Origin of the sequence: Psychrobacter sp. DAB_AL32B, assembly GCF_002224105.1 — a bacterium.
In the GTDB taxonomy this organism is placed as follows: domain Bacteria; phylum Pseudomonadota; class Gammaproteobacteria; order Pseudomonadales; family Moraxellaceae; genus Psychrobacter.
Genome location: NZ_NEXU01000063.1, coordinates 1 through 53,911, shown reverse-complemented (window position 1 = coordinate 53,911; position 53,911 = coordinate 1). Strand labels below are relative to the sequence as shown.

38 protein-coding genes are annotated in these 53,911 nt (G+C 42.3%); 22 read left to right on the top strand and 16 right to left on the bottom strand.

Annotated elements, in window-relative coordinates; translation table 11 throughout:
* Positions 1–102: 102 nt before the first annotated feature.
* The gene (rimI, locus tag CAN34_RS07340) at positions 103–579 is read left to right on the top strand and encodes a ribosomal protein S18-alanine N-acetyltransferase (protein ID WP_089555092.1); all 477 of its coding nucleotides are present in this window, start codon (positions 103–105) and stop codon (positions 577–579) included.
* Between the two features lie 66 nt (positions 580–645).
* Here the strand turns inward: rimI and CAN34_RS07335 are convergent, their stop codons facing one another.
* From CAN34_RS07335 to trxB, 3 genes are all read right to left on the bottom strand, one after another.
* Positions 646–1,080, bottom strand: a complete 435-nt coding sequence (locus tag CAN34_RS07335; protein WP_089555091.1) for a MerR family transcriptional regulator — start codon at positions 1,078–1,080, stop codon at positions 646–648.
* A 94-nt stretch (positions 1,081–1,174) separates the two neighbouring features.
* Positions 1,175–1,993: a leucyl/phenylalanyl-tRNA--protein transferase gene (gene aat / locus CAN34_RS07330; RefSeq protein WP_089555096.1), complete on the bottom strand. Its 819-nt coding sequence runs from the start codon at positions 1,991–1,993 to the stop codon at positions 1,175–1,177.
* A 30-nt stretch (positions 1,994–2,023) separates the two neighbouring features.
* Positions 2,024–3,046, bottom strand: a complete 1,023-nt coding sequence (gene trxB, locus CAN34_RS07325) for a thioredoxin-disulfide reductase (RefSeq protein WP_089555090.1) — start codon at positions 3,044–3,046, stop codon at positions 2,024–2,026.
* A gap of 712 nt (positions 3,047–3,758) precedes the next feature.
* On the opposite strand from trxB, the gene CAN34_RS07320 reads away from it, so the two are divergent.
* Together CAN34_RS07320 and CAN34_RS07315 are read left to right on the top strand one after the other, a co-directional pair.
* On the top strand, positions 3,759–7,142 hold the full coding sequence (locus CAN34_RS07320) for a DNA translocase FtsK (RefSeq protein ID WP_089555089.1): 3,384 nt from the start codon (positions 3,759–3,761) through the stop codon (positions 7,140–7,142).
* Positions 7,143–7,403: 261 nt separating this feature from the next.
* Positions 7,404–8,897, top strand: coding sequence for an amidase (locus CAN34_RS07315; RefSeq protein WP_089555088.1), 1,494 nt, complete (start codon positions 7,404–7,406; stop codon positions 8,895–8,897).
* Positions 8,898–8,963: 66 nt separating this feature from the next.
* Here the strand turns inward: CAN34_RS07315 and CAN34_RS07310 are convergent, their stop codons facing one another.
* Positions 8,964–9,878 carry a class III extradiol ring-cleavage dioxygenase gene (locus CAN34_RS07310; RefSeq protein ID WP_089555087.1) on the bottom strand — a complete coding sequence of 305 codons (915 nt, stop codon included), beginning with the start codon at positions 9,876–9,878 and terminating at the stop codon, positions 8,964–8,966.
* An 85-nt stretch (positions 9,879–9,963) separates the two neighbouring features.
* Positions 9,964–10,452 (bottom strand): 23S rRNA (pseudouridine(1915)-N(3))-methyltransferase RlmH, encoded by a 489-nt coding sequence (gene rlmH, locus CAN34_RS07305; RefSeq protein ID WP_089555086.1) that lies wholly within the window; start codon positions 10,450–10,452, stop codon positions 9,964–9,966.
* 303 nt (positions 10,453–10,755) lie between these two features.
* On the opposite strand from rlmH, the gene CAN34_RS07300 reads away from it, so the two are divergent.
* Entirely contained in the window at positions 10,756–11,202 is a 447-nt protein-coding gene (locus CAN34_RS07300; protein ID WP_079690926.1) for a DUF2147 domain-containing protein, read from the top strand.
* A 229-nt stretch (positions 11,203–11,431) separates the two neighbouring features.
* On the opposite strand, the gene CAN34_RS07295 is transcribed toward CAN34_RS07300, so the two are convergent.
* The 6 genes from CAN34_RS07295 to dapC all read right to left on the bottom strand — a co-directional run bounded on the left by CAN34_RS07295 (position 11,432) and on the right by dapC (position 19,033).
* Positions 11,432–11,980, bottom strand: a complete 549-nt coding sequence (locus CAN34_RS07295; protein WP_089555085.1) for a DUF421 domain-containing protein — start codon at positions 11,978–11,980, stop codon at positions 11,432–11,434.
* 137 nt (positions 11,981–12,117) lie between these two features.
* Positions 12,118–12,633 (bottom strand): ABZJ_00895 family protein, encoded by a 516-nt coding sequence (locus CAN34_RS07290; protein WP_089555084.1) that lies wholly within the window; start codon positions 12,631–12,633, stop codon positions 12,118–12,120.
* Positions 12,634–12,741: 108 nt separating this feature from the next.
* Positions 12,742–14,853, bottom strand: a complete 2,112-nt coding sequence (locus CAN34_RS07285) for a D-alanyl-D-alanine carboxypeptidase/D-alanyl-D-alanine-endopeptidase (protein WP_089555095.1) — start codon at positions 14,851–14,853, stop codon at positions 12,742–12,744.
* Between the two features lie 135 nt (positions 14,854–14,988).
* Entirely contained in the window at positions 14,989–15,594 is a 606-nt protein-coding gene (locus CAN34_RS07280; RefSeq protein WP_089555083.1) for a 3'-5' exonuclease, read from the bottom strand.
* A gap of 32 nt (positions 15,595–15,626) precedes the next feature.
* Positions 15,627–17,579, bottom strand: a complete 1,953-nt coding sequence (locus tag CAN34_RS07275) for a DUF294 nucleotidyltransferase-like domain-containing protein (protein WP_089555082.1) — start codon at positions 17,577–17,579, stop codon at positions 15,627–15,629.
* 221 nt (positions 17,580–17,800) lie between these two features.
* A complete protein-coding gene (dapC, locus tag CAN34_RS07270) occupies positions 17,801–19,033 on the bottom strand; it encodes a succinyldiaminopimelate transaminase (RefSeq protein ID WP_089555081.1) in 1,233 nt (410 codons plus the stop codon).
* A 263-nt stretch (positions 19,034–19,296) separates the two neighbouring features.
* Between dapC and CAN34_RS07265 the strand changes: the two genes are divergently transcribed.
* Positions 19,297–19,965 (top strand): hypothetical protein, encoded by a 669-nt coding sequence (locus CAN34_RS07265; protein WP_089555080.1) that lies wholly within the window; start codon positions 19,297–19,299, stop codon positions 19,963–19,965.
* Between the two features lie 134 nt (positions 19,966–20,099).
* Here the strand turns inward: CAN34_RS07265 and glnD are convergent, their stop codons facing one another.
* Both glnD and map read right to left on the bottom strand, forming a co-directional pair.
* A complete protein-coding gene (glnD, locus tag CAN34_RS07260) occupies positions 20,100–22,895 on the bottom strand; it encodes a [protein-PII] uridylyltransferase (protein ID WP_089555079.1) in 2,796 nt (931 codons plus the stop codon).
* Positions 22,896–23,065: 170 nt separating this feature from the next.
* Entirely contained in the window at positions 23,066–23,860 is a 795-nt protein-coding gene (gene map / locus CAN34_RS07255) for a type I methionyl aminopeptidase (protein WP_079690934.1), read from the bottom strand.
* Between the two features lie 411 nt (positions 23,861–24,271).
* Between map and CAN34_RS07250 the strand changes: the two genes are divergently transcribed.
* The 10 genes from CAN34_RS07250 (at position 24,272) to CAN34_RS07205 (ending at position 40,318) form a co-directional block, all read left to right on the top strand.
* Positions 24,272–25,360 (top strand): triacylglycerol lipase, encoded by a 1,089-nt coding sequence (locus CAN34_RS07250; RefSeq protein ID WP_089555078.1) that lies wholly within the window; start codon positions 24,272–24,274, stop codon positions 25,358–25,360.
* Positions 25,361–25,504: 144 nt separating this feature from the next.
* Positions 25,505–26,614: a lipase secretion chaperone gene (locus CAN34_RS07245; protein WP_089555077.1), complete on the top strand. Its 1,110-nt coding sequence runs from the start codon at positions 25,505–25,507 to the stop codon at positions 26,612–26,614.
* 316 nt (positions 26,615–26,930) lie between these two features.
* Positions 26,931–27,419 carry an META domain-containing protein gene (locus CAN34_RS07240; RefSeq protein ID WP_089555076.1) on the top strand — a complete coding sequence of 163 codons (489 nt, stop codon included), beginning with the start codon at positions 26,931–26,933 and terminating at the stop codon, positions 27,417–27,419.
* Positions 27,420–27,588: 169 nt separating this feature from the next.
* The gene (locus CAN34_RS07235) at positions 27,589–28,605 is read left to right on the top strand and encodes a Xaa-Pro aminopeptidase (RefSeq protein ID WP_254423127.1); all 1,017 of its coding nucleotides are present in this window, start codon (positions 27,589–27,591) and stop codon (positions 28,603–28,605) included.
* 297 nt (positions 28,606–28,902) lie between these two features.
* Positions 28,903–29,565, top strand: a complete 663-nt coding sequence (locus tag CAN34_RS07230) for an OB-fold-containig protein (protein WP_089555075.1) — start codon at positions 28,903–28,905, stop codon at positions 29,563–29,565.
* A gap of 246 nt (positions 29,566–29,811) precedes the next feature.
* Positions 29,812–31,824 carry a flotillin family protein gene (locus tag CAN34_RS07225; protein ID WP_254423126.1) on the top strand — a complete coding sequence of 671 codons (2,013 nt, stop codon included), beginning with the start codon at positions 29,812–29,814 and terminating at the stop codon, positions 31,822–31,824.
* Positions 31,825–32,199: 375 nt separating this feature from the next.
* Positions 32,200–38,292 (top strand): DNA repair ATPase, encoded by a 6,093-nt coding sequence (locus CAN34_RS07220; protein ID WP_089555074.1) that lies wholly within the window; start codon positions 32,200–32,202, stop codon positions 38,290–38,292.
* Positions 38,293–38,347: 55 nt separating this feature from the next.
* Positions 38,348–38,518: a DUF2256 domain-containing protein gene (locus CAN34_RS07215; RefSeq protein ID WP_079690940.1), complete on the top strand. Its 171-nt coding sequence runs from the start codon at positions 38,348–38,350 to the stop codon at positions 38,516–38,518.
* Between the two features lie 45 nt (positions 38,519–38,563).
* The gene (locus CAN34_RS07210; protein ID WP_089555073.1) at positions 38,564–38,716 is read left to right on the top strand and encodes a DUF2256 domain-containing protein; all 153 of its coding nucleotides are present in this window, start codon (positions 38,564–38,566) and stop codon (positions 38,714–38,716) included.
* A 30-nt stretch (positions 38,717–38,746) separates the two neighbouring features.
* On the top strand, positions 38,747–40,318 hold the full coding sequence (locus CAN34_RS07205) for an HNH endonuclease (RefSeq protein WP_089555072.1): 1,572 nt from the start codon (positions 38,747–38,749) through the stop codon (positions 40,316–40,318).
* 255 nt (positions 40,319–40,573) lie between these two features.
* On the opposite strand, the gene CAN34_RS07200 is transcribed toward CAN34_RS07205, so the two are convergent.
* On the bottom strand, positions 40,574–41,503 hold the full coding sequence (locus CAN34_RS07200; protein ID WP_089555071.1) for a bile acid:sodium symporter family protein: 930 nt from the start codon (positions 41,501–41,503) through the stop codon (positions 40,574–40,576).
* A gap of 199 nt (positions 41,504–41,702) precedes the next feature.
* Positions 41,703–45,518 (bottom strand): methionine synthase, encoded by a 3,816-nt coding sequence (gene metH, locus CAN34_RS07195; RefSeq protein WP_089555070.1) that lies wholly within the window; start codon positions 45,516–45,518, stop codon positions 41,703–41,705.
* 762 nt (positions 45,519–46,280) lie between these two features.
* On the opposite strand from metH, the gene CAN34_RS07190 reads away from it, so the two are divergent.
* The 3 genes from CAN34_RS07190 to CAN34_RS07180 all read left to right on the top strand — a co-directional run bounded on the left by CAN34_RS07190 (position 46,281) and on the right by CAN34_RS07180 (position 47,869).
* On the top strand, positions 46,281–46,835 hold the full coding sequence (locus CAN34_RS07190) for a fasciclin domain-containing protein (protein WP_089555069.1): 555 nt from the start codon (positions 46,281–46,283) through the stop codon (positions 46,833–46,835).
* A 6-nt stretch (positions 46,836–46,841) separates the two neighbouring features.
* Positions 46,842–47,084 carry a fasciclin domain-containing protein gene (locus CAN34_RS07185; protein WP_079690945.1) on the top strand — a complete coding sequence of 81 codons (243 nt, stop codon included), beginning with the start codon at positions 46,842–46,844 and terminating at the stop codon, positions 47,082–47,084.
* Between the two features lie 176 nt (positions 47,085–47,260).
* Positions 47,261–47,869 (top strand): fasciclin domain-containing protein, encoded by a 609-nt coding sequence (locus tag CAN34_RS07180; protein WP_089555068.1) that lies wholly within the window; start codon positions 47,261–47,263, stop codon positions 47,867–47,869.
* A gap of 378 nt (positions 47,870–48,247) precedes the next feature.
* Here the strand turns inward: CAN34_RS07180 and CAN34_RS07175 are convergent, their stop codons facing one another.
* Positions 48,248–49,795, bottom strand: coding sequence for a sodium:alanine symporter family protein (locus CAN34_RS07175; protein WP_079690947.1), 1,548 nt, complete (start codon positions 49,793–49,795; stop codon positions 48,248–48,250).
* Positions 49,796–50,729: 934 nt separating this feature from the next.
* On the opposite strand from CAN34_RS07175, the gene CAN34_RS07170 reads away from it, so the two are divergent.
* The 4 genes from CAN34_RS07170 to CAN34_RS07155 form a co-directional block, all read left to right on the top strand.
* On the top strand, positions 50,730–51,359 hold the full coding sequence (locus tag CAN34_RS07170) for a LemA family protein (RefSeq protein ID WP_089555067.1): 630 nt from the start codon (positions 50,730–50,732) through the stop codon (positions 51,357–51,359).
* 323 nt (positions 51,360–51,682) lie between these two features.
* Positions 51,683–52,858 (top strand): YgcG family protein, encoded by a 1,176-nt coding sequence (locus CAN34_RS07165; protein WP_089555066.1) that lies wholly within the window; start codon positions 51,683–51,685, stop codon positions 52,856–52,858.
* A 51-nt stretch (positions 52,859–52,909) separates the two neighbouring features.
* Complete coding sequence (locus CAN34_RS07160) at positions 52,910–53,434, top strand: TPM domain-containing protein (protein ID WP_089555065.1); 525 nt, start codon at positions 52,910–52,912, stop codon at positions 53,432–53,434.
* Between the two features lie 104 nt (positions 53,435–53,538).
* A partial coding sequence (locus CAN34_RS07155; protein ID WP_368039470.1) for an adenosine deaminase occupies positions 53,539–53,911 on the top strand: 373 nt, incomplete at its 3' end.

Here is a 53,911-nt window from a genome sequence, read left to right as displayed (position 1 = left end):
CTTTTTTTGTGGGTGTTTGTAGCTAAAGTAAAGGGTTGTGATTATAGTGTTTATAGCTGAAGGAAAAACAATCTTAATTTAAAAAAAGACAGAAGAGAGCTGATGTTCAATATAGAAATACTAACAACCGACTTAGATGAAAGCATAGCAACCATTAAAAATGTCGCTGCTATCGAAGCGGTTGTCCAGTTGCAAGAGCCATGGACGTATCAAACACTTAACGATCTGCTCGAACAAGATAGTATCAGTCTAATGGTCGTTATTCATACTTCTAAAAACGAAGCGATTGGCTATTGCTTATACCAAGTATTGTTTGAGCAAGCAGAAATTCTACGTATTGGCACTCATCCTGACTATCAACGTCAAGGTATTGCTTCACAACTTTTTGCTAGGCTAAATGAGGAGTTAAAGGCCAATCAGGTAGAGAGTTTTTTGTTAGAGGTGCGAGCAGATAATATTTCTGCGATAGGATTATATGAAAAGCAAGAATTTGTGGTGATTCATAGACGTAAAGGCTATTATCAATTACCTCATCAGCCAGCGATAGATGCTTTAATCATGCAGCGTATTTATCGTTAATGGCTTCAAATATCATTGAGCGAATTTATTAAAATAAAAATACTATATTAGTCGGATTTTTTATTATCAGAGTGAGGGTGTTTGCTTTTTACAGACTTCAATATCAAGCTTGTATTCACTGTCTGCTTTCATATGTTCGAGAATATCAATGCGTTCGGTCAACATCTCTATCATCAAACTGATGGTAGCTTGTTGTTTTCTGATTTGAGTCAATTTTTGCTGGGTAAGGGTCAACTGTAAGTCAATATCGAGCTGCCCATCGTAATAATCGTTGAGGCTATCCTTTATTTCAGTCAGCGTAAAGCCAATAGCTTGCGCGCTTTTGATTAATTCAATGCGCTCAACACATTCTGGATGGAATTCAGTATATAGCCGTGAACCTGCCTGACGTTTACGAGATTTCAGCAGCCCCAATTGGTCATAATGACGAATCGTATCTTTGGTAGTGTTGGCTTTTGACGCCAGCCTTCCTATTAATAAAAATGATGTATCAGGTGCCATAGTAAACTCATGGTTATAAGGTGTAAGTGGCTGATTATATAGATAATGATTGTAGGTGATACTGAGCGATAATAATGATGCTTATTCAATCAATTTAGTAACTTAATTGCCAAGGATTTAAGGTATCAAGTAGCGATACTGGTAAAGGTTTATGAGAATCTTTGAGCCATCTGCTTGAACCATTAGCTATTAAAGAGTTTAATTGGATTAAGAATTTCGCACGCGGTAAGGTGGTTGCGCCTAAACTCATCAGGTGCTCATTGGGTAATTGGCAATCGACGAGCGCTACATGACTCTGATCACACAAGCGCATTAAGCCCCAAAATGCCAGTTTTGATGCATTGGAGGCACGATGAAACATCGACTCGCCAAAGTAAATACTACCTATTTTTAAGCCGTATAAACCGCCAATTAGCTGTCCTTTATCATCCCAAACCTCAATGCTATGGGCAAAACCTTGAGCGTGTAGCTCAGTATAAGCCTCAATCATCTCGTTATGAATCCAAGTATGTTCGCCCTCAGGCTGACTTTCATTAAGATCGTCATTGACGCCATTACTACGCGGTAAACTACAAGCGTGTATGACCTCATCAAAAGCGTGATTAAGGGTTAATTGCCAACGTTCACGGTTCGCTTGTTTGTGTAGTGATTTGCTCGGTTGATAGTCAGCTGGCACCATCACACATCGTGGCTCAGGACACCACCAAGCAATGGGTTCGTCTTCATTGAACCACGGAAATAACCCTTGCGCGTAGGCAGAAATCAGCGTTTCAGGTGCTAAATCTCCCCCGACAGCCACAATACCTATGCCATCAGGATCCACCATAGCAGGATCTGGGAAGTCATAACGCCCAAGACTTCTGATATTTTTACCAAAGGTCTCAGGCGTTATATGAGCCGCATTGATATCAATGCGGTCGTTGTCTTTAGAAGAGTTGCTCACTTAAGCTTCTTTGTCTGCAGTCAATGTAGAGTCATAAGTATGATCACGAGCGACCGTTTCGCCTATTGCATCTAGATACTTTTCAGCATCGAGTGCTGCCATACAGCCTGTACCCGCAGAAGTAATCGCTTGACGATACACATGATCTGCCACGTCACCTGCGGCAAAGACGCCTTCAATGCTGGTTTGGGTCGCATTGCCATTAAGTCCACTATTGACAATAAGGTAGCCATCTTTCATCTCTAACTGACCTTTAAATAAGTCAGTATTGGGCTTATGACCAATAGCGACAAACATACCGAACACATCCAGTTGCTTAGTGCTGCCATCGATCATAGATTCGATGACAACGCCATTAACGCCCATGTCATTACCAACCACTTCTTTTACGCTGTGGTTCCACTCGATTTTGATATTGCCGTTTTTAGCTTTTTCAAACAGTTTGTCTTGAAGGATTTTCTCAGAGCGCAAGCTATCACGGCGATGCACTAAAGTGACTTCAGCTGCGATATTCGATAAATACAGCGCTTCTTCAACAGCCGTGTTACCACCGCCAATGACCGCAACTTTTTGGTCTTTATAAAAGAAGCCATCACAAGTCGCACAAGCGGAAACGCCAAGACCACGGAATTTGGTTTCTGACTCTAGACCTAAATACTGTGCTGATGCGCCTGTTGAAATAATTAATGCATCACAAGTGTAGTTGCCATTATTACCAGTCAGCTCAAAAGGGCGTACATTTAAATTAACTTCATTAATATGGTCATAAACCAGTTCTGTACCAAAGCGTTCGGCATGGGCTTTCATACGATCCATGAGCGCAGGACCCGTTAAATCATGTGCATCACCCGGCCAGTTATCGACTTCGGTGGTGGTCGTGAGCTGTCCGCCGACTTCCATGCCCGTAACCATAACAGGCTTTAAATTGGCACGCGCCGCATAGACCGCTGCCGAATATCCGGCAGGACCTGAACCTAAAATAATCAATTTTTCGTGGCGTGGAGCAGTATTATCAGTTGCCATAAGATTTCCTTGCTAGAGCAATAAAAGTGAAAAGGTTCAACGTTAAAATAATAAGTAGATATTATAAGTATTATAAAAGATAAGCGTAAAAATGACGACGTATCTGGTTTTTATCGTTGCTATGTGATAATAACATAAGGGCTAAGAGCAAAAAGTGCAAGTTTGCTAAAACAAATATGGGTATCATTAGAACTAAAGCATCTGACGCTTGAGATTTTAGTGGAAAAAGTGAGTTTATATTCAAATATAGTCATGGGAAAGTAATATTGATATATCACGTACTGCTAGTATGAATTTTTCTTGCTTGCTGTGCCTACGCAGACAGAGGCTACAAAAAATTTATACCAGCAGTACTGTAGCGTTGTTAAAGTATTCTGACTATGTTTTACTGCAAAAAATACACGCATCCTTTTTTAATAGATGCATTCTCAACTAAATTACTGCTAGATTGATTTTCTTATACTCTTTATTTATAAGACGGTCGCCACGGCAGCTATGTATTTGTTATTATAAGAAGTTGTATGCTGAGCACAAAATAAAAACAGTAACGCGTTTAATATTTTACGGTAATATTTTAGATACAGTTTTCGTATCATTACGCCGCATCAGTAGTAACCTATTGCAGCAGTCTTTATCAGGAATTTATGTCAGCATGATTAAGCTTAATCATGAGTTGGCGACCATTTAGTATTAACAACAAGGCAGATCTTACGTGATATCAGCACCACTTATTGATTATTTAAAAAAGGGCATATTTACCCTACTTGGGTCAATACTAGCGGTTTACTTGTTTGTCATTTTAATGACTTATACGGGTAATGATCCTAGCTGGTCGCACATCAGTAGTGATATGACTGCGATTAATAATATGGGCGGCGAGACGGGTGCTTGGCTATCAGATTTGCTCTACAGCTTTTTTGGTTTTGGCGCGTGGTGGTTGTTGGCGTTTTTGGTTTATGAATCTATCCTGATTTGGTGGGATAACAAACCAACATTTTGGCTACTACGCTTGGTTGCTTATGTGTTTTTAATATTAAGTGCCAGCGCCTTATTTGCGCAAGTGATTGCCTTGGTGCAGCAGGTAGCGGATCCCATGACGTCAGGTCTCAAGGGTGTTGCTGGCGGTATTATCGGTCTTGAACTACAAGCGCGGCTGGCTCAGCTGTTATCGCAGTGGGGGAGTGTGACGTTTTTGACAGTGTTTGTCATTATTACGGCCACGTTTGCTTTTAATATCCATTGGCTGACGATTTATGAAAAAATTAAGTCATGGTCGTGGCTTGGCTCTGGTATCAGAAACCAAGATAGTGAGTTTGATCATAGTCAAACATCACAAGAAGCCGATGCTGTCCAACAGGATGTTAATGTTAATGACACTGTGATAGCTGAAAAAAACCAGCAACAATATGAGCAGTTACCGCTTGAGTTACAAGCGGCTGACCACGCTGGTAATAGGGAAAATGGAAGTAGAAGTGGTCGTTTCAGTAATGTTTTGACAGATTTTTTATCGACTTCAGGACTGGGTGCTGGCGTAAAAGCCTCTATGATAGCAGCGGCACAAGCAGCAAGTGATAGTGCAAGACGGGATGAGCAATTACAAACGGCTGCCACCATGGCTAGTAATGCCACCATCTCTAATATCAATCAAGCATCGACGCCTGTTGCAAATGCTCCAATAACACCGGTAAGAAAAGTTGAACCGAGTTTTGCATGGAACGATGCCAATACTGTCGATGATTTGTTGGCGAATGAGATGAATATGGGGCAGGATACGATACCTTATGATTCTTCTGCTATAAACGCGCCACGTTCAGATGAATCTGCCGCTGACTTTTTTGATAGCTCAAATATAGACGTTTCTGATGCAGAGACGGATAGTAAAGAACTTTCAACGACAAATATATCGTCTACTCAACCTGCTTTTGATACCAATCAAGAGAGTGTTCAGTTGCCTAACGAATCACAAGTCAATCCATTATTAAATGCCGAACATCATACGGACACTGATATTTCTGATTCAGTTGACACTGTTGACACCTTAGTGGATGCATGGTTAGCAGAACATGCAGCAGTGCCTTCAGCTACTGAACTAGGTAAAGAGGAAGAAGCGCCAATATTAGAGACGGTATTTGCGCCTACTGTAGAGGTATCTGATAATTTAGTGAATGACTCAGTTAATAAACCTGCTGATGACTTTTCTAATGAATGGTCTGTTGAAAAACCTGAGTTCTCAAATGACTTGGAATCCTCTTCTATAGCAGGTATGGCCAGTGCGTCAAAAGTGGTAAATGTGATTGCGCCAGCTTTCGAAACCACTGATATGACGCCAACCAATACCCCGCCTGCTAACCCTAAGCTACCGCCTACGGTAGAAACTAGCGCTTCAATGCCAGATATCAAGCTCAATATCGAGCCAGATAATCAACTGACAACAGCTACGAAGCCAACGGTAAGCTTTGCGGTGCCAGAAGGCGATAGCAGCAATCATATTACCGATATGATGCCGGAAGACGATAGCGTTGAAGATAGTAATGCGCCCGTTATGCCGCATATTAGTGATGATATTGCGTTCAGCCAAAAATCACGATCGATGCAAACGGCTGCTTATCGTAGCAGTCTGTCGCCGATTCCAGAGATGTCTATTTTAGATAAGCCAGATCCCAATCGTCAGCCAAGCTATACGCTTGCTGAGCTTGAACAATTATCAGAGCTTTTGGAGATTAAGTTACAAGAGTTTAATGTAAAAGCAAACGTCGTCAATGCGATTCCAGGCCCTGTGGTGACCCGCTTTGAAGTAGACCTAGCTCCTGGGATAAAAGCCAGCAAGGTCACGGGAATTTCACGCGATTTGGCGCGTTCATTATCAATGGCATCCTTACGTGTGGTCGAAGTGATTCCCGGTAAACCCTATATTGGCATTGAAGTGCCCAATAAACAGCGCGAAATGGTGCGCTTGATTGAGCTATTAGATACCGAAAAATTTAAAGATCCTAAAGCGCAAATTAGTATGGCGATGGGTAAAGATATTGGTGGTAAAGCTATTATTACTGATCTTGCACGAGCGCCCCATATGTTGGTTGCTGGTACGACAGGCTCTGGTAAATCAGTCTTGGTCAACGCGATGTTACTATCGATGCTGCTTAAATATACGCCAAACGAGCTGCGGATGATTCTTATCGATCCTAAGCAGCTTGAGCTTGCCAACTATAATGATATTCCACATCTACTGACGCCAGTCGTGACCGATATGACCGAAGCTGCCAGTGCTTTGTCATGGTGCGTCGCAGAGATGGAACGCCGTTATCAGCTCATGAGTTTATTAAAAGTCCGTAAGCTGAATGAGTTTAACAAAAAAGTTATTGCTGCTGAAAAATCAGGTAATCCCATGCTTGACCCATTATGGCGACCCAATGACAGCGTGAGTATTAGTCAAGCACCTAAGCTTAAAACATTACCCATGATTGTCATCGTCGCCGATGAATTTGCCGATATGATTATGCAGGTTGGTAAGCAAGCTGAAGAATTAATTACACGCTTGGCGCAAAAATCGCGGGCAGCAGGGATTCATTTGATACTAGCGACTCAGCGCCCGTCAGTCGATGTCATTACCGGTTTGATTAAAGCCAATATTCCAGTACGAGCGGCGCTACGAGTGAACTCAAAAGTGGATTCGCGCACTATTTTGGATAGTGGTGGCGCAGAAGATATGCTTGGTAATGGTGATATGTTGTTCTTAGGGCCCGGACAGATTGAACCGGATCGTGTCCATGGTGCCTATGTCAGCGATGAAGAGGTCAATAGTGTCTGTGATGCATGGCGTGAGCGCGGTGCACCTGATTATATTGATAATATGGCTGGCAATTTTGAGTTGTCTAGTCCCGGTGGCGGCAGTAGTGCCAGCGCCTCTGGTGAAGATGATGATCTTTATAATGAAGCCGTTGGTTTTATTATGGAGACACGTAAAGTTTCTGCTTCTAGTATCCAGCGTAAATTCAGCATTGGTTACAACCGTGCCGCGCGAATTGTAGATTCAATGGAGGATGCTGGACTGGTCAGCTCGATGGGTAAAAGTGGTAAACGTGAGCTACTAATGTAAAAATATAAAGCTTAATTCAATGATAAAAAAGCGAGTTACTAAATAAAGTAGCTCGCTTTTTTATTATTGGAATATATGTGGTCATTTACGATTACATCCATTATTAATAATAGACACTTATGTTTTCAAATGACCAATGAGTTTGTTTATCCATCATAAGCAATGATTTTTTATACTAAACTGGTAATTGATTATGAGACAGATAAGCATAAGATTTAAAAAATAAACCTTAATTCAGTCACTCTCCAAGGAAGGTCGGTTATGTTTAAAGAATACACCCAATACGATGCGTTAGCGCTAGCAGCCTTAGTCAATGCAGGGGAAGTCAGCGCTAAAGAGTTGCTTGATGCGGCAGTCGATCAAGCCAATCAGCTCAATCCTAAATTGAACGCTATTATTCATCGTTTTGACGAGCGTGCTTATGATGCGGCGCAGGCAGGACTGCCAGCCGGTGTATTTAACGGCGTCCCTTATTTATTAAAAGACTTATCTTTTAGCTTCGCTGATGAACCTCTCACCATGGGCAGCCGTAGTGTCAGTATTATATCAAAAAGCGATAACGAAATCGTCAAGCGTATGAAAGCCACGGGTGTGAACACTTTTGGTAAAACCAATACCCCAGAATTTGGCTTGATTATCACCACTGAACCAAAAGCGCATGGCGTGACTCACAATCCTTTTAAGAAAGGTTATAGCTCTGGTGGTTCATCGGGTGGTAGTGCGGCGGCAGTGGCAAGCGGTATCGTACCGATGGCAGGCGCTGGTGATGGTGGTGGCTCTATTCGTTTTCCTGCCGCGTGGTGTGGTACATTTGGACTTAAACCCAGTCGTGGTCGCAACCCAATGGGTCCCTTATTTGGCGAAGGCTGGGAAGGGGCAGTGGCAGATCATGTGATTACGCGTAGCGTGCGCGATAGTGCCGCCATGCTTGACGCTACAAGCGGTGCAGAGATCGGTGCGCCTTATATTATTGCGCCACCAGATAGAACCTTTCTAGAGGCCGCAATGCGCGCGCCAAGGCAATTAACCATCGCCTTGCATCAACAGCCGTTGGTCGCTAACACTGTGGTCGATAAAGAAGTACTTGCCGTATTAGAGCAGACGGCTAAACAACTGGAAGCCATGGGGCATCGTGTGGTGCCTGCTGAACCTAATATTAATATTGAACAGTTTTGGCATGATTTTTTAGTGGTAGTCTGTGCGCATACTGCTTTTACCATCGATAATATCGAGCGTTGCCACGGTGCACAGCACATACAAAATCTTGAGCCGCAAACGTATAATATGACGCTGCTTGGACGTTCATTATCTGCCGTTGATTTGGCTCATGCTAAGCATGGCTGGCATGATAGCCAATATCAAACCGGTCTGTTGCTCGAAACCTACGATATGATTTTGTGCCCAACCGTCCCGACACCGGCAGTGAAACATGGCGTACTACCACCAAGTCGGATGGATGAGATGCTTATGCGTAGTGCGGGTTTGCTAAACAAAGGCATTGATATGGGTAAATATGCCTTTAGTTCGGGAATGATTGAAAAGTTAAGCTCGCCAGTACTAGGAAAAATGGGCTTTACTTTATTGGGTAATATTACTGGACTACCGGCTATGTCATTGCCCGTCGGAATGAGCAAAAAAGGCCTACCAATTGGTATGCAGCTGATTGGGCGCATGAATGATGAAACGACGTTGTTGAGTGTCGCTGGAGAGATGGAGCGCGCCGGTTTATTTACCAAACTTGCTTTTGAGATGTAGTTTTATATGCCTGTCCATATCTGTCTGACGCTTTATATCTATTGCTTTTGCTTTGATTCAATTCTTTTAATCAAAGCGATAGATATCCATGCCCAAACTATGGTGCGCCATACTTTGGTGGACGACAGATACGCGCTGACCAGCACCTAAAGCAAAAAATAGTGGCAGTAGATGCTCATCGCTTGGATGTATATCCTTGTAGTCAGGGTATTGCTGCCAGTCTAGAGCGCTAGGAATGTCTGTTTTTAGCTGTTGTAGTAACCAGACTTTAAAGTTTTTTGCGGTTTGATCAATACTTTCTGCTTGCCAGCGTAGCGCCTGTAAATTATGCGTAATATTCCCTGAGCCAATAATCAGAATTTGCTCATGGCGTAGCTGTGCTAATTGTGCGCCCAATTGATAGCAGGCGATACTGTCATAATAGTGTGGCAAGGATATTTGTACTATAGGAATATCGGCCTGCGGATACAGGTGTAAAAGTGGTGCCCATACGCCATGGTCGCTGACACGCAAGGGATTAACCCTACAAACAATACCGCGCGCGCTCAGTTGCTGCGCCAGCGTCTCGGCAAGTGCTGGGTGACCAGCAGCAGGATATTGAAGCTCATACAGCTCAGGGGTAAAGCCTGAAAAGTCATGCCAAGTCTTTGGCTGCGGATTACTACTGATTTCAAGTTTGGCCGATTGCCAATGCGCAGACATAATGACGATAGCGCGGGGCTTAGGTAGGTTTTGACCTATACGTGCCAGCGCGCTTGTCGTGGCTGATTGTTCGATAGCGAGCGTCGGAGCACCATGCGAGATAAATAGCGCAGGTAGTTTCGGTCGTTTCGCTGCACTCGATATAGTCGGCGCGTCTGCCCAAGCCGCCGCCGCTGTGATTGGCGTCGATATTAGTGGCGTAGACAAATCGTCACGACTGTCATCGCGTTGCTGATTGGCACTTTGAGCATTAGGTGTTGCAGGTTTAGGATATCTCATGTTGCATTTATTAGGGCACGCGCCCAGTTTTCAATCTGTTTATCATTGTGATTAATAATGATGGTTTTATATCAAGTAATTGGTTTTAATTACCACGGTGATAAGGATGATTATGATTGATACTCATCGCTCGATATAGCTGCTCCATGAGCACAACCCGTACTAAAGGATGCGGTAGCGTAAGCGCTGATAATGACCATTTCACATCTGCTTTTGCTAATACCTCTGGTGATACACCGTCGGCACCACCGATGATCAAGGCAATATCATCACCTTGCTGCATGCCATCAGCCAGTTTGTCTGCCAAATCTTCAGTGGAAAGCATTTTACCTTTCACATCCAATACCCATAATTGCTCACGTCCTCCAGCAGCATGAGCGGCTAATATTGCCAGACCTTCTTGCTCACGGTATTGAGCCAAATTGGCATCCGAAGGGTTTTTAGCGCGTTTTGCCGCAGCAATTTCAACAATTTCTGTACTGAGCATCGGCTGGATACGTTTGTAGTATTCATCAAAACCAGTTTGTACCCATTTTGGCATTTTATTACCAACGGTCAATATTCTTACTTTCATAGTGTGTACCATTTCAATAGATGATTAATTGTAACAAAAAAATTCTGCGCTTAAGGTAATGTAACAAACGAACCTTTTACAAAGCCAGATTTTGTGCTTTACTAGCATTCGACAAACAGTTGTTCTTTAATTTCTATTTTATTAAAGATTGCCTTTCTAGAAGTTGTTCTCTTAAAGACTACTTGCTTAAAAAGAGTTCAAGAAAGTGAGGTGTTTCTTAAGGAGATAAGGAACAACAGTATGATGTCTTTATAATAAACCAAAAGCTAGCTTGAAACATTTTTTAAGCGAAAGGAGTCGTTCATGAATCGTACTATATCAAGTTTACTTACCCTGAGTGCCGGTGCACTGCTATCTACCTCTGTTTTTGCTGCTTCTTTAAATGGCACACAGTGGCAAACTATCGACGATAAAACCGGTGAAAAAAAAGCCGTTATTCAGCTCACTGAAAACAGTGGTAAAGTGTCAGGAAAAATTATCAAAGTCCTCAATAAACAAAATGCTGACGCCGTTTGCACCAAGTGTCCCGGTAGCCTAAAGAACAAGCCTATTGAAGGATTACAAATATTGTCAGGCTTAAAAGCTGATGGTAATAATCAATGGAGTGATGGCAAACTGGTCGATCCTGAGTCAGGAAAAACCTATTCTGGAAAGCTTACATTGAGTGATAATGGTCAAAGCATGAAATTACGCGGCTATGTCGGTTCACCAGTCTTTGGTCGCTCGCAAACGTGGCAGCGTATTAAGTAAATTTGCCGTTAATCCTATCATTTATTGATAGCAGCTCTGGTTATTTTTACTTAAAATAAACCTATTGAAGCAAGAATAACGAGAGAAAAAGCATTTAGGAAAAAGTGTCAAAAGTAAAAGGATAGCTAATATATATTGGCTATCCTTTTTAATTTTTGCACATTTATTGGTATATTTAAGGTTTTTTATTGCTCAAGTTTTTTATTAGTAGCGCTTTTTAGTAGCGACATTACATAAGTGGCGCAATTGTCTCTGATACCGCGCCATCTTCCCACTGAGGATTATCGCTATTATCAGACAAAGTAGGTTTTGGAATGATGGTGAGTTTGGCGTCCGATTCAAAAACAACGGCCTCGACATCATCGAAACGGTGAATACCTTCAGAACGCATGGCGCATTCAATCTCTTGTCGAGTCAGACGCTCGGCACGCATCGCATCAGGCAAAAACTGCCCTTGATAAAAAACAATGCGCGGCTCAGATAAAATAAAACTGCTAAATTGCGGTGAAATAGAAGCGTATTTGGTAACCAAAAATTGTAATAAATAGAGCACTACAATAGAAGACATACCTTCGATAAAAGGGATGTCTTTGAGCAAAATAGTGCTGGCGCTCAATGAGCCAATCATCACGGTGACAATCCAATCAAAATTATTGAGCTGTGAGGTAGAGCGTTTGCCAGAGATTTTGGTGGCGACCACAATCAAAATATAAACCATGACCGTAGTCAGAACGATACGCCCAAGCTTATCGATATTGTCAAAAAAAAGTGTGTCCATGGTCTTAGCTCCTACTAATTAAAGTTAATCGTCCTACAGACAGCGTAACGGAATTTACGTATGAATAGGGCAGAAACTTTGTAGTCGCTTGTCGATGACGTTAAAGCGTTCAATCATCACTCAATAGCAATAAGCACTTAACTGGCTTTGCGATTAGGATCGAGTAGACGATTGAGGGCCCAAATACTGATACGTGCGCTCACTAAACTAAGTACCAATATCATGATTAATGCAGAAAGCAGCGGTAGCGGCTGTTGCATGCTCATATCGAGTAGCACCTCACGGCTCACTGCATCAAATAAAAAGAACCAGATACCTAAGAAATAAACGACAGTGAGCAGCCAAACCACAGCTACCCCACCGAACATTAAGCGATTGATTTCACTGCTATCCAGTGCGCGCTGTTGATGCTTGATAAATTTCTGCACCGCAATATAAGCGCCCATAATGATAGATAGTACGGTCACCATTTGCGCGTTTAAGGGAAACTTGGTTTGAATAATCATAAATAGCGCACTGGCAAGAATATAACCAACGGCAAAAAATCCAACATAGGGTGTCAGTTTAGGTTGAGTAATTTTTGCGCTTGGCGGCAATCCATGAGGTCCTGATTGAGTAGTGGACTTACTAATTTGCGGCGATTTGCGTGACATAGGATGACCTTTATAAAGGGGAGAGCGTCGTTTCGATAAAAGCTGCAAAAGATTTATCCCAGCAGCATTGTCTTGCTTATAAAGTATATTGACTATAATAAAAAACGATCAATGCTGCGCCGTCCAATCAAGCATCGCATCTAAAACCGGTCTTGCTGTATAAGCATTTAGCGCCTGTTCGCTATTGATCAGTCCAACCACCACATAATCTTGTCCGGACAGCCCTTTGACATAGCCTGCCATCGAAGTGACATTATTCAAGGTACCCGTTTTTATCCAAGATCGACCAATGGCTTGTGACTCAGGTAAGCGTTCGCTATGAGCGGTAATAGTACCGCTGACCCCAGCGATACCTAATGAGCTGACGTAGGCATCAAAGCTTGGATGGTTGTAAGCGTAGGTCAATAGCTCGCTTAAATTAGCGGCGCTGATCGTGCAGTCGCGGCAGAGTCCTGAACCATTGGTGAGATGTGGCGGCGGTGTGGTCAGATGGGTTTGCCACCATTGGTTTATGGTCTGTAAGGCAGCAGGATAGCTCGTTGTCGTAGGCTTACTAAACTGGTATAAACTGGTTTGGAGCTTATCAATGGTTTTATTACCAGTTTTATTTATGGTTTCATTGATGGCTGCATTGACGGTCTCGTCACTGCTGGATTTTTTATAAGCCGCTATAGATAGCGCCACTTGTTCAGTCATCACATTATTAGAGAAGTGATTGATATCATAAATTTGCTGCGTCAAGTTTAACGATGGGTAGCTGACAATTGGTAATGGTGACATAGGTATAGCTGCCAAACCGCGCAGTGATTTGGGTTTTTTATTCACATCATAAGGGGTTTCTTGGCTGATAACTTTTCCACTTAGCGTATTACCAAGTGCTTGCCATTTGGCTGCGATGACGCGCGCCGCAAAATCTTTGGCATCAGGGTAAGCGACATAAAAGGCATGCTCGCCACAGCTGTCCGGTAAACTGGCATTTAGTGTCAGCTGTGTCGGTTGCCACTGCGGTGCGAGACTGTAACGAGCTTGACCGCAGGCAGCTGCGCGTATATTTATCATGTTAGGCAATTGATAGTTTGCTAATTGCGGCGTATAGGTCAGCTGTGCTTGGGTATTACTTAGCGGATAGCTTTGGATAGCGATACTACTAAAATTCACCAAAAAACCATCAGGACTGGCATTATAAGGGCGCAGAGGTGCATTATCAAAGGCAGCAGGGTCTTTACTGACATTTTTAAAAATGGTGCTATCAATGATAATATCGCCGTTAATATGGCGAATACCTGACGTTTGCACTTTATATAACAATTGTTGCAAACGCTCATGAGTCATTTTTGGGTCACCGCTACCTTGAATAATCAAGTCGCCATATAGCTGGTCACCGATAATGATGCCTGTGTGATAGACACGTGTATGCCAGACAAAGTCAGCGCCCAAGGTATCTAACGCAATAAAGCTAGGGACGAGTTTCATTGTGCTGGCGGGTGTACGCGCGATATCGGGCTGATGATTTAGTAACGGTGAAAACGAGATTTTTATTGAAGTGTTGGTTATAACCTGCTTATTTTTATTGCTACTGTTGCTGTTGCTGTTGCTTTCATTTCTATTATCGTTTCTATTGTTATGGTTAGCACGATGGTTAGCAGGCGTTGATGCCCCATCTGGCAATAGCGATGGGCTGCTCTCTAGACTTTGATAGGTATAAGGATCATCGGTATAAGCATTTAGTTGTTTTTCGTATTGTGTAATTGTCCGTTTTTCAATCGTCACCAATGGGCTTTGGTGATTTACTACTTGTTTATTGGCATTATTATTTTGCGTCGCTTGTTTATTAATACTATGAGAGTCAGTATTTGCATTATCCGTGCTTGCGGGCTTTGATTGATTGTCAATCTTATTATTATTATCAGTTTTAGTGCTATCAATATCACCGCTATTAATAACCTTAATAGGAGAGGGTAATCGACTGGCGTTTTTATCACCCACTGGCGTGATAACGATACTGATATCCGCTGCGGTCAAATCAGCTCGCGCTAGCGCCGTCTCGATCGCTTCTGGTAATGCGGCTTGCACGTGTATTGGCGCTACAATAGGAGTGGCAAATAAGATGAGTATTGATAAGCGTTTGGTGATGTGATTCGACGGTTTTAAATGTTGGCTATTAGCTGTCAGTTTGGCGTGGTTTGTAGGGTGTTTAATAAGTTTAAATGTGGGAAGCATGAGCAGTCTATCATCAGGTGGCAAAAACAACCTATGGTAACATGAGTTGCTATTTTCGCGTAGATGCAGATTCGTAGATCTAGGGTCTGGTTGAAAGCATGATTTTATCGTACTATTTTATCAAAATAGTCAAAGTCAGCGCACATGCATAAACGCCATCGCTGTCATGATGGCATCATTATAAGCATCATGAGTGCCAAGCTCAGGAATATCGTAGTGCGCTAAGATATTGGTCAAATGCTGCGATTGATTGGGGATACCTTGCGTACGATCGCCCATCCGTCGACTATATAGCTGACGGACATCAATTACCTCATTTGGCAAATGAGTACCCATGTAGCGCTTTACCAAAGGATTTAAAAACCCCGTATCTATCAGCGGGCAAAACCCTACTATAGGACGATTATCAATAAAAGGTAGCAGTAACGCTAGCATTTCATCGTAGCTCATCCCATGCTCAACATCAGCGGTGCGCAAACCATGAATAATAATGGTATCGCGATCAGGCATCACAGGTGGCTTGCAAACCAAATGTAGACCATTACCGGTGTCGATCGTATCACCATTGATATGAATGGCTGCAACAGATAATAGGTGGTGCTTTTTTGGATTGAGTCCCGTCATTTCACAGTCAATTGCTACCCATTGTCCAGCCATAGGTCTAGTAAACATCGATGCCAGCTCAGGGCGCTGTAACTGATTTTTTTGCCAAGAAGACGATAACTGTTTTAGCCAACTCATATCATTTTATCTCCAACGCTAGCCAATCTGCCCTAACCAAATTCAAGCTGATAATGGCGACTCAATTGACCTTTAAAACTTTTGACCACCGCCAAACACTCTTTTAATAAATCACGCTCAAGTGCGGTTAATGTTGTTGGGTCAACTTCATGAGCATGTTTATCATCTGTCGACAGCGCGACCGATAAACGCTGCGCCATAAAGAACTCTAATGCCTCAAGCAAGGTATCAGCACGCTCTTGATTTAAGGCTCGTACTTGCACCAACGCTTTCAGACGCCCTTTGCTACTAGGGGCGTCAAAAATATCGTTTTCTAATGCTAAAGTACGAATACCATGCACCAGTGGAAAAATACCGGCTTTTTTAAGGTCAATATCATAAGAGCTAGACTTGCCGCCCAGTAGCGGCACAAACTTTTGCCACCACTGACTGACATCGCCAAATTGCAGCGCTGCACGGGCGAACTGACGCACAAACATCGCATCTGACTGACGATGGGCTATTTTTAAGTGTTGACGGACATGAGTGAGTAGTGACTCATCGCCGCAGACGTATTCACCATCAAATATAGCCGATAAATAAATACTGTGCTTCGGATCGGTGTTTCTAAACCATAAACTAATCTGGGCTTCAAACTGCTTTAGCGGCTGACGCCAAATTGGGTTGGTCATCATAATATTGCCATTACACAGCGGATAACCAAGGTTTGCTAACTGCTGGTTAAAGGTATCGGCAAACTGTGCCAACTCAGGATGAGTAAAGCCGTCACGAATGATCAGGGCATTATCTTGATCCGTACGCATGATTTGCTCACCGCGACCCTCTGATCCCATGACGATAACGCAGGTATTAGCCATCACTTCATCAGGGACGATAAGTTGCCAAAGCTTGGTAAAAACCTGCGCATTGAGTGTCTGTACCATACGGCTAATATTACCCATTTTTATACCGTTTTGATGCTGTGCACGAATATAGCGCCCGATGAGCTCGACAGCCGTATCTAAGCTGGGTAAATCTGTTGCCTGTTCAATCTGAATACTGATCAGCTGTGAATGATGACCAATATGAGCGAGCATATCACTTTGCCCGAGTACGCCTACGACTTGGCCATTGGCGTCAATCACCGGCAGCCTATGAATACGGTAGCGAGTCATGGTCAATAGCGCATCGCCAATCTCATCATCGAAATCGATGGTGCGCAGGTTGAAACTCGCATAACGTTGACAAAGGGTGGTAGCAGGATTTTGCTGGTCGCTAACGGCGCGGCAGATATCGGTATCGGTTAGAATGCCCAGCGTACGATCAGAGCTATTTTTATCTTCTAAATGCCCTGATGGTCGTACCAGAACATGCTTAAGTCCAGCCTCAGTCATGATGCGTGCTGCTTGAAATATGCTGTTATCTGCATCAACGATATGTACCGGCAATAAAGCGACATCGATCACCGGTTGCAGCATGATTTGCTGCACTTCTTGTTGGTCGTTATAACTCTCAGTGTCTAGATTCTGCCCGCTACGTCGCTGCTGCAAAGCCTTCAATCGTTCTGGTAAGTTTTCTGATAATAATTGGCGAACCAGATGGTTTTGCGCACTGATTTTATCAATGATTGATCCATTAATTTGCAGCAACAGAGTGTCTTCAGTCGCACGAAATTGATAGGGGGTTATCGCTGAATTTGTGGCTTGCTGAATACTACCTTTTTGTAGACTCTCTTCTATGAGCGATTCTGGCAGGCGACGACTATCAAACCAATCATTGCTATTGAGATGATCGGTATGATTGCTCCCTAGATAAGCGGCGAAAAACTCGCCATTAAGCAGTTGCTCGATCTGTCCTTTGAGTACCACATAAAAGTACTGCAAATCGTCCGCCGGCAACACTTCGTCTTTGGCAAGATAACGAACTTGGGTATTTTTTTTAATACTTTGCCGTTCACCAGCGCTTAACACATCAAATGGCGGTTGGGTAAAATCAAGATGGGGCATGGCATCATCCTTGATGGCACGTTCAGTGAAAGGTATATTACGAATGATAAGTTAGTATAAAGAATAGTGGCGATATATTTTTACTATAACATTGTTTAGGAGAAAGCCGTCAATAACCATAAAAATATTGTGGTTATTGACGGCTTTTTAAGATTAGATAAACTATTAGCGATTATTTTAATATTTACCGCTTAAATCACTTCATTTTTTAAAGTTAGAACTTACGCACCCAGTAGTTTTCGAATGCGACTAATCGCTTCACGGCTTTCATCAACGCTGGCTACTAAGGCAATGCGCACATAGCCTTGTCCTGGATTTTTCCCATTAATTTCGCGTGACAAATAACGCCCAGCAAGTGCATGAATATTGGCTTGTTCATATAATGCTTTGACAAACAGCTCATCATCACCATCGAACTGCTCAGGGACTTTTATCCAAAAGTAAAAGCCCGCTTCAGGCATGCGTAAATCTAATAATTCACCAAGCTCAGACATCCACAAAGCAAATTTTTCTTGGTACAGTGCCCGATTGTGTGCCACATGCTTTTCATCTTCCCACGCAGCGATAGACGCAAGCTGATGTGGAATCGGCATCGCACAGCCTTGATAGGTACGATACTGTAAATAAGCCTGCAAAATCTTGGCGTCACCCGCCACAAAGCCTGAACGTAGACCGGGCAAGTTTGAGCGTTTGGATAAAGAATGAAACACCACACAGTTTTTAAAATCATGGCGACCGAGGGCAGCGCAGGCTTGTAATAAACCTATTGGCGGTGTTTTAAAATATAGCTCGCTATAACATTCGTCACTGGCAATGATAAAGCCGTATTGGTCTGATAGACGAAATATTTGCTCCCAGTCGTCCATCGTCATCACCGAGCCAGTCGGGTTATTTGGGCTACAAATAAATAATAACTGCGTACGTGTCCATACCTCTTTTGGTACGGCGCGATAATCCCCTTTAAAGTCATTATCTGCTGTGCACGGTATAAAGTAAGGCGTCGCTTGTGCTAATAACGCCGCCCCTTCATATATTTGATAAAAAGGATTGGGCATGACGACCGTTGGTGGTTGGCTAACGGTAAGCGGTTCAATAGCGTCTGTATTTTCTACTTTGTGGTCAATCACAGCCTGCACAATACTAAAGATCGCCTCGCGAGTACCCATCACTGGCAATACTTGCGTATGAGGGTCGACATGATTTAAAAAGAAGCGCTTCTCAAGCCAGTGTGCAATGGTTTGGCGTAGCTCAAATATCCCATTTGTCGTTGGATAAAGGCTTATTTTGTCCAAGTTTTCGCGTAGCACGTCCAGCACAAATGCTGGTGGCTCATGCTTTGGCTCGCCAATACCCAGCTTAATTTCATTATAACCATGGGCTGGAGTGCTATCAGCTAGCAAGGTCGCCATCTTAGCGAAGGGGTAGGGGTGCAGATATGTCAAGTTGTGATTCATAATTAGGCTAACTATAATAGACAATTAATAATAAAGTTATAAAGAAAAATTACATTCAAGCAGTGTAGCACTTCTCTTATTTTTTGTCTTTTCTTCTCATGTTTATCAATCACAATCTATAGCGTCTCAAATGAGCGCACACTGAGCCATAGCCAGTGTTAACCATGCTACTAGCCTTAGTATAAAGCTGACATGATATAACCTATAACTAAGAAAAAACAATGGTTGGCTTTTATAGCAACGTATTTTAGGAATAACTTGATATGCCTGGTGTTTTTAAAACTGACGGTCTTAACGCTAACAATATCAATGAAAAATATTTTGATAATGATCAGCGTATTGAATTATATGAACAACTAAAACAGCGGGAGCAAGCTTGGTGGCAGGCACGTCAGCAGTTGACTCTTTTAAAAGAGCGCCAAATGTTTTGGTTTGGAGAAAACAGCTTTATGATGTGGTTGTTGTGGCAATTGGTTACCTACGTGGTTGTTGCCATGGTATTAATGTTGCTCAGCAAGCTGTTAGATATATCGCTACCTTTATGGCAATATATTACTATATTTGTCATACACACACTGATTTTTGTCATTATGCTTGGGTTTAAGGGTCGATTTACTACTCATTTAGAACGTAAAATTAACCAAGCCGATTTGTCGAGTGAAGAGACCCTAAATGAGATGACGATTTTGGCAGTCGATAGCCTTTATCGTGATGTTCATGCCAAAGCGCCTATCTCTTTAAAGGAGATTTATAGGTATTATGATGCACAATTCCGTTTAGCAAGCTTGCACCGCTTGCTACAAAAGGAAGTTGATGCTGGACGCTTAATCTATGGAGACCAGAAAGTAGACGCAGGGATACTGCCTCTGGAGCTTGCCGATGACGCGCTGAAAGAACATGCTCGTGGCGTCATATACAAAAGCCTGATATAAAACCTGTCGTTTATATAGTGATTTATTCAATCGCTGGATAAATGACAGGTCTTAAACTGCTATCTTGGAGCATCATACTTTATAGCTAAGTATCTAGGTACAAGCTAAGCTGAGCTGAGCGAAGTTAAGTTAACTTAAGTATTGTCATTACGTATACTAAGGCTTTCTATCAGGGTCGCTTTTAAAGTGTCGAGTTTATCAGCGGATAATGCTTGATCGTTCTGATCACTGATATAAAACATATCTTCTGCGCGCTCGCCCAACGTGGTGATACGTGCCGCATGTACCTCAATCTGCTGTTGTAAAAACACTTGTCCAACGCGGGCGAGCAAGCCTGGCTGATCAAGTGTCTCTAAGCTCATAATATGCTGATTTGAGGCCTCATTAAACTCAAAGTTAATCGTGGTAGCGACTTCAAAATGTCTAAGCTGGCGTGGAATCCGTCTGTTAGTTAGCTTGGGAACGGTAGGGTTTTTAAAGGCATCAATCAAGCGCTGCTTAAGTTCTTGTTGACTATCTGCATCGACCAGTAGCGTGCCACTACGATCCAGTAGCACGTAAGAATCCAAAGCAAAATCACGGGTGGCGGTAATGATGCGTGCATCCAAAACGTCTAGATTCATCTGATCAAATACTGCCATGGTCACCGCAAATAAATTGACCTGATCTTGGGTGTAAATAAAAACCTGCACTGCATCAAGCGCCAGCTCACGGTGTTCACGTAGGACGACTAATGGCGCACTGTCAGCGTCAGAAGCTCGACCTATAGGCGGATGATTCAAAATAGCTTCGGTATGCCATAATATGTCTTCTGCAATCTCCCGCAGAAAATACTCATCACCCAAGTCATCCCATAATCTCAGCACCTCATCGCGATTCATATGCTGATTGTCGACATTATCAAGCATCACCAGTGCTTGTTTACGCGTGGCACTAATCATATCTTGACGGTTGGTCGGCGCATCGATATCTGCACGTAAGATACGTCGCGTTTGCGAATATAACTGTTTCATGAGGGTCGCACGCCAGCTGTTCCAAAGCTGAGGATTGGTAGCATTCATATCAGCAACTGTCAGCACATATAGATGATTTAGATGAGTGACGTTACCGACTAAGTCTGCAAATAGCGTCACTACCTCTGGATCTGAGATGTCTTTTTTCTGTGCGGTCATCGACATCAATAAATGGTAGCGGGTCAGCCAGCCGACTAAGTGGGCATCGGCAACACTCATACCATGGGCTAGGCAAAACTCAATGGACTCTGTTTCGCCAAGTTGGCTATGATTGCCGCCACGACCTTTAGCGATATCATGAAACATCGCTGCCAATACCAAAATCTCTTTGCGCTCAATACGCTGAAAGATAGAGCTGATTAGGGGAAAGTCTTCATAAAAACGCGGGTCAGTGAAACGGTGCAAAATACGAATCAAAAATAAGGTATGCGCATCAACGGTATAACGGTGAAACAAATCATACTGCATCAGACCGGTGACTTGCGCAAAGGCAGGGATGTAGCTGCCCAAAACCCCGTAGCGATTCATGGTACGAAGGCGATGAAAGAGATAATTCTGCTCTTTTAAATTGGCTAAAAATAGCGCTTGGTGCGTGGGGTTATCTCTGTAAGCCTGATCAATACCACGCGCTGCAATTTTTAGTGCACGCAAGGTATGCGTACGTACATTTTTGATACCATATTGACCCATGAGTAAAAACATCTCTAAAATCGACTCAGGGTGCTGGGCAAACACTCGGTGATGCGCCATCGCAATTTGCTCACCGACTTGATTGAAGCGAGCATTAATAGGCTGCTTCTTTGGGCGCTCCTCATCCGGTAATTGTGGCTCTATGATGGTTTCATAGTAGTGATTGGTCAGCATTTCAGACAGCGTCGATATCTGCATGGCGCAGCGATAATAGTCACGCATAAAGCGCTCTACAGCTGCATTCGGTTGGTCGTCTGGTTGCGTCTCATAGCCCATCAATTGGGCAATATCACGCTGATAATCGAATAATAGCTTGTTTTCATTACGACCCGTTAACTCATGCAAATAATGACGTATTTGCCATAAATAGCCTTCTGCAAAGCTCAATTCATCGAACTCTTTTTCCGTCAAAAAGTTTTGTTGTACCAAATCATAGAGCTTACTAACTCGAAAGTAGCGCTTGGTCACCCAGCCGATAATATGGATGTCACGTAGACCACCAGGGGCGGTTTTGATATTGGGCTCAAGATTGTATTCTGTTGCATTGTGCTGTAGGTAACGTGCTTTTGCCTCATTGATTTTTACCTCAAAAAAATCACGTGGTGACCACTGGGTATTGACAATCTGATGCGGCACATCTTGCAGGGTTTCGTTACCTATCAACAATCGCGCTTCCAACAAAGCGCTGGCAATGGTATGGTCTAATGCTGCCTCTAAGCATTCACTAACGCTGCGTACTGACAGGGCTGGCTCAAGTCCAACATCCCACAGTAACGCCACTAAATTATCAATTTTGCTACTCGTATTGGTATCAAGCTCGCTAGGCATTAGCAGCAAAATATCCACATCTGAGTGTAGTGACAGCTCACCGCGACCATAGCCGCCAGTCGCAAATAACGCCAAATCCGTCTTATCAAGCTCAAACCATTTGAATAAAGCAATCAGTAAGTCATCGATGACACAAGCCCGCGCCGCAACCAGCTGCCGAATATTGACGCCGCGTTCGAGTGCACGGCTGATATCGTCATTGATTTGGATTAACCATTCAGAAATGCCTAATAGTGAGTTTTCTATCACACTTTTATCTGTTAACAAGCTATTTGCTAATAAATTATCAGCTGCTAGATGTTCTGCTGTTAGTGAGGCTGTTATCGCAGGAATGTTTGATGAGCACGTTAGAGTAGGCATCGGCGTCAAATCAATAGAGGCGACATCACAATTAAACATGAGATTTATCCAGTTAAAAGTTTGAAATATGGGTCATTAAAACTAAAAAGCTATCGATAGTATATCGACAGTACATTGAAAGTATAAAGGTAAAAAATCAACAAGAATAGTCAGTAACAAGCATTAATAACAGTCCAAAAAAAAGACCGCCTAAGCGATCTTATATTCTGTTATTGAGTTAAAAAACTCAAGTCTTCTTCGGGGCGCGCGGTGAACACTTCACAGCCATTGTCAGTCACCACCATGGTATGCTCCCACTGGGCTGACAGCTTACGGTCTTTGGTGATTGCCGTCCATTCATCTGGTAAAATCTTAGTCTGCCATTTACCTTCATTAATCATCGGCTCGATGGTAAAGGTCATGCCCGTTTTTAGCTCAAAGCCCGTGCCTTTTTTACCATAGTGCATCACTTGCGGCTCATGGTGGAATTCATTGCTGATACCGTGACCACAGAATTCGCGGACGATACTAAAACGCTCAGGCTCGACTATTTCTTGAATCGCAGCACCGACGTCACCCAAACGTGCGCCATTCTTGACCACACTCATACCAGCATATAGCGCCTCTTGTGCCACTTTGCAGATACGCTGCGCCATGATGGAACCATTGCCAACGACCCACATTTTTGAGGTATCACCGTAATAGCCATCTTTAATGACAGTCACATCGATATTGATAATATCACCGTCTTTAAGAATTTTGTTTTCGCTTGGAATACCATGGCACACCACATGGTTGACTGAGGTACAGATTGATTTAGGGAAACCATTATAATTAAGTGGAGCGGGGATAGCGTCTTGTACATTGACGATATAATCGTGAGCAATTTGATTCAACGCTTCAGTGCTAATACCCACTCTGACATGCTGATCAAGCATGACAAGCAAATCGCTGGCAAGCTTACCAGCGACACGCATTTTTTCTATGGCTTCAGGTGATTGGATAAGAGATTTTTTAGTCATCATAATCGGTCTTATAGTTATAGAATTTAGGTGATAAATTATACCATAAATGCAGATGGTGCTGTTTTAATGCAGAAAGCACTGTGTTTTGATTGCGTTAACCTTCACTGTGCGTATTCGTAGCCTACCCATACTTGTTGCCGCAACTTGCTGACGCAGTTTCATACATGCCCACTATTTCCATGAGGAAGCAGTAACTGCAAAGAGTGAAATTATATGTTTTAGATTGACTATAGAGTCACTAATTCTAGTGTTTTTAAAGCAAAAATAAGTTGAATATTACAAAGTATAGACGTATGGTAATTTTGATTGCTAAATGAATTAGCAGTGTTTTTTATCGCTTGGTGCTGGATGCAATAACTAAGCCATATCATATAAAGACGCCCCGACTATCACTATAACAAGGATGTTGTTATGACCCGAAAAACTTCCCTTCGTGCGGTATTTACGCCGAGCGCATTTTTACCGTCACTGGGTGCCATTGGTGCCGGTGTTATCCTGATGGCTCTACAAACGACTTCTGCCCAAGCAGCTGGTCAATATTATAACTGTGCCAATCCCACTGGTTGTAAACTGGTCAGTAGCAAGTATTTTACCTCAAAACATACAGATACCAAGTACCCAGTCGTCATGGCGCATGGTTTGGGTGGTTTTACCAAAGCATTTGGATTGGTTGACTATTTTTATGGCATTCCTGAATCGTTAATGAGTGGCGGCAGTCAGGTTTATACCACCAAAACCTCATCCGTCAATAATAGCGAATTTCGTGGCGAGCAATTACTGCAACAAGTCAAAACCATTAGTGCCATCTCAGGCAGTCCCAAAGTTAACTTACTCGGTCACAGCCAAGGTGGTATCGATAGCCGTTATGTCGCTGCGGTCGAACCGAAATATGTGGCATCAGTCACTGCCATCTCAAGCCCAGAGCAAGGCTCAAAAATGAGTGATTGGGTTATTAAACAAGTTGTTGAAGGCAGTGCCAATGATGGCTATGGTGAAGGAGAGTTTAATGTTGGCTCACAGATTGCGCTAGGTTTCTTTAAGCTCGTCGGTGGCTTTATGGATGTCAGCGCCGGTATTAGCTTGAAGGAGTTACAAGAGCAAGATGGTTGGAATGCACTTGAAGCGCTATCTACTGATTATGCCGCCAAATTTAACGTTAAATTCCCAGCGGCAATGCCAACCAGTTATTGTGGTCAGCCAGCGGATACTGAAGTTAACGGTATTAAATATTACTCATTTAGTGGTATTGGGCAAATAACGAATGGTCTTGATCCTAGTGATTATCTACTGGCTCTTACTGGCACGACTTTTAATGGCGATCCAAACGACGGTTTAGTATCTGCCTGCTCGAGTCGCCTCGGCTATGTGGTACGTGATGATTACCGAATGAATCATTTAGATTCAGCCAATCAAGTACTCGGCTTAACAGCATGGGGACAGCCTGACCCAAAAACCTTGTATCGTGATCAAGTTAACCGTCTAAAGAAAGCCAATCTATAAAGCTTATCTATAAAGCTTATCTATAACACTGTTCTTTAACACGGTCATAACCGGCTCGTACGTAAGCAGGGTCAACAGCGTTGACCCTGCTTCTTTATATTGGATTTATATATAAACTGATTTATTAAATAAGATGTTTTTGCTATGTCAAACAATCGCCATTCACCCTTTTTACCCGTTGTTATTATTGCTGTAATTATCGCTATAACAGTAGCGGTGATTCTGTGGTTTAAACCTAATAATAGCAGCGTTAACGCCTCTCAATCTCTATCTGAAACGGACAATAATGACGCTGAAAATAACTCAATAAATATGGCTAATCCCAATAATGGCGCTGGCATGTCATCCAATAAAAATAGTACTCAATTTGCCACGGGGCTGGAGAATTTACCGCGCTCCTTGCAAGGTACCGACGTCGATGGTGAAATTATCATTGATGAAAACAAACAGCTGGTCGTCACTGAAGGCTTACGGCGCTTGTTTGATTATTTCTTATCAGCGCTTGGTGAAGAAGAGGAAGCCGTTATTTATGCCCGTGTGGAAAGCTATATTCGTAGTCACACGCCAGAACCTGCCGCCAGTCAAGCTGTCACTATATTCGACCAGTATATTGCTTATCTTAAGTCGATTCCTGATATAGAAAACCGTTATGGGAATTTACAGTTGCAAGCAACAGAAAAGGGTGAATTAGATTTGAATGTCGTAGCACAGCAAAAGCAAGATGTGGCTAAGCTACGTCAGCGGCATTTTGCCAAAGAAACCATCATAGCGTTCTTTGGGGCAGAAGATGAATATGATGATTATAGTATCGAGATGGTAAGAATTAATCAAAACCAGCAGTTATCAGAGGCTCAAAAAGAAGCTGCCAAGCAAGACTATATCAGCCGTATGCCGGACAATTCGACCAAAGCTAATATTGCTAAGCAAGCCAATTTGAATGAATTAATGAGTCGCACCGAGCAAATGCAAGCCAAAGGTGCAACGGCTGAGGAGTTATATAATATGCGTCGCGATCTTGTCGGTGCACCAGCAGCAGCAAGGCTTGCACAAGTCGATCAAGAAGATGCCAACTTTGAGCAACGCTTTAATCAGTATCAAGCACAAAAACAGCGTCTGTTAAGCCAAAATACTGATAAAACGCAAGCTCAAACTCAAATCAACCAGATTGAGCAGCAATTGTTTAATGAGGCTGAACGCAAACGTCTGGCAGGTTATGCTGCTCTGCAACAACAGAAAGCTGCCGATACGAATTAACGAAAGAGACTAGCTACAGGTGTGAATTTAGAGGTAAATAAAAAGCAACTCTTAAAAATAAAACAAAAGTTTATGTGCTAACAGTTAGTAGGTAGCTTAGCAAGGCATGTTAGCAAAAATACCATAAAGTGGAACAAATATAGCGGTAATTGGTACTCAATCTATCATGACAGGCTTATAAGAAATGGGCATAATGGCCGCATTGTTTAGACTAAAGAAAACAAAAAATTAATCAGAGCAAACGCTACTGGTTAAAATGACAAACAATAATATTTTTACCTTTTTATATTAATATTTGAAACCTCTAGGAGTTTATATGAAAAACATGACTAAAATGATGCTGGCTGCTACTCTTGCTGTAGGTACATTGGCTGCTGGTTGCCAAACTACCCCTAGCGTTACTGCACCTGTTACTCAACCAATTACCTCTAATGCTTTACAAGCCTATGATTGGCAGCTTGTTGATGCCAAGCGTACCAATGGCGATAAAGTAAGTCAGTTATTCTTTGATCCAGCTAAGCCATTAACCCTAAAATTCTTTAAAGATAATGGCAATGACCGCGTTACATTTGTGAACACCTGCAATAACATGGGCGCTAACTACAGTGTTGAGAATGGTAATGTCGTATTAGGTAACGTCTTATCTACTATGATGGCATGCCCTGAGCCACAAGCAAGCTTTGATACGGCAACAATGGCGACTGTACAAGGTAAATATAGCATCAGTAATAACGCTAATAATACGCCTATCTTAACCATCACCAATAGCAATCAAGTTGCTCATTTTAAAGCTATCTCTAAATAATTTAGCGATTTAATATAAATGTTCTAAAAACTTGTATCGCAAAAATGCCTCACGAATAAGTGGGGTATTTTTTTGTCTAAAATTAGAAGGCAATGTACGTTACACTAGATGCAACGCTTGCATTTTGTGACCCTCTTATACGCATTCACAAGGCTTTATCGGACTTTATATGATGTTGAAAACTGCTGTATTAAAACCGACTATTAATATTCGCATGATAAGCGGCTGTGTTGTTATTCCAATATTTGCTATTCCAATACTCGCCATCCTGACGGGGTGTCAGACATTACCAAACAATATGTCTAAAGCGCCTATTGATATGAATAATCCGCTTACTGCGGCAATGCCAGCGATAGACCGGCAAGGCTACATTGCTTATGTAGAAGAGCAAGGTTTAGGAGCCGCGAAGGTATCGACACTGTATCGTATCCGTCCAGATGGCAGCGACCGCCAATTAATTGATCAGTTAAATGGCTATATCTATGCGCCTGCGTGGTCAGCCGATGGTCAAATGCTTGCTTATAGCAAACAAGCAGCGCGCCAGCACCCAAAGATTTATATTTATGAGCGCAAAAGTAAAACCCATAATTTGGTCGTGAATGCTGAGGGCAGCAATTTATCGCCGTCATTCTCACCTGATGGACAAAAATTGCTCTATAGTTCAACGGTTGGTGGTAATGCTGACATTTATGAGATGCGTTTAAGCGATGGCAGTACCAAACAGCTCACTACTTTGCCTAGCACTGAAGTGCAGCCAAGCTATGCAAGCGACGGGCAAAGCTTCGTTTATACCAGTGATAAAGTGCGTGCTGGACGCCCAAGCATTTATCGTTACCGCTTTGCTACTGGTAACGCCGCCCTTATATCGACAGGAGGCTATGCCGCCAGTCCTCAGCTTAGCGTAGATGGTCAGCGTTTGGCATATCTTAATGGACGCAAGGCAGCAGTTATGACCCTAGCAACAGGGCAAGTTATGAATCTTGCAGAAACTGGACTTGATGAGCCAGCGCGTCTATCACCTTCTGGACAATATGCTGTTTACCCGACACGTCATGCAAATTTAGGTGGGCAAGTGAGTAACCAAAGCAGTGGTAGCTTGGTGATCCACTCATTATCTGGTAATACAAGCTATGCTATTAGTAGCAAAGATGGGGGCGTTGTACGTTCACCGATTTGGGGGCGATAGTGGCGAAAGCTATGTATTATGTAATGAGATGCCTATATAATCACCAATAAAGAAACATAAGTTGATTATATGAATGTAAGTCTGGGATGTGCTTTTTTAGTTAATGGAGTCCAATAAGACCAGTTAAGACATAGCAATCCAGTCTAATGCTTCAAAATATAAAAATCAGATCATGTAGTATGAATTCTATTAAAGCCGAATTGAACAGAACTAATTCGAGTTAAGTCATATAGCATCAAATTGTGTAAACGAGTCATAAAAATACCTGATTAGGTGAGCAAAAGGACAGAGTGTGCAATGCAAGAATCTTTTTTAATATTTATCACTAAAATCAGTTTATACCCTACCGTTATCTTTACCGGTCTTGTAATGTTTGTCAGCTTATATTGGCTTGTCTCTTTGATAGGCATGGTAGATATGGACACCGTAGAATTTGGGGATTCAGGTAGTGATACTAACGTATCTGATTTATCATCCACTGGTTTTTTTACCGGTCTCATGCTTAAGTTAGGTCTTTATGGCGTGCCTTTAATCATCATCCTTAGCTTAGTCAGTTTGATTGGTTGGCTATTAAGCTATGTCTATACCAGTTTTCTACATCAGCGAATTGATTCTGGCATTTTGTATTATCTGTTTGGGACTGGGGCTTTAGTGTTTGTCTTAGTGGTGTCCATGTGGCTAACAGGTATTATCATTTCACCTATCCGCAAGAGCATCGCCAAAATTCCCAAACGTAATGCGGCAAACAACATCGGTAAAACGGCTATAGTACGGACGCTTAGTGTGACAGATAAGCATGGCGAAGCGGAGCTAAATGATGGCGGAGCAGGATTAATACTAAAAATTCGTCGAGATAGTGATAGCGTGGAGCAGCCACTAAAACAAGGCGATAAAGTGCTGTTGGTAGAGTATTTAAATGATAGCGGTGCGTACAGAGTCGCGCTTGCTAAAGACAAATAACAATAAAAACTAATCTACTTAACCAAAATTACTTAAATGATTTTTATCAGATAAAAACATTTTTTAGTTAAATAATTTCTAGTAGTCAATTATTAATAATAAATTATAGGCAAAACGAATATCTAATAACTATTTAATGAAACAATAATCACTATTGAGTAATGTATAAACGACAAATAATCTATTTAAAGGCATGGTATTAACTATTTTAAATTCGATTTGAATGTTCAAATTTAGGGAGTGAACGTGGATATACTTATTATCGTTGGCGTGGTTGTCATACTGGCATTTGTTTTTGTTATGGCAGCACTTTTGATGCTGAAAGCCTTTTATATTAAGGTGGAGCAGGGTACGGCGCTCATTATTAACGGGGTTAATAAAATTGCCGTACGTTTTGATGGTGGCTTTGTTTGGCCGGTTATCAACAAAAAAGAACTAATGAGAATCTCGCTTATCACCTTAGAGGTCGATAGACGAGGTAAAGAAGGACTGATTTGCGCGGATAACATGCGTGCTGACATCACAGTTGCGTTTTATTTGCGCGTTAATGAAACCGAAGAAGACGTCCTTAAGGTTGCTAAATCTCTTGGCGCTGAGAGAGCATCAGACAAAGTCGCTGTTAATGAGCTGTTTAATGCTAAGTTCTCGGAAGCATTAAAAACAGTTGGTAAGCAAATTGATTTCGTCAAATTGTTTGAAAATCGCAGTGAGTTTCGTGACAGTATCGTTAAAGAGATTGGCAATGATTTAAACGGCTATATCTTAGAAGACGTGGCAATTGATTACTTAGAGCAAACGCCAAAATTGTCGTTAGATTCAAGTAATATCTTAGATGCTGAAGGTATCAAAAAGATTACTCAACTGACGGCCTTTCAAAACATCATTACCAATGAGCTTGAGCGTGATGAAGAGCTAGCGGTTAAAAAGAAGAACGTTGAGACTAGAGAAGCTATGCTTGAGCTGGAACGTCAGCAAGCGGATGCCGAAGCCAGACAGCACCGTGAAATATCTTCTGTGATTGCACGTGAAACCGCTGAAACGCGCAAGATTGAAGAAGAAGAACGTAAAAAATCTGAGACAGCCGTGATCATGGTTGAGCAAGATTTGGCGATTCAGCGTGAAAATCAACAGCGTGAAATCGAAGTGGCTGGACAAAACCGCTTGCGTGCTGTCGTCATCGAAGAAGAGAAAGTCACGCGTGCTCGCGATTTAGAAATCGTCTCGCGTGAGCGTGAAGTTGATTTACAGCGTATCGAAGCTGAACGCGCGATTGAGCTTGAGAAAAAAGAAATCGCCAACGTCATTCGTGAGCGTATTGCAGTAGACAAAACCGTTGCTCAAGAAGAAGAGCGTATCAAGGAAGTCCGTGAAGTCAGTGAAGCTGAGCGTTCTAAGCAAACGCGCGTATTAGCAGCTGAAGCAGATGCGGAAGAAATCAAAGTACGTCAGGTGAAAAAGGCGGAAGCAGAAGAGCTATCTGCTAAGCATAAAGCCGTTGAGATTACCACGCTGGCTGCCGCCAATCTTGAAGCCGCTGCTAAGGATTCTGAAGCTAAAATAAAAATGGCTGAAGGTATTAAAGCGGAAGAGTCTGCGCATGGATTTGCTGAAGCAGCTATTCAAGAAGCCAAAGCATCATCGCTTGAAAAAGAAGGGATTGCCAAAGCCAATATTATCAAGGCCACAGGGCAAGCGGAAGCACAATCAGAACGGGAAAAAGGCATGGCTGATGCTGAGGTTATCGCAGCTCGCGGTGAGTCAAATGCTAAAGCCGAGCGTGATATCGGGTTAGCAAATGCTCAAGTTATCGCCGCTCGCGGTGAATCAAATGCTAAGGCTGAGCGTGAAGTTGGGCTTGCAAAAGCTGAAGTAACCCGCGCCCATTTCCAAGCGGAAGCCGATGGTCTGGTCGAGAAATTCAATGCCATGGGCAGCATGAGCAAAGAAGCTCGCGAGCACGAAGAGTTCCGTATGGGACTTGAAACGGCATTGCAAGAAGCGATGGCATCGATTGAAGCTGGTAAAGAGATTGCGAAAGAAAACGCTGAAGTATTGGCAGTGGCGCTACAAAAAGCCAAAATCGATATCGTTGGCGGTGAAGCGCACTTCTTTGATAACTTTGCTAAGTCATTATCGATTGGTAAAGCCATTGACGGTCTCGCTGGCAAGTCAGATACGTTGAGCGGCATTATCAATACGATGATGGCCAATCAGGTAATGAGCAAAGCCAATAAGCAAAGCGATGACAGACCTGCTTAATCTATAGCCAGTCTTAAATAAGAGAAGTATAGATGTTATCACGTACTGCTGGGATGAATTTTTCTTGCTTGCTGTGTTTGCGCAGACAGAGGCTGCGAAAAATTAATCCCAGCAGCACTGTATACTTTTAAAAATAGATTAACTATCAATATTGACCATGCACACAATAGTAAATGAAGAGTGTTATTAAAGTAAGTGGTGATCTAGGTTGCCATTTACTTTTTGCCAACTCAACGTCAACCCTGACAGTGAGTTGGTTAATCTAAAAAAACCGGCAGTGATTAATTGTTTTTTTAGATTAGCCAAGTGCTTATTTAATTCAAAAAATTCCTTAGATTTATCTTATTGCCTAAAAATAAAAATGGACGAGCAACGATGGCGGATACGCAGAATTCAATCGATTCAGGTAGCAAAGACCAACATAATAAAGCCGAGCAAACAGATCAGGCGGTTGCTTCAGGTAATGCTTATGAGCTTATTAAAAAACGCCTCACAGAGCAAGGCAGTCGTCTAGAGCAACAAACTGCCAAGCTGAATCATGCGCGCCTGCAAGAATTTGGCAGCACCCAGATGCAAGTCATTGCTCGCACACGTATTCGTACCGAATATAACTGTGTGGCGCAAGATATGGTACAAGTAGGCGAGTACCTGCTATTTGGCTACAATGTATTTATGGGTCTCAAACGTGCGAGTAATATCAAAGATGTGCTCTCGCTATATCGTTTGAGTGAGCCAGCAGAGGGCGAAGAAGAATACCAACTCGAGGAAGTAGAATTAAAAAACACGTTTTTAGATCAAGATGCCTTTGTCCAAGACTTCAATGAGTTATATCGATATTACAAACAAACGCGGCTAATCCAGCTGACGGCCAAAGACAGTAAATTACTGATGGCGTTTCAGATTGGTGAGCGTATCAGCGATATTCGCGTCTTTCGTTTTGCCTTGGATTTTAGTGAAAGCGTGCCAGAGGCTGCGCAAGTGGCTTATGTGGATAATCGTGGTGAGCGCGATATTGAGCTGCCGCCTGCCTATGATTTTGATTGGATAGAAACCACGCGTGATCAGATGATCAATGGCAAATATCCGCATATGAATATCTTAGATACGATATTTGTCGAAACCGTCGGTGGCGATCTAACCATTAAGATTGAGGATAATACGCAATCAGGACAAGGTATTTATAGCGAGCCTGTGAATGATCGTACCCAGTCATTGACCGATGCAGATATTGCTTATGCCAAAGTGGGCAGTTTAATTTTACTCAAAGTGTTGCCGTATCGAGAAGACAGTTACCGCTATTTTGTGTATAACACCTTGACCGAAGCCGTGCTGCGCTTAGATGTTATTGGACAATCATGTGTGCAGCTGCCTGAGGATCACGGCATTATTTTCCCTGGCGGTTATTACTTACAAACAGGCGAGCATAAGTTGTTTGATGCCAATCATGCCGGTGCTAAAAACTTACAATTTAAGCGTAAAATTGTCTCACCAAACGGTGAAGACGTTCTCTTCTTATTCTACGATGTCGCTAAAGGCGTCACAGGATTGTTTCCATATAACTTGATTAAAAAGCAATTGGCCAATCCCATTTACTGTAACGGTATGGCACTCGCTGAAGATGGTCGCTTGGTATTGTTTAGCGATCAAAGTGAAGCGTCGCGCATCCACCCGATGCAGATATGGCATACCCCTTATGCGTCACCTGAGTATGTGAGTGAGCTGCCTGAAAGTACCAGTTTTTACGGTAAAATCGGTAATAAAGAATTGGTACGCGGTATCTCCGATCTCTATAGCATCACCCGCCTCATCGACAACCAAAGCGTCTCACAAAAACTCTATGAAGAGCTTGCAGACAATACCAGCCGCCTTTTTGATAGTTATTATTGGCTATCAGAGCCTGAGCTTGATGAGGTTGCGGGCAGTATTAAAGAAGTCACCGCCACCGCTGAGCTGGTCATTGACGAGTTTGCCAAAGTACAAAGCATCCAAAAGCAAACCCAAAATGCGCTGAGCAATGCTGAAGAAAAACAAAACGACATCTTGCGGCAAATAAAAACCACCACCTTTGAGTCGGCAAGCGACTATGTCGATCAGTTGTCTGCGATTAGACGCCAAAAAGGCCATTTGGTTAGCTTAGAGGACTTGCGTTATTTAGACGGCGATAAGCTTAAAGCGTTGCAAAGTCAATTGGAGCTGTCCGAGGCTGAGCTTGCTGAACAAACGGTGCAATATTTAAGTGCTGATGATGCGTTATCAAGCTACGAAGGCGTTTTAGCTGATGTCAGTGAACGCTTAAATACCGCTGAAACCAATAGCGAGCTAAAACCCGTCCTAGAACAAATCGATGAAACGGCGCAAGGTTTAGACCTGCTGACTGAGCTACTAGGCACATTAGACGTTGCCGATGCGACCGTGCGTACGCAAATCATTGATGATATTTCTGCTATTTATGCTCGATTAAATCAAAGCAAAGCCAAACTCAATCACAAGCGCAAAAATCTCGGTTCTGCCGAAGCCGTTGCTCAATTTGGCGCGCAATTTAAACTGTTTGGTCAATCGATTGCCAATGCCTTATCGATTGCCAATACGCCCGAGAAGTCAGACGAGCAAATGGCAAAATTACTGGTGCAATTAGAAGAGCTAGAAAGCCAGTTTGCCGATCCAGAAACCAACAGCGGTGATCAGTTTTTAGCCGATATTATCAGTAAGCGTGAAGAGATTTACGAAACCTTTGAAAATCATAAGCAGCAACTGCTCGATGCGCGTAACCGCAAAGCCCAGAATTTAGGTGATGGCGCATTGCGTATGCTTGAGAGTATCAAAAAACGTACCCAAAGTACGGGGGTCACAGGATTTAAAGAAGAAGATGCGCTCAATACTTACTTTGCATCAGACGGACTGGTACAAAAAGTACGCGCTATCGCCAAAGACCTACAAGCGATGGGTTTTAGCGTCAAAGCAGATGACATAGACGCACGCCTTAAAGCCATACAAATTGAGAGCTATAAGAGTCTAAAAGATAAGTCTGATTTATTTGAAGATGGCGGTCAGATTATTAAATTGGGCAAGCACCGTTTTTCAGTCAATACCCAACCATTAGATTTGACTTTACTCAGTCGTCAGCAGTCAAATGGCGCGCGCGTACTGAATTTGCACCTAACCGGCACTGACTATTACGAAGTACTTAATAATGCCGAGCTGAACGCTTTACGTCCGTATTGGGATATGAATAGGGCCTCAGAGTCCGATACCGTGTACCGCGCAGAATACTTAGCTTATAGCGTTATTGAGAGTGCTAAAAACAGTCAAGACGGACTGACCGAAGCGCGCTTATATCAGGCTTACGATGAGACGCTGTTAACTTTCGATAGCAAGGGTGAGATAGACGAAGACAGTCCGCTACCTAAACTGGTCAGAGCTTATGCGACGCCGCGTTATCAGCTCGGTTATGACAAAGGTATTCATGACCACGATGCCACGCTGTTATTGCTGCAAATATTACCCACGCTACGTGAAGCGGGTTTGCTAATTTATACCCCGCAAGTACGGGCGTTGGCGCAATTATTCTATTGGCAATTGAGCCTCGTACAAGCACTTGGCTTAGAAGCACTACAGCAATTTGGTTATGATGCTTGGTTAAATGAGTCCGTACTAACGCGAGTGAGTAACTGGACAGATAGAGCCATCACCGCTGAACAACTGCGCCGTACGTTAGGTAGTGATACCGCCAAAGCGCTGTTGGTTGAAGACATGACGCACGTAATGCGTAACTTTGTTGCCGCTTATAGTGACGATAAATTTGGTTTAGAGGACAGCTCAGATTTAGAAACCAATCAAATTCATAAAGCCACTCTTTTTAATAATACTACTGTCTTTCAGCAAAGCCATGTCCAGCTTGCCAGTGAATATTTGGTCAGCGTCATGGGTCAAGTCAGTACGCCCAATGGCAATATCGAGTGGCAGACTAGCCAACAAGCCCAGCAGTTGTGCGAGCAGTTGAATAAAACTCTCAATAGTTCATCAGGAAACGCGCAAAATGGCGCAGGCTTTGAGCAATTACAATCCTCAGTTGGCAAGCTTGGATTGCAGCCCAAATCGGCCTATGAATTGCTGGCTACATGGTTCCATGCGCTACTTGACCAAATGTATGGCAATGCCGAAACGGCTGACAGTCAGAGCGAGTCAAGCGGCGATAATGCGCTTAGTGAAGAACAGCAGGCCAAAATCGAGGAAGAAAAAACCTTACGCCAGCAGCAGTTAGCAAGTGGTCGCCATTATGTGCCGGAAGCGATTACCGTCTTACTCACTCAACTCAATGATGGTCAAAAGGAAAATTTGGTACAGCGTCTTATCGAGTCAGGGATAAGCTTTGATAACATTGATAAAGGGGCAACGAGCACTTCGTTTTCATCGACCTCTTCATCGACTTCGCTGACCAGTCTCAATAATCCGCTGAATCAAGTCGCCAGCTTTGAGCGCAGCACAGGTAAAGTATCGCTTGAGAGTCAGGTCAAGCATCTACTAGGTGAGCATCAGCGTATCCAACATCAAACCTTAACCTTTGCCGTTGATGATTTCTTGAGTCGTTTGCATCATCATGATACGCAGGTTATTCCTGCCTATAGACGTTACCTAGCTCTGCGCTCAGAAATCTTGCGCGATGCCAAAGAAGCGTTGCGACTTGATGAGTTTATGCCGCGTCCCTTATCATCATTTGTGCGTAACCGTTTGATCAATGAGAGCTATTTGCCGTTAATCGGCGACAACCTTGCTAAGCAGATGGGCACCGTAGGCGAAGATAAGCGTACCGACTTGATGGGTATCCTGATGATGATATCGCCGCCAGGTTATGGTAAAACGACCTTGATGGAATACGTCGCCAATCGTTTGGGGCTAATCTTTATGAAGATTAATTGTCCTTCACTCGGTCATGATGTCACCTCGTTAGACCCTGAAAAAGCGCCTAATGCCACTGCACGAGAAGAGCTGAATAAAATAAACTTAGCCTTTGAGATGGGCAATAACGTCATGCTTTATCTCGATGATATTCAGCATACCCATGCCGAATTTTTGCAGAAATTCATCTCACTCGGCGATGGTACGCGCCGTATCGATGGCGTCTGGCAAGGAAAAACTAAAACCTATGACATGCGTGGTAAAAAGTTCTGCGTAGTCATGGCAGGTAATCCCTATACCGAAAGCGGTGAAGCCTTTAAAGTCCCTGATATGCTCGCTAACCGTTCTGATATTTATAATTTAGGCGATATCATGAGTGGTATGGAAGAGATATTCGCACTGAGTTATATCGAAAACTCGTTAACTTCTAACGCTGTACTTGCGCCACTTGCCAATCGTGATCTAGCAGATGTGCATCGCCTCATTAAAATGGCGAAAGCGGATAATGTAAATCTCGCCCAAGTACAAAGTAGCGAGTTGACTTATCCCTATAGCAGCTCAGAGATTAACGAGATTATCGCTATCTTGCGCCATATGTTTACCGTGCAAAAAGTCATTTTGAATGTTAATCAAGCCTACATTGCTTCTGCTTCGCAAGATGATAAATATCGCGTTGAGCCGATATTTAAGCTGCAAGGCAGTTACCGCAACATGAATAAAATGACCGAAAAACTCTCGGCGGTCATGAATGATAATGAGCTCAATCAACTGATAGATGATCACTATCTGGGCGAGTCGCAGCTATTGACCACAGGAGCAGAAAGCAACCTGCTCAAACTTAGCGAGATGCGCGGTGAGCTAACCGAGCAAGAAGCACAGCGTTGGGCGAAAATCAAAACGGATTTCTTACGTAACAAAGCCATGGGCGGTGAAGACGGCGATACTGGTGCACGTATCGTCGCCCAGTTGGTCGACTTGGCCAGCGGCTTTAACGCTATCAGTAGTCAGTTTGAAAAATACCTCACCCAAAATAACCCTGAGGAAATTGCTCGCTTACGAGAAGCGGGACAACAAGTGAAAATCGACGCTCAACTAGAATCACAAAAAATCCTCGCCGATAGCTTTATCACGGGTTTTGTAGATAACGCCAAAGTGGTCAGCGACAGCATCGATAATGGCTTTGAGAAAAGCATCAATCAGCTGATGCAAATCTATAAGCATGATCATAAAGCCGAAGGTGAGCAGCTCAAGCAAAGCCAAGAGATGCAGAAACAGCTGATGGTACAGCTGGTCGATGCGGTTGAACAACTGGCGCATAAAATGGCTGATGGCTTGTCTAATAGCTTAACGGAAAGCCTGCTTAAGAATGATGAGAATCAAACAGCAGATAGCGATATTCCTGATATTCATCAGCAAACTGTACTCATGGCAAACGCACTTAAGCAAGCGTTAGAACCACTCAATATGCGCATGGATGAAAAACTGGCCATTGATAGTAGTACCGATCAATCAGGCAAATTAATCGTCAATAGCCTCAATCGACTGAATAAAATATTTGATGATTATGACTAGGGTGTTGGTAATGGATGTAAACTACTGATATATGAAATAAACCACTGAGAAAAATATGGCGCATAAGAAAAAGAACGTCCGTAAAAAAGAATGTCCCGTCTGCGAGCGTGAGTTTAGCTGGACTAAAAAGTTGGATAAAAACTGGGAAAGCATGGTCTATTGCTCCGACCAATGTCGCCGCGTAAAAAAGTATGAAGGGTTGGATCATCAAAAAGAAGATAGATAGGCGTTAATAGTCAGTTAGAAGTATACGGGAATAAGGAGGCAGACGATGGCACACAAAAAAGCAAACTTACCGCAAAAAATCTGCCCCGTTTGCCAGCGTCCGTTTAGTTGGCGTAAAAAGTGGGAAAAGGATTGGGAACAAGTGATTTATTGTTCTGAGAAGTGTCGGCGTGGGAAAAATTCTGAAGATAAAACTTAAGAGTTTTCAATATAAATTTGAGGGTATAAAATGGCTAGAGCTAAAGATAATGACTTTACAGAATCAACTAGACGAAAATTAAGAGATAGAGTAGCTAATCTATGCTCAAACCCTGAATGCCGAAAAAATACAGTTGCTGCAAATTTAGAGACTATTGATAATAGAACTGTAATAGGAGAAGCTGCTCATATATGCGCAGCAAGTTCTGGAGGGCCTAGATTCAATGACGAAATGACAGCAAAAGATATAAAATCTTTTAAGAACGGTATTTGGTTATGTTCGATTTGTCATAAAATAATCGATAGAGAGCCTAAAACTTACCCAGTAGAGATGCTCATAAATTGGAAAGTAAGTGCTGAGGAACATACTAGTAAAAGTCTTGGTACAAAATACAAAACAGACAAGGACATCAAAGAATCTCAACAATCACTATTGAGTATAATGCCCTTAAGCTCGATAAATAATGCTCTAAGCAATGTTCATGGAAGTGTTGTTCAAACCTTAGGGATTTTAGATAACAGGTTAAAATTATCGACTAAGTTCGATAATGAAGCAATAGTATATAACGTAGAACCGAAGGATGATTCGTATGTACCAACGATCAGCATCAAGGACTTTTCAAATAACAGTAATATAAGAAAATATAAAGACTTGATTTTGCATGGATTAAATTGTGAGATTGATGGAGATATAGATTTTTCAAGTGATTCTAGTCTTATAAATAAGTTGCTAAACGATACTGGTATTGATTTCAAAAAAGTATCAATTAAAAGAATAAACAAAGTTAATGCATATATAAAAGTTCCGTATCAGGACTCAGATAGAAATAAAACTGTTGTAAAAGTTGATGGTTATCTTACTCATGGGTTAAAAGCGATAAGTTTCATAGGAGGCTTAGAACGTTATTTTAAATTTGAAGTAATTGGTATGCCTATGTTTGATGATTCCATTATTGATGTTGTTCAAAATTTTAATATGAGTTTTTGTTTTGATGACTGGAATGGTAAAGATATAAGGTCACTAGGCAAATTAGAAGATCTATACATCCTAATTAATGAGATTTGCGACAACGAGAATGCTAGTATTGGTTTGTTTACCTCTGAAACTCATACCTTTCTTGCTAAAGCTAAAATAAATAATGCTTCAGACAATGATGATATTAAACATATCAAGTGGTTATTAAATTATATTTATAAGGCTTATAAAATTTGTGATTATTTGAATTATGAAGCTTTTATCTGTTTAGATAGCATAATCTCAGAGAAAGATTATGAGCAAATACTTGAAGTTTACGATACTCTTTTCGAACATAAAGTTCATCTAAAAAAAGATATTAAGACAAATCCAACATTGCAATTAAGTGGTATAAGTGGAGAGGAAGTTAATATATTAGTAGATAATCCAAGTCTTGAGCTTGAATATACAAGTCATGATGAAGAATACCTGAGAGTTTTCAAGAACACGTTCAAACTGCCAAATCGTAAGATGAAGTTTAGCAATTTTAGTGCAGAAGCCAATAGAATTGGTAAAACTGATTCTTTCACGATTGAGCTTATACCGAATGAGGATAGTGAAACTAGGATTGAATTTTTGCTCGAGTAATGTTTGTTGTGTGACGTAGTTTTTGGAAAACATCTAAACAAATCTTTCAGTAGCTATGATAATTTTAAAAAGGGATTCTCAATATTGAGAATCCCTTTTTAAAATTCTTAATACCTCTACAAATTCGGATTTAACCACTTCTCAGCCGTCTTCATATCTTAGGCTTTATACTCAGCATGACTCTTTGACTTATCATAACTGAATTCATCAAAGTTAAAGCATTCACAATCAAGACACAAGCAATAAAACCGTTACTTACTTACCATCCCTCTTAGCAAAAATATTTGCAACCAATGCGCCGCTAAAGTTATGCCACACACTAAATATCGCACTAGGGAGGGCAGCGACAGGGTTAAAATAAGTCGCAGCCAGTGCAGCACCAAGCCCAGAGTTTTGCATACCCACTTCAATCATAATGGCACGGCGTTGCTTCTCAGTGAAGCCGGATAAGCGAGCGATTAGATACCCTAAGGTATAACCCAGCATATTGTGTAGGGCAACGACGATAAAGACGATAGCACCGCTGTCTAAAATAGTTGCTTTAGAAACCGCGACAACGGCAGCGATGATAATTGAGATACCCAATACCGAAATCATCGGTAATATCTCGACAGCAAATTCGATTTTCTTACCCAAAAATTTGTGGAAAATAACCCCTAATAATATCGGTAAAATAACAATTTTAGTAATGGTTAGCATCATACTGGCTAAATCAATATCAATCAGCTGACCGGCAAACACATTTAATAAAATAGGGGTTAAAAATGGCGCAAGCAGGGTAGATATAGAAGTAATGGCAACACTTAACGCCACATCACCTTTTGCTAGGAAAGTAATCACGTTACTAGACGTACCGCCAGGGCAACAACCAACCAAGATAACGCCAACGGCGATTAAAGGATCAAGATTAAAGATGACGGTTAGCAAGTAGGCAATCAATGGCATCAAGGTAAACTGCGCTAGCAGCCCTACCAATACAGGTTTAGGACGCTTGACGATTTCTACAAAGTCTTCCGTCTTCAGAGTCATGCCCATGCCAAACATGATGATACCCAGTATGGGGACGATTAAGAAAGCCAACGATGCAAAGAATGCAGGAAAAATAAATCCTAAGACGGCACTGACTAATGCCCAAATTGCAAAAGTTTTACCAATCCAACTAGAAAGTAGAGCAATTTGTTTCATAACCTTTCTCAAAATAGTGAAGTAGATAATAATCTAGCATGTATATAGGCAGGAAATGATAAAAGTATTTTGTTATCAAGGTAGCGATAAGTTTGCTGACGTGAAGCAGGCTATTACTCTATAAAAAATGGCTTACTTATATTAAATAAGTAAGCCAAACATAATTATCAGATGTTTATGAGTTAACTGAACTTCATTCCTATAAATTCGGATTTAACCACTTCTCAGCAGTTTTCATATCCCAGCCTTTACGCTCAGCATAACTCTCTAATTGATCGGTGCTGATTTTACCGACGTTGAAGTATTCACTGTCAGGATGTGAGTAATAGAAGCCGCTGACCGAGGACGCCGGCCACATCGCATAGCTTTCAGTCAAGATAGTACCGATAGCATCGCCCGTACCAATCCATTCGAATAGCTTACCTTTTTCCGTATGCTCAGGGCAGGCAGGGTAGCCAGGCGCTGGACGGATACCGACGTATTTCTCTTTAATCATCTCATCATTGGTTAAGGATTCGTTAGCCTGATAGCCCCAATATTCTTTACGAATCAGCTCATGCAAATGCTCGGCAAAGGCTTCTGCTAAGCGGTCAGATAATGCTTGGGTCATGATGGCATTATAGTCATCGCCAGCGGCTTTATACTTTTCAGCGAGCGCTTCTGTACCAACGATGGAGACGGTAAAGCCACCCAAATAGTCAGTATGAGTTTCCGATGGCGAGATAAAGTCCGCCAAGCTAAAGTTCGGCTTACCACTGGCTTTGTCACTTTGTTGACGTAAGTGCTCAAACTGATAGGTTGGGCTGCCACCTTGCTGTGGGTCATTGTCATAAACGGTGACAGTATCCGCACCAGTACGACGTGCTGGCATGAGTTTGAATACACCTTTTGCCACGATTAACTTTTCATCAATCATCTTTTGCATCAATTCATTAGCATTATCAAACAAATCACGCGCTGCTTCGCCAACGACGTCATCTTGCAATATTTTAGGGTATTTACCCGCAAGACCCCATGAGATAAAGAACGGTGTCCAGTCGATATAAGGCAGTAGATTGGTGATGAGGTAATCATCTAGTATTACCTGACCTAATTTATTAGGCACAGGCGGCACATAGTTGTCCCAGTCATCTTTAAAGCCAATGTCGATTGATTCCGCATAGGATATTTTGGCGGCTTTTGGTTGACGCTTAGCGAGACGCTCACGTACTTTGATGTATTCTGCGCGGGTTTCATCGATCAAACCTTGACGGTGTTCTTTTGATAGCAGCTTAGTCACTACACCGACAGAGCGCGACGCATCTGCCACATAGATGACGCCATTGTTCTGGTATTGCGGCTCAACTTTGACAGCCGTGTGTGCTTTAGAGGTTGTTGCACCGCCAATCATCAACGGTAATGTTATACCGCGTTCTTGCATTTGTTTGGCGACATAGACCATCTCATCGAGACTTGGGGTAATCAAACCTGATAGACCGATGATATCGACTTCTTCAGCGAGTGCGGTATCGAGGATCTTTTCACAAGGTACCATCACGCCCAAATCGACGATGTCATAACCGTTACAGCCAAGTACCACGCCGACGATGTTTTTGCCGATATCATGAACGTCACCTTTGACGGTTGCCATGAGGATTTTGCCTTTCTTTTCACCCTCTACTTTTTCCGCTTCGATGTACGGGTTGAGCCACGCGACTGATTGCTTCATGACGCGAGCGGATTTGACTACTTGCGGTAAAAACATTTTACCGGCACCAAATAAATCACCGACGATATTCATACCGTCCATCAGTGGCCCTTCGATGACCTCTAGTGGTCTAGGATATTTCTCCCACGCTTCTTTGGTATCGGCTTCAATAAAGGTAGTGATACCTTTTACTAACGCATGGGCAATGCGCTCTTCTACTGTGCCTTCGCGCCAAGTCATGTCGACGGTGCTGTCTTTTTTCTTACCACCATCTTGATAGCTCTCAGCGATAGTCATTAGCCGTTCGGTGGCATCTTGACCAGTCTCGCCTTGATTGCGGTTGAGCATCACATCTTCGATGGCATCGCGTGCTTCTTTAGGAATATCGTCATATAACTCAAGCATGGCAGGGTTAACGATGCCCATGGTTAAGCCATTTTGAATCGCATGATAAAGGAATACCGAGTTGATGGCTTCACGGATTGGATTGCCACGGAAACTAAACGACACGTTCGATACGCCGCCCGATACCATGGCATTCGGCAAGTTTTCCGTAATCCATTTGGTCGCGTTGATAAAGTCCGCACCGTAGTTGTTGTGCTCAGTGATACCGGTGGCCACGGCAAAGATATTGGGGTCAAAGATAATATCTTCAGACGGGAAACCTACTTCATTAACCAATACGTCATAGCTGCGCTTACAAATCTGAGTTTTGCGCTCAAAGGTATCGGCTTGTCCATCTTCATCAAATGCCATGACAATAATAGCAGCACCATAGCGCATGCATAACTTTGCGCGCTCGACGAACTCAGCGTGACCTTCTTTTAAAGAGATAGAGTTGACGATAGACTTACCTTGGATGCGCTTCAAACCTTCTTCGATAATGTCCCATTTTGAGGAGTCAATCATCAAGGGTACGCGGCTAATGTCCGGCTCGCCCGATACTAAGTTGACGAAATGAATCATCGCTTGTTTGGAGTCAAGCATGCCTTCGTCCATGTTGATATCGACGATTTGTGCGCCGCCTTCGACTTGGTCACGGGCGACATCGAGCGCCTCAAGATAGGCTTCGGTTTTAATCAAACGCAAGAATTTCTTTGAACCGGTAACGTTGGTACGCTCACCGACGTTGACGAATAAGCTATCAGGCTTAATGATAAATGGCTCAAGTCCAGATAAACGGCAAGCTGGCGCAATCTCAGGAATGACGCGCGGCGGATAATTTGCCACCATGTTAGCGATTTGGCGAATATGCTCAGGCGTTGTACCACAACAGCCGCCGACGATATTTAGGATGCCTGCTTTGGCAAAGCCTTCAAGCAGTGCCGTAGTTTCCTTGGCGGATTCATCGTATTCGCCAAACTCATTGGGCAAGCCCGCATTTGGATGTGCTGATACATAAGTGTTGGCGATATTCGACAGTGTTTGAATATGTGGACGTAGCGCATCAGCGCCAAGTGCACAGTTAAAGCCAACCGTTAATGGCTTTGCATGGCGAATTGAGTTATAAAAAGCTTCGGCGGTTTGACCTGATAAAGTACGACCCGACGCATCGGTAATCGTCCCTGAAATCATAATCGGCAATTCAAATCCGATATCATCAAAGACGCCTGTGACAGCAAAAATCGCTGCTTTGGCATTTAGCGTATCAAAAATGGTCTCAATCAAAATGAGATCGACGCCACCTTCCATCAATGCCAATGTCGCTTCACGGTAGTTGAGCACCAACTCATCAAAGGTGATATTACGAAAGGCAGGATCATTAACATCAGGCGATAGCGAGCAAGTACGCGACGTTGGACCAATAACTCCAGCGACGAAACGTGGCTTATTAGGTGTCTTAGCAGTGAACTCATCAGCGGCTTCACGGGCAATCTTGGCAGCGGTTTTATTTAGCTCAGGAACTAGATATTGCATATCATAGTCCGCCATCGACAGACGCGTACCGTTAAAGCTGTTGGTTTCGATAATATCAGCGCCCGCCTCAAGGTGAGCAAGGTGAATCTCTTTAACCATATGCGGCTGCGAAAGCACCAATAGATCATTATTGCCGCGCACGTCTTGCTTAATATCAGCAAAACGCTCGCCGCGATAGTCTGCTTCCTCAAGCTTATAATTCTGAATATGGGTGCCCATCGCACCATCAAGCATCAAAATTCGTAACGCCATCTGTTCCGTGATACGTGCGCGTGCTGTCAACTGCTGTGCTTTATAAGGGAACACCTCAGGCGGTGTCAATATGAAATCGTTAGGATTGGCATTTGGGTTGCCATTGTCGACAGCTGGCGTGTCAGAAGATACGGTGATACTGGTTTGAGGAGAGGTCATCGAGGTCATAGGAACACTGCTTATATTATCAATATTATAAAAGAGGAGATAAAGAAACGGGGTAAAAACATTAAAAGAAAAAAGTTGCAAATCCATATTATTCTAGCATGAAAAATGGCGCATTCGCAGGTATGTCCTTATTCATCCTTAACAAAAGGAGCGTTCAGCAGCTATCTACTATTTATATAGGCTTAGTCATTATAAATAACTCGTCATACTATAGTTGATTCACTTTAAAACCGATACGAGTGCTACTGGAGTAAATTTTTCGCAGCCTCTGTCACGCTTGCGAACAGCAAGCAAGAAAAATTTATAACAGTAGCACGTGGCTATTTACTTTATTAAAATCGTATCGATTTTATGTAGAACTGCCTATATCTATTTAAGACGTACTTGAAAATACTATTAGCGCAAATGCCTATCATTATCTTTAATAGCCACAAAAGGTCTTTACTTTCAAAATGAAATTAAACATTTGCTTAAAAAATAGACAAAAATTACACGTATATTACAAAAAACAGCGTAAATGCAAATTGATAAAGTTATTTTATATGTTAATTTAAGTTTAGAAGGATTAGTTGTTTATAAGATTTACTTAATAAGCCTATGGTAATAGCCATTAACTAATAAGCAGATGATAATGACTATCAGCTACTAAGTATTAGCTGATGTTTAAACAGCTAGCCTGATAAAAGAACAAGCTAATTGGTAAATAAGACAGTAATAAAAAGTAGGACACACTCAATCATTAAGGACAATATTATGAAAATTACTAAAATTGCTACCATCGGTGCATTAGCAGTATCATTAGCGGGACTTAGCGCCTGTAATAACATGATGCCGCAAAAAAGCGCAGCAATGAAAGCGCCTATGCACAGTCAGTCTATGGCAAAAATGAACGTGGTACAAATTGCACAAAGTAATCCTGATTTCTCGCTACTCGTTGAAGCGGTAGTGGCGGCAGACTTAGCTGGTGCGTTGTCTAATCCCAATGCTAACTTTACAGTACTTGCTCCAACCAATGCGGCTTTTATGCAAGTATTGAATGAGACGGGCATGAGCAAAGCTCAACTGTTTGCTAATAAGCCGCTGTTAACTAAAATCTTAAGTTACCATGTGATTAATGGTGCCGCGCCAGTATATGCGAAAGATGTTATGCCGGGTAATGTCATTATGCTTAGCAAAGATACGCTCATGGTAACGAATCAGGGCAAACTAATGGATGAAAGTGGTCGCACTGCCACTATCCTAAAAACGGATATCGCTGCTACTAACGGTGTGGTACATGTGATTGATAGAGTGCTATTACCTAAATAAGTTTTAATTGAAAATTTTAAATTAAAAAATATAGAAGTACTCACTTATTATCTTATCAAGGATGACCGAGTCTTTGCTTATGAAACCATGGCAGGCAACCAAGAGACGCTCGACGGCAGTAGTATCACCTTTCATGATAAAAAACAGATTACTGATACTAGCGGTCGTACCTCTAATATTATGATGGCTAATATACAAGCCAATAACGGTGTCGTACACGTGATCGATACAGTGTTGCTACCTAAATAAGCATCAATTAAAAATTAATCCGTTAAAATCGTAGTTATTGATATAGCGGATTTAATGTTCAGACTGGCTGGTTAATGATTTTAATAAATAAGCTGCCAGCTGCTATTTTCATTGGTTAAAAAAACGATTCGTTAAGGAAATCACTTAACTCATTCTTCATCTATAAGGAAATATCTATGTTAAAGAAAAACTTACTATCTATCGCAGTCGTGACAGCAGCAATTTCATTAGCAGCTTGTAACGATAAAGAAGCTGTTGTCGAGCCAGTAGAGCCAGAAGCGACCACTGATGTAGTCGTTGAGCCAGAAGTTGCTCCTGAAGCAGTCGCAGAAGCTGATGCAGCACCTATGCCTGAAGCAGCAGCTACCCAAAGTATTGCTGAAATGGCTGCTGCAAACCCAGATTTATCAATACTAACTGCTGCATTGAAAGCTGCTGGTCTTGACGGTATGATGATGGACGCAGGCACATACACAGTATTTGCTCCAACTGATGACGCATTTGCTGCCGTATTGACTAAATTGGACGTTACTAAAGAAGAGTTATTGGCTAATACCGATTTGCTAAAAAGCGTACTACCGTACCACGTTGTTCCTATGGTAGTGAAAGCAGCTGACATTCCTTATGACACTGCTATCGAAACGGTTAATGGTCAAACCATTACTATCGGTTCTGATAATGTTATTACCGATGCAAGTGGCAATAAAGCTACTATTACTGCAACAGATATGATGGCGACTAATGGTGTTGTCCATGTAATCGATACCGTACTATTACCTAAATAATTGTTATCTAAATAAGGTTTTATTAAAAACAACACCTTATTATAAATAATATCTAAGAAGCCTAGCTATCGAGCTGGGCTTCTTTTTGTCTATTAATAAGTTATAAACAGCCATGGTTCAAACCATTTAAAAAAGTAGAATATTGCTGTGGTAGATTTTTTGTAGCATTGAGCCAAGCTTATCCATTTCAAGCTAGCAAGTTTATACCTATAAAAAGTGACTCTCATTATAAAAATGTCAGACTTAACATATCGATTTTACTGTTCCTTGATTAGAATATAAGTAGTGGTAAGCAATTAAAAAAGCCCGTGAGCATAGTCACGGGCTTTTTTTTAATGGTTTTACTAACTTAGTAAGTATTATTTATTTTAGAGATTTTTACTTGGGATCTTTATGTAAAGGGTCATTGTTCATTGCTGCCATCTGTTTGCGATGACGCTCTTCCCAGTACGGCGCGTTTTTGATACCGAATTTAGCGGGATCAAAACTATAGCGTGTCACGCCAGCTTTACGCTGTGCTTCATAGTCTTTAAGCATAGTGAGCGTTGGGCGAGCCACAAAGAAGATGACCAAGATACCAACAATGTTAAGCCAAGCCATAAGGCCAACACCAATATCACCGATGTCCCAGATGTAACCTGCTGAGTTAAGACCGCCGTATGAAACCATAACCATAATCAAGATTTTAACTAAGAAAACACCTTTCTTATGAGCACCGCGGCTGATAAAGCGGGTTAGATACGCAATGTTCACTTCAGCGATATAGTAGTAGGCCAAGATAGTCGTAAAGGCAAAGAAGAATACAGCGATTGCGATAAAGACATTACCAAAGGTACCGTATACCGATTCCATCGCCATTTGCGTAAAGGCGGGTGAGTTAATTTCAGTAGTAGCAGCTACATTTTGGAGGATGAACTGACCATCTGGTAACGTACCTTGAATGTTATACATACCAGTAGATAAAATCATAAATGCCGTAGCAGAACAAACTAGTAATGTATCTACATAGACTGAGAATGCTTGTACCAAACCCTGCTGTGATGGATGCTCAACTTCAGCAGCAGCAGCAGCGTGAGGGCCAGTACCTTGACCCGCTTCGTTAGAGTAAATACCACGTTTTACACCCCAACCAATTGCCGCACCAAAACCAGCTTGTGCAGTAAATGCATCACCAATGATCAAACCAAATACATCTGGGATCAAACTGAAGTTGCTGAACATGATGATGAGTGCTAAAGCAATATAACCAAGCGCCATAAAAGGAACGGCGTACTCAGTAAAGGTTGCAATACGCTTAATACCACCGAAGATGATAATACCTAGAATAACGAGAATGATACCTAGCGCCACTAAACGCATAGAGCCGACTTCTAAGCCGCCGACATTCATGATCGTACCTTCACCCATCACTTGAGCAAAGGCACTGATAACACCGTTTGCCTGAACGCCTGGCAAGAATATACCACAGGCTAAGATAGAGGCAACAGCGAATAGGATGCCATACCATTTTTGACCGAGTGCTCGCTCGAAGTAATAAGCAGGACCACCACGGTATTCGCCAGTAACAACGTCTTTTTCTTTATAAATCTGTGCAAGTGTTGATTCAACATAGGCGGTAGATGCGCCTAAAAACGCCACAACCCACATCCAAAATACGGCTCCTGGGCCACCGAAGCCGATAGCAGCAGCTACCCCGGCGATGTTACCCATACCCACACGACCAGCAAGCGAGACGGCAAGTGCCTGAAATGATGAAATACCATCAGCACTGGACTTACCAGTGAATAGTAATTTAATCATTTCACCAAATAGACGAACTTGTACGAAGCGCGTCATGATGGAGTAAAATAAACCTGCGCCCAAGCATAAGTAAATTAATGCTGGGCTCCAAATAATTCCGTTTACTAAATCGACTAAACCTTCCATATATCTATTCCTTCAACTGTCTCAAAATGACTATATATGAGGATGCAAAGAGTGAGCTAACGATTTAATATCCTTATTAACGCTAGCCACTCAAACTTTTTGCATATACTTAAAATTATCTTTTAAGCTTCATATGTGCATAGTCACCAAGAATGGACTGTAGTTGTCTGTATTTATCCGCTTGGCTTATTACTAAGCTTGGCTATGCTCGCTTGTTTACTGTCAATATAACGTGGTGTTTTGTCGTTCTGTTATAAGCCTAAACACTGTTATTAATAGACCAATGGATAAAACAGGCGGTTATAATATTAAATATCCGTCATCATGACGGTATTCGATTTACTATGAGCGGTATCGGCTGAGCACAATTGCGTAATAGAATCATAAAGCGATGATTTGTCTGTCTATTCATTCTTTTAAATGATAAATAAATCATTCGCTAGTACTAACGAATAAATAAGTCCACTACCAAATGTGTGCAAACCGTACAGCTACGTAACTGCAATTTGCCATATTTTTTCGCCAATTACTACAATTTTTTTCTTACAAGTATTTATATAGTCATTTCGATAAGCGTTATTGAGAGATAGAATGCCGTGGACTATGGTGTAGGCATTGTTTGTATCCATATTAAATGTTTTATTAATAGTAGGTGATGAGTAAGCTTATCAAGTTACTTAGTCAAAACAGAGCGCAAGCTTATGCTACAAGTCGTTGCTTGCGGTTGTGTTTTGGTAACGATGAATTGTAAAAAAAGCGTTATAGCGCCATTATTAGCACAATATATCGTAGGCTATGAAATAGTAGCTCATTATGAAATAGTAGCTTATATAGTTTCGTACTATTTAAGATAGCATCCAAAAAAGTAGTAAAAAACCACACTAAAAATTTGTTATTCATTATTTGATTTTCATCATTATTAGGAGACGCCACAATGACGCGTAAATCTATTGTAAAACCTATGTTGCTATCGGCTGTATTAGCGACTTCTACCGTTGGTTTGACCGGTTGTGGTTATAACAATCTTCAAGCTCAAGATGAGCAAGTGACCGCTTCGTGGTCAGAAGTGGTCAACCAATACCAACGCCGTGCAGACTTGGTGCCAAACTTAGTAAAAGTCGTGCAGCAGTATGCTGAGCAAGAACAAGAAGTCTTTACCCAAGTGGCCGAAGCGCGCTCACGTGCTGGTAGTATTACCGTGACGCCAGAGGTACTAAACGACCCTGAAGCGATGGAGCGTTATGCCGCCGCGCAAGAACAGATGACTGGCGCGCTATCACGCCTAATGGCAGTCTCTGAGCGCTATCCTGAGCTAAAATCGGATGCGTTGTTCCAAGACTTACAAGCGCAGCTCGAAGGGACTGAAAATCGTATTGCCGTCGCTCGTAACCGCTATATTCAAGAAGTACAAGGCTACAATACGACGGTGCGTCAATTCCCAACCAATATTACTGCCAAAGTATTTGGCATGAGTGCCAAGCCAAACTTTAGCGTGGCTAATGAAGCGGAAATATCGACCGCACCAAGTGTTGACTTCGGTGATGATGCAGAGAAAGCTCAGTAAAATCAGATGAATGGATAACGAATGGGTAATGGCTAAAGGTGAGCGCTTATTCTCTCTTTATCTATTAAATACTTGGTTTATTAAACTGAATTTTTATGCCCGTCTTAGCCACGTTTTTGTTGATATGACTATGCGCTGATATGAATACATATAGGTATCTATATCTCATAGCATGTTCATATTCTTAGATGATGCTAAGAGGGCGAGTTAGTAAAACGTCATTTGAAAGCTGTTATTGCTATATCAATGAATATTGTTGTATCGGCTAATATTGTTGCACCAATTAATTTAGTACAGATGTTACTTGAGGCGGTATAGATTAGATGAATAATTCAAAAACACTCTTATCAGTATTATTATTCACACTAAGCATCAGTAGTGCGTCTGTGCTGCATGCGGCGCCCAACGATAGTACCATTGCTACTGACAATCCCTCGAACATGCAAAACCGTAGTGTCGAGGACTTAGTGGCTATTGCCAAAGCAGGTGAGTCCAACGAAGCCATCAATGATGCCGTATTAGGTAACGAAGCGATTAATGAAGCCATCCTCGGCAATGAGGCAATAAATCCCAATGCTGCTAATACTGAGGGCGTAGCAGCGACGCGAGCTCCAACAAAGCCGCCTGTGCAGTCAACTGCCGCTAGTGTTGATGCCGATAAGCTTATATTAAACAATCCTGTTATTGATCAAGCTAATATCTTAAACCCGCAAGAAAAACAACGCTTAGAGGCGCAGCTGCGTACGATTTACCAGCAAGGATTAGCGCAAGCGGCGGTTGTCATTGTGCCTACTACCAACGGTGTGCCCATCTTTGACTATGCTTTGCAGGTTGCTGAGAAGTGGCAGCTCGGCAATAAAGACATCGATGATGGTTTGTTGATGGTTGTCGCTGTCAATGACCGTGATATGTATATTTTAACGGGTTACGGACTAGAAGGCGTATTACCAGATGCGGCGGTGAATCGTATTATTCGTGAGGATATTACCCCTTTATTTAAGCAAGATGACTATGGTGCTGGCATATTGGCAGGCGTCAGCGCCCTTGGTGCTCGTCTGACCGCTGACCCTGAAGTATTGGCTCGTGCGGATGCACAGGCGGCTGAACGTAATGCCCAGCAAGGCTCAGATGAGCTGCCATCACCTATTTTCTTGTTCATTATGGCGATGATATTTGGTAGCTTTATTACCAGTATATTTGGTCGCGTATTTGGTTCTATTCTTACCGCAGGTGGTTTTGTTGCAGGCTCACTGGCATTGGGCGGCGGTCTATTTATGACCATCATCATGGCAATATTTTTATGGCTGTTCTTGATTTCACGCGGCGGCGGTGGTGGCGGTAAAGGTGGACGCGGCGGCGGACGTAGAGGCGGCGGTATGATCTTCCTACCCGGTATGGGCGGCGGTGGCGGCGGCTTTGGTGGTGGTGGTTTCGGCGGCGGCGGTTTTGGCGGTGGCGGCGGTGGTTTCGGCGGCGGCGGCGCTGGCGGTTCTTGGTAAACCTATACACTAGATGACAGCCAGTAATGGCGTACTTGAGGAAATAATATAATGGTAAAAAGCAATTCGTCACAGACAAGTTTTGCTCGTTGGTGGCGTCAAGTACTTTTTGTCCCTATGCTGCATAGCAAATGGCTGACGCCAGCAGCCAGAGCGCGGTTGTCAGAACAAGTGACGCGCGTGGAGAATGGCCATCGTGGTGAGGTGTTTTTAATTATAGAAAACCATCTCCCTATCCAAGAAGCTTATCGTATCAACTGTCGTGATCGCGCTATTGATTTATTTAGTGAGTATCGGGTATGGGATACCGAAGAAAATACTGGCGTTTTGGTCTATGTTAATATTTGCGAGCATACGTTAGAAATCGTCGCTGATCGCGGTATTAGCACTCATGTTAGTCCGACAGTATGGCAGGCGATGTGCGAAAAAGCGGTGTCCAGTATTGCCAATAAAAAAACAGAAGAGAGTTTGGTTGAGTTGTTAGATGAAGTTGGGCAAGTGCTGCGTCAGTACTATCATCTCGAACATGATCCAGCAGGTAATGAGCTATCTGATACAGTGGTATTTTTGAAGTAGAAAATGACTGATACGTACCTTTTAAGCACAAATATATAGATATATAGCATTGAAGAAAATATTTCTCGATAGAGAGCCAATATAAAAATCACTACTGGAATACTATGATCGATTTAATAAAAAAACTGCCAAAAGCGGAGCTGCATTTACATATTGAAGGCTCATTAGAGCCTGAGCTTATGTTTAGATTGGCAAAAAAGAACCATATAGAGATTCCTTATAAAGACATAGAAGATGTACGTAATGCCTATAACTTCACCAATCTGCAAACCTTTTTAGATATTTACTATGCGGGCGCAAACGTCCTTGTCACTAAAGATGATTTTTATGATTTGACGTGGGAATACATTCTTAAGTGTGTCGAAGATAATGTCATTCATACTGAGATATTCTTTGATCCGCAAACGCATACCTCAAGAGGCATTGCTTTTGAAACAGTGATAACCGGCATCAAAGAAGCGCTCACTGATGCTAAGA

What these genes read in the sequence shown, in the direction of transcription:
- rimI (WP_089555092.1), top strand. Translation starts at nt 103, where the DNA reads ATGTTCAATATAGAAATACTAACAACCGACTTAGATGAAAGCATAGCA.
- CAN34_RS07335 (WP_089555091.1), bottom strand. Translation starts at nt 1,080, where the DNA reads ATGGCACCTGATACATCATTTTTATTAATAGGAAGGCTGGCGTCAAAA.
- trxB (WP_089555090.1), bottom strand. Translation starts at nt 3,046, where the DNA reads ATGGCAACTGATAATACTGCTCCACGCCACGAAAAATTGATTATTTTA.
- CAN34_RS07315 (WP_089555088.1), top strand. Translation starts at nt 7,404, where the DNA reads ATGTTTAAAGAATACACCCAATACGATGCGTTAGCGCTAGCAGCCTTA.
- CAN34_RS07310 (WP_089555087.1), bottom strand. Translation starts at nt 9,878, where the DNA reads ATGAGATATCCTAAACCTGCAACACCTAATGCTCAAAGTGCCAATCAG.
- rlmH (WP_089555086.1), bottom strand. Translation starts at nt 10,452, where the DNA reads ATGAAAGTAAGAATATTGACCGTTGGTAATAAAATGCCAAAATGGGTA.
- CAN34_RS07300 (WP_079690926.1), top strand. Translation starts at nt 10,756, where the DNA reads ATGAATCGTACTATATCAAGTTTACTTACCCTGAGTGCCGGTGCACTG.
- CAN34_RS07295 (WP_089555085.1), bottom strand. Translation starts at nt 11,980, where the DNA reads ATGGACACACTTTTTTTTGACAATATCGATAAGCTTGGGCGTATCGTT.
- CAN34_RS07290 (WP_089555084.1), bottom strand. Translation starts at nt 12,633, where the DNA reads ATGTCACGCAAATCGCCGCAAATTAGTAAGTCCACTACTCAATCAGGA.
- CAN34_RS07285 (WP_089555095.1), bottom strand. Translation starts at nt 14,853, where the DNA reads ATGCTTCCCACATTTAAACTTATTAAACACCCTACAAACCACGCCAAA.
- CAN34_RS07280 (WP_089555083.1), bottom strand. Translation starts at nt 15,594, where the DNA reads ATGAGTTGGCTAAAACAGTTATCGTCTTCTTGGCAAAAAAATCAGTTA.
- CAN34_RS07275 (WP_089555082.1), bottom strand. Translation starts at nt 17,579, where the DNA reads ATGCCCCATCTTGATTTTACCCAACCGCCATTTGATGTGTTAAGCGCT.
- dapC (WP_089555081.1), bottom strand. Translation starts at nt 19,033, where the DNA reads ATGAATCACAACTTGACATATCTGCACCCCTACCCCTTCGCTAAGATG.
- CAN34_RS07265 (WP_089555080.1), top strand. Translation starts at nt 19,297, where the DNA reads ATGCCTGGTGTTTTTAAAACTGACGGTCTTAACGCTAACAATATCAAT.
- glnD (WP_089555079.1), bottom strand. Translation starts at nt 22,895, where the DNA reads ATGTTTAATTGTGATGTCGCCTCTATTGATTTGACGCCGATGCCTACT.
- map (WP_079690934.1), bottom strand. Translation starts at nt 23,860, where the DNA reads ATGATGACTAAAAAATCTCTTATCCAATCACCTGAAGCCATAGAAAAA.
- CAN34_RS07250 (WP_089555078.1), top strand. Translation starts at nt 24,272, where the DNA reads ATGACCCGAAAAACTTCCCTTCGTGCGGTATTTACGCCGAGCGCATTT.
- CAN34_RS07245 (WP_089555077.1), top strand. Translation starts at nt 25,505, where the DNA reads ATGTCAAACAATCGCCATTCACCCTTTTTACCCGTTGTTATTATTGCT.
- CAN34_RS07240 (WP_089555076.1), top strand. Translation starts at nt 26,931, where the DNA reads ATGAAAAACATGACTAAAATGATGCTGGCTGCTACTCTTGCTGTAGGT.
- CAN34_RS07235 (WP_254423127.1), top strand. Translation starts at nt 27,589, where the DNA reads ATGATGTTGAAAACTGCTGTATTAAAACCGACTATTAATATTCGCATG.
- CAN34_RS07230 (WP_089555075.1), top strand. Translation starts at nt 28,903, where the DNA reads ATGCAAGAATCTTTTTTAATATTTATCACTAAAATCAGTTTATACCCT.
- CAN34_RS07220 (WP_089555074.1), top strand. Translation starts at nt 32,200, where the DNA reads ATGGCGGATACGCAGAATTCAATCGATTCAGGTAGCAAAGACCAACAT.
- CAN34_RS07215 (WP_079690940.1), top strand. Translation starts at nt 38,348, where the DNA reads ATGGCGCATAAGAAAAAGAACGTCCGTAAAAAAGAATGTCCCGTCTGC.
- CAN34_RS07210 (WP_089555073.1), top strand. Translation starts at nt 38,564, where the DNA reads ATGGCACACAAAAAAGCAAACTTACCGCAAAAAATCTGCCCCGTTTGC.
- CAN34_RS07205 (WP_089555072.1), top strand. Translation starts at nt 38,747, where the DNA reads ATGGCTAGAGCTAAAGATAATGACTTTACAGAATCAACTAGACGAAAA.
- CAN34_RS07200 (WP_089555071.1), bottom strand. Translation starts at nt 41,503, where the DNA reads ATGAAACAAATTGCTCTACTTTCTAGTTGGATTGGTAAAACTTTTGCA.
- metH (WP_089555070.1), bottom strand. Translation starts at nt 45,518, where the DNA reads ATGACCTCTCCTCAAACCAGTATCACCGTATCTTCTGACACGCCAGCT.
- CAN34_RS07190 (WP_089555069.1), top strand. Translation starts at nt 46,281, where the DNA reads ATGAAAATTACTAAAATTGCTACCATCGGTGCATTAGCAGTATCATTA.
- CAN34_RS07180 (WP_089555068.1), top strand. Translation starts at nt 47,261, where the DNA reads ATGTTAAAGAAAAACTTACTATCTATCGCAGTCGTGACAGCAGCAATT.
- CAN34_RS07175 (WP_079690947.1), bottom strand. Translation starts at nt 49,795, where the DNA reads ATGGAAGGTTTAGTCGATTTAGTAAACGGAATTATTTGGAGCCCAGCA.
- CAN34_RS07170 (WP_089555067.1), top strand. Translation starts at nt 50,730, where the DNA reads ATGACGCGTAAATCTATTGTAAAACCTATGTTGCTATCGGCTGTATTA.
- CAN34_RS07165 (WP_089555066.1), top strand. Translation starts at nt 51,683, where the DNA reads ATGAATAATTCAAAAACACTCTTATCAGTATTATTATTCACACTAAGC.
- CAN34_RS07160 (WP_089555065.1), top strand. Translation starts at nt 52,910, where the DNA reads ATGGTAAAAAGCAATTCGTCACAGACAAGTTTTGCTCGTTGGTGGCGT.